Raw genomic sequence first — 56,290 nt, forward strand, 5'->3', positions numbered from 1 at the left:
GAAAAACATAACTTCATCTACTTTTTCTATGCGATAAATGCTTAAATCAAGCCATCTATGGGTATGAATATACTAAAGATGGAGGAAGTTATGCTACATAAGAATGAAAAAAATAACACTGAACAAGTTCAAATGGTATCGGTAGAACAACTAGTCCCAAAAGATCACACATTAAGAAAAATAGACAAATACATAGACTTTAACTTCATATACAATCTAGTAGAAGATAAATACTCACAAACAACAGGTAGACCAAGCATAGCCCCAGTAGTATTAATTAAACTTGTAATCCTGCAATACTTCTTCAACATAAACAGCATGAGACAAACAATAAGAGAGGTAGAAGTAAACCTAGCCTATCGTTGGTTCTTAGGCATAGACTTCTACGATAAAGTCCCACACTTCTCAACCTTCGGAAAAAATTATGAAAGAAGATTTAAAAATACAGATATATTCAATCAAATATTTGAAAACATCCTAGACCAAGCAATGAGCCATGGATTTGTAGACACAAAAATACAATTTGTAGATTCAACTCATATAAAAGCCCACGCCAACAGACACAAAAGTCAAAAAGTAAAAATAAAGAAAAAAGTAAAATCATATCAAAGAAAACTAGAAAAAGAAGTAAACGAAGACAGAAACAACAATGGCAAAGATGACTTTGATTACCCAGATGGGGATATATTAGAAGAAAAAGAAATAACCCAATCAACAACAGATCCAGAAAGTGGACTGTTTCATAAAGGAAATCACAAAGAAGTATTTGCCTACTCAATCCAAACATCATGTAATAAAAATAGCTGGATATTAGGATACAAAGCCTATCCAGGAAACCTACACGACTCCATAACCTTCCCATCATTCTTCAAAGAAAAACTAGAAAAATATAGGCCAGAAAAAATAGTAATGGATGCAGGATACAAAATACCAGCAATAGCAAAAGAACTAATAGAAAAAGGAATAATGCCAGTCCTACCATATACAAGACCAAAAGGAAAAACTGATAAAGAATCATTCTATCCAAAACAATACAAATATGACCAAACAAACGACTGCTACATATGTCCAGAAAAGAAAATCCTACTCTACTCAACAACAAACAGAGAAGGCTACAGAATATATCAAAGCAAGAAAAGTTTATGCGAAAACTGCCCATCTTTAAGTAAATGCACAAAAAGTAAAAGCAAAGTAAAAGTAATAATTAGACATATCTGGCAAGGATACATAGCTTACTGTGAACGGTACAGACTAACTGATACAGGAAAAGCAGAATACAAACAAAGAAAAGAAAAAATAGAACGACAATTCGGAAGTGCAAAAGAATACCATAGCTTTAGATACACCAACATGATAGGCAAAGCAAAAATGAGTATGAAAGCAGCACTAACTTTTGCGTGCTTAAATATGAAAAAACTAGCAAAATTACTAGATAGATTAGAGGGAAATGGAGGTGATTTTCCTATATTTACTAAGATATTTACTCTATCATTTGAAAATTCAATAAATTTACTAATAAAAACAGAAAGAGCGTCGACAGGCCCAATTTATTAGTGGGTTTGTCGACACTCTGAAAACAAATTTTCTTTCTTCTTCTCATAAATTAATCCTCTGTATAACTTATATTGAAACATATTATATCATAGTACTAATAAATGTAAAAGATATTCATAAATTTAAAGGTATAATTGAAACAAAATCAATTAATCTTAAATTGACAAAACTTATCTTGAATATAAAATACACAGGAGGTAAGGCTATGGCCAAGATAGACATAATAATCCCTGTTTACAATGGGGAAGATTTTATAGGTCAAACTATAAAATCAATAGAAGAAAATAATTTTGCTGATATTAATATTATCCTTGTTGACGATGGTTCTATTGACGGGACAGAATCGGCAATCTCTAAATTGAGAGAAAAATATGACAATATTTCATATTATAAAAAAGAAAATGCTGGAGTGTCTGCAGCTAGAAATTTTGCAATAGAAAGATCTACCAGCCCTTATATATGTTTTTTGGATGCGGATGACCTTTATCATAAAGATTTTTTGCAAAAAATGTATGGGCAAATTAAATCTACAAATGCTGATACCTGCACATGTGGCTATTATAAGTTAATTGGACAGGAAACTAGGCCTATGAAAAGCGCCTTTAGCAAGAAAGATTTCCTGGTAAATTATCTAATCAGCAAAAATAAACTTCATATCAGCAGTTTTCTAATAAAAAGAGAAGTGATCTTTGATAATAATATTCGTTTTGATGAATCTTCTTCCTATGGTGAAGATATAGAGTTTATGACACATGTCATAAAATATTCAAGGGAAATTGAAATAGTCCCAGAATACTTGACCTACTATAGGATTGATTCTACTAGACCAACTCTGTCTACCTTTTCTTTGGATAAAATTAAATCCGATATAGATTTTTCAAATAGGCTAATAAACGATCAAAAGCTAAACTTAAGCCCAAGAGAAAAAGCCGCCGTAAATCATAAACTTATTGCAAATATTGTAAGTAAATTGCTTTTAGGTCTTGACCTTGGTTATGACAAGGAGGAAATAAGAGATATTTATGAGGCTAATAAGTCAATAATTGCAAAGAAAAAAAATGCCTTCGGCCTAAGGTCAATTAAACTTATCTTAACAATTAATAAACTAAGAAATAAAATTGGGTAATAGTAATCTAGGACTTAGTAAAAAAGGAGGAGATATGTTTTATAGAGACGAATCGATCAGAGAATGTAAGAGGGTGATGAAGGAGAGAAATCCTCTGGCATTCACAATTCATTTATTTATCCTGATGATCTTAGAAATGTCTTTTTCTCATATCCTACTTAGATTGGTATCTAATCTTACAGGCAAGGGAGATTTTCTTATAGGAAAGTTATCGGAAAATCACGAGTATGCCATGATTTTTAATCTTTGGTCTACTTTATTGGTAAGCCTTTTCGTGTATTTATTTGTAAAATTTTACCATAAGAGAAATCTCAAATCTCTGGGCCTTGAAGATGATAGGAATGGTGTATCTTACCTTAAGGGACTTCTAATAGGAAGTGGTATGCTTTGGATATCTTTCCTTTTTTCTTATCTATTATCTGGATTTAAAATTCGATTAAATATCCAAAATGTGGACTTAAAGATTTTTCTTTTGTTCGTAATTGGCTGGATCTTTCAAGGTTTCTAAGAAGAATTTATCACAAGGTCTGTGCTAATGAATTATCTAGGTGCTCTTAAAAATCCAAAGACCGGAATTGTTGCCAATAGCTTGATCTTTGCAATCCTTCATGTAGGTAATTCTTACTTTAATCTCATAGCCTTTGTCAATATATTTTTGATGGCCTTGTATTTTCTATGCTTTTTTATATAGAAGATAGCATATATATCAGCCGCAGCCCACAGCGTATGGAATTTCCTCCAAGGAAACTTTTTTGGAATTAATGTAAGCGGAATAATCACAAGCAAAAACACGATTTTCCTAAGCGAATCTGTAGGAAATAAACTCATAAGTGGGGGAGGTTTTGGCATAGAAGCAAGCCTTGTAGTTTCAATAGTTGAGCTACTTGCCTTGTGCTTACTATATAATAAGGCGAGAAAAGTGAGTTTGGTCAGATAGAAAAACCAGGGTCTATGCCCTGGCCTTTTAAATTATTTATTTATTTTCGTATCCTGGTTTTCCGAGTAGTTTGAACATTTGTCCCTTGTACTCTTCAACACCTGGTTGGTTGAAAGGATTTACCCCGAGCATATAGCCAGAAACTCCTACTGCTATTTCAAAGAAGTAGAATAGTTTGGCGATTTCTTTGGCATCAACCTTATCCATGATTATTCTGATGTTTGGAACATTTCCCTTAACGTGAGCAATAGTTGTTCCTTCCATAGCTTGTTTGTTTACAAAACTCATGGTTTTGCCTGCTAGATAGTTAAGACCATCTAGGTTATCCTTATCTTCATTGATGACTAGATCTCTTTCTTGGTTTTCAACTTCGATTACAGTTTCAAAGAGGTTTCTCTTACCATCTTGAATCATTTGACCAACAGAGTGAAGGTCGGTTGTGTTATTTACTGAAACTGGGAAGATACCCTTGCCGTCTTTTCCTTCACTTTCGGCAAAAAGTTGCTTCCACCATTCAGCTATATACCTTAATTTAGCTTCATAGTTTACAAGAACTTCTATATCTTTGCCATCCTCATGGAGCATATTTCTAATCGCTGCATATTTGATAGCTGGATTATCGAAAGATTTCTCAGTGTATATGTCTCTACCTTCCTTAAAGCCTTCCATAAAGGCGTCAATATCAATGCCTGCTGCTGCGAGAGGGAGTAGACCTACGGCAGATATTACAGAAAATCTTCCTCCAATATCGTCAGGGACTACAAAAGTTTCGTATCCTTCAGCATCTGCGAGTTCCTTGAGAGCTCCCTTAGCTTTATCAGTTGTAGCATAAATTCTCTTTCTAGCTTCCTCTTTGCCATATTTTTCCTCGATGGCTTCTTTTAAAAATCTAAAGGCAATAGCTGGCTCTGTAGTTGTACCAGACTTTGAAATTACATTTAATGAATAATCCTTATCCTTTAGAAAATCTAAAAGTTCAGAGAGATATTGACCAGAAATTTGGTTGCCTGCATAGATTAATTTAACTTTTCTATCAGAGGCAAAGTAAGAATCACAAGCCACATCACAAGCCTTAATGCCAAGGTAGGAGCCACCAATACCAATTGAAACCAAAACATCAGAATTTTCGTTAATTCTTTTAGCTGCTTCCTTAATTCTTACAAATTCTTCCTTATCGTAGTCTATAGGTCTGTCAATCCAGCCAAGAAAGTCATTTCCCTCACCACCTTTAGTCATGAGAGTTTCAAAAGAAGTCATAGCCTTTTCTTCGTAGCTATTTAAGTTATCTAGGTTTACCTTAGTAAAATCTATTTTCATATTCTCCTCCTAATTTTACATAACTATTATACCCGATAAAATTATTTTCCATTAACAAATAAATATGCAAGACCTAACAATTTTGTTAAATAAAAAATAAAGAAGTCCCTAGTAGAAATATTGCTATTAAAAAATTTTAAAGATGAAATAAAATATTTAAAATCAGCCATAAAAAAGTTTTAAATGAGAAAATGATAATGATTATATCTATCATATTTAGAATGATAAAAACTTTAGAATCATTCTTGACAAATGAAAATATAAATAATATAATATGAATATCAGATGAAACGTGGAATATAAAAAGGAGATTACATATGACATTAAAAGGAACAAAAACAGCACAAAATCTTATTACATCATTCGCAGGTGAAAGCCAAGCTACAATGAGATACAGATATTCTGCAAAAGTTGCTAAAAAAGAAGGCTACCAACAAATCGCAGCTATCTTTGAAGAAACAGCAAGAAACGAAATTGAGCATGCTGAAAGATTTTACAAATTCTTAAAAGAAGAATTCAAACTTGAAGCTATAGAATTAAACCCAGACTATACAGCATTTCCAGTTATCTTCCATGATACCCTAACAAACCTACAAGGCGCTATTGAAGGCGAAAACGAAGAATGTGAAGATATGTATCCATCATTTGCTGATGTAGCTGAAGAAGAAGGATTTGATGAAATCGCTAGAGCATTTAGAAACATCGCAATCGCTGAAGGTGCTCACAGAGATAGATACCAAAAACTACACGATAATGTAGCTAATGGAAAAGTATTTGAAAAAGACGAAAAAGTTATTTGGAAATGTGGAAACTGTGGTTTCCTTTATGAAGGAAAAACAGCTCCAAAGATTTGTCCAGCTTGTCTTCACAAACAAGAATGGTTTGAAGTTGCTAACTTCAACTATTAATAAAAACTTACCAGAGCCTAGGCTCTGGTTTTTTGTGTCCAAATTTAGAAATTGTTGCAGAAGCATGAAAGTTCTTTCAATCTGCCATTATTTTACTGAAAGAATAGAAGTTTTTTATTCAACCTGTATAATCTAAGTAAACGATTTATTATGTGAGGAGTAGATATGAAAGTTATTGTATGCAAAGATTATGATGATATGAGCAAGAAAGCAGCGGATTTAGTTATTTCTAATATTATAGAAAAACCACAAATTAAATTAGGTCTTGCAACAGGCTCTTCTCCAATAGGACTTTATGAAAACCTAATCAAGGCAAATGATGAGGGAGAGATTAGCTTTAGATATGCAAAATCAGTAAATCTTGACGAATATGTTGGTATAAGTGCGGATAATGACCAATCTTATAAGTACTTCATGAAGAAAAATTTCTTTGACCATGTATCATTTAATGAAGGAGCGAATATTTTGCCATCCGCCCCTGAAAATGACGAAAAATATGCCAAAGACTATGACAAGATTCTCGATGAATTTGGACAAAGAGATATTCAAATTCTCGGTATCGGAGAAAATGGCCACATTGCCTTTAATGAACCTGCTGATAAATTGAATAGGAGAACATCTATAGTAAAATTATCAGAAAGCACTATTGAGGCAAATTCAAGATTTTTTGCCAGTGAAGAAGATGTACCTAGATATGCTATCTCTATGGGTCTTTCTGATATTTTTAATGCAAGAACTATAATTCTTCTTGCTAATGGCAAGAAAAAACATGAGGCAGTAAAAAAACTTATTGTGGGAACAAGTATTGATCCTCATCTCCCAGCAAGTTTTCTTGCCCTTCATCCAAATGTATATATCTATGTAGATGAAGAAGCCTATAGGGGATAAAAATTAGCCAGACTTAGGGTCTGGTGTTTTTTTGTCTAGTATTGACAAAAATACTTGTCAATTATATAATAATGACAAAGATACTTGTCATAAAGGAGGAAGATTTGCTATTAAAAAATAAACTCGCCGAATTTAGAAAGGAGAAAAATATTAATCAGACAGACTTGGGAAAAAGAATTGGAGTTTCAAGGCAGACCATAAGCCTTATAGAAAGAGGAGACTACAACCCCTCTGTAATGGTAGCCCTAAGTCTTGCTAAAGTTTTTAGTGTTAACGTTGAGGATATTTTTTCTTTGGAGGATGATTATGAAAAAGCTCTTTAATAAACGATTTTTGAAAATTATGGTGGTTGGAATTGCAACAGGAATAGTGCTAAAAGTATTTTTAAATAAAGAAATTCTTGAGAATGTTGGGGATGCTGTAAGAAAATCCTACCTTGCCAGTTCCTTTTACTTGGTTATGGCAAGCATGATTTTAAGCCTAATCACATCATATATTTTTTATAGAAAAAGTCTAGCTTTGGTTGAAGATGGTCTAAAGGGTGATGGTTTGATTGAAACAAAGTATACAAACTTTAGCCTTAGAACAAGAGATTTGGGCATATTTATAACATTTGTACTTTTCTCAGGCCTTATACTTTCAATAAACCTTGAAGGTGGGGTGAATGATGGAAATATCCTAAGGTTAATTGTAGGTGTTCTCACTTTCGGGATTTTTATCTACTTATCATCTGTAATTCTTGACAAAAATTATTTGCTAATTCAAAAAATTGAGCCAAATAGAAAGGCTGATAGCCTAGACTTGAACTTTAATGAGAAGTTTATAGAAGAATCTGATGAAAGAGTGAGAGCTGAGTATTATAAAAAAGGCTACAAGGGTTACCAAAGGATGCTTCTTGCAAACTTCATAATGCTAGCTATAATTTGCCTCTTCTCCTTTGAGCTTGACCTTGGGATTCTTAGTCCAATACTCCTTGGGATATCTTCACTTGTAGGTATAGTAGCAGCAAAATAAGCCCGAGCAATCGGGCTTTTAGAGCTTTTTGTTAATCTCGTTAATCATCTTTTTTTCGTAGATATAAATGCAAAAGCTAATTAATAAGTAAATTATAACAAAACTTGCGAAGGCAAAGATTATTGTACTATTGTAGGAAAACCAGCTTAGGTATAATCCTGCAAAGACAAAATATATTGCCAGTATCAGAAAGTGGATGGCGTGATTTAGATAAATTGACCTAGTCTTATTCTTTAAAATCATGCCAGAAAGGACTGATATCACACCAAAGCCTCCATAAACTAAGCATTGGATTATTTTTGCATGACCAGCGCCTACGCTTGCTACAAAGTCAGGCACACCTACAATATCAGCTCCAACTAGTATGGATATAAAAGCTTCAATTAAAGCTCCAATACCAACTCCTGCCAAAAAACCAACTACTAAATCTTTAAAAGTTTTCATATATCCTCCTATAGGCCCAAAGCCTTCCTAAATTCTTTCAAGTTTCTCCTAGAAACATACGAAACATCTCCATTTGTAAGCTCGACAGCAATCGTTCCAATAAAGGATAGGTCGAGTTTTCTTACAAAATCTAAATTTACAATCTCGGATCGAGAAATTCTTATGAATTTGTTTTTATCAAGTCTATCATTAAGTTCATAAATAGTAAGTCTTGATGAAAAAGTTCCATCCTTTGTCTTTACAAAGACGTTCTTATCCTGGGCATAAATCCTTATGATGTCCTTATGAGATGTGATAAAAACTTCCTTGTTTTTAAAGACTACTATTTTATCTACAAGCCTATCGGCCAAAAGATCCTTGAGGTTTTCTACCTCCTTGGAGTAGTCTTTGGCGAAAATCTTGACCCTAGTTTCTTCGATTGATTCATCTATAATTATTTCAACTTTCATTGTCCCTCCTGATTTTATTATAGGTTGCTTTGGGGAAGCTTGCATTAGTTTTGGGATAAGCGGTCGGCTTGGGAGGATAAGTGGTTATTTTTGGCAAAAAAAAGAAGGCTTTTGCAAAATGAATAAATCACCAACTATCCTTAGGAAACTTTATGTAAATCTTCAAGGGTGAGCTGGTGGTTATTCATAAGTTTGCAAGAGCCTAATTATTAAAAGGCCCAATTACCCTTCTCAAATATTTTAAATTCTTTGTCATCCTTGTAGGCAGTTATTGTCAAGTCGCTTGTTCCAACCATGAAGTCCTCATGGATAAGGGAGTCGTTAAGACCGCAAGACCTTACTTCCTTATCGGATAGGTCGCTTGCTCCTTCAACGGTTGTTGGATAAGCCTTACCTAGGGCGAAGTGGCAAGAGGCATTCTCATCAAAAAGAGTGTTGTAGAAGAGGATGTTGGAGTTTGAAATAGGAGAATCATAAGGAACTAGAGCTATCTCTCCAAGGTATTTACTTCCTTCATCACTAGCTAACATTTTTTTCAAGGTATCTTCTCCCTTTTGGGCAGAGAAGGAAATTACCTGTCCATCTTTAAATGCAAATTCAAAACCATCAATAACAACTCCGTTATAAACAAGAGGTTTGCTTGCTACTAGCCTTCCATCTACTCCATCATATTGAGGTGAGGTAAAGACTTCCTCTGTAGGCATATTTGGAATAAAGACATCTCCTTTGGCATTTTTTGAACCAGCTGACATCCAAATATGATTTTTTGGAAGCTTAACCCAAAGGTCGGTTCCGTTTCCTGCCTTATAGTGAACCTTGTCAAATTGGTGGCTATTTAGGAAATCTGCCTTCTCGTTGAGGGTGTTTATATGGTTAGTCCAATTTGCCTTTGTTTCTTCCCAAGATTCTGAAACTCTTGATACATCTAGGATTGTTTCCCATAGTTTGTCGTAGGCTTCTTTTTCTGAAAGGTTTGGGAAGACTTTCTTAGCCCATTTTTTGGTTGGGACAGAGATAACTAGCCAAGATACTATATCATTCATGGTATATTTAACGAATTTTTTTGTCTTTTTGCTATTTTCTCTTATGGCTTCTGAAATTTTCTCGCTATCAAGTCCATTTAGAAGGTCTGGGTCTTCTGCGTGAATTGAAATTCTGTTGGATTTTTTTTGAGCTATTTGGTAGTCCATCTTAGCGATTTTCCAATCAGCGACTTCATTTAGGGTTTCTTGGTCTTGGTATTCGTAGGTAAGTCTAGTGATAGCATCATCTCTCCAGTCAATAGCCACATTTCTTGCTCCTTTTTCGTAGGCTGCCTTTGTGATAAGCCTTGCAAGGTCTGGGTTTTCAACAGGAGATGTTATTAGGACATCCTCACCTTTTTGGACATTAACACCAAACTCAACAGCTAGTTTGGCAAAGTTTTCTATTCTTTTATTCATACTTTCTCCTTTTGCTTTTTTACTATTATACTTCTAGTTAAAATTACTCAACGCTTGCAAGGTGCTAAGTTTTTCTAAGTGGGTAAAATTATAGTAATAAAGTAATTTAATTTAAAGATAAGGAGTATATATGAAAAAAAGAAGCGAAGTTGATGTAAAAGAAACTTGGAAAATAGAAGATATGTATGCAAGCGATGAAGTTTTCTATAAAGAAATCGAAGACGTTAAGACTAGAGCCTTAGATTTTTCTAAAAAATATAAAAATTTATCTAGCGTAGAGGAAGTTTATAAGTCCCTCAAAGAATACTCAGATATTTATGGAATAGTTGGCAACTTGGGAACTTTTGCTGGAATTTCCATGGAAGTGGATACAACAGATGAGCATATGTCAAAAAGATATGCAAAGTTTTGCGATGAAGAATCAAAAATCTCAGGCATCCTCTCCTTCTATGAACCAGCCCTTGCCAAAATAGAGAAGAATATTTTAACAGAAGTAGGAAAAGAGCACCCAGAGTTTACCTATTTTATTGAGAAAATAGAGAAAAAACAAGCCCATCTCCTAGGAGATGAGGCAGAGGCAGTCCTTGCAAAACTTTCACCAAGCCTTGATGCTCCATACAGAAATTACAACGATATGCGTTATGGAGATATGGACTTTGAAAATTTTTCTTATGAGGGAGAAGAAATCATCCTAAACCACAACACTTTTGAAGAATACCTCGAGGCAGATCCAAGGACTGACCTAAGAAGAGAAGCCTTCAAAAGATACCATGATGTGCTTAGGAAATATGAAAACGCAGATGCATCTGTCTACAATACTCAAGTAAGCAACGAAAAAAGACAAGCCGATATTCGTGGTTATGAATCAGTTTTCCACTACCTATTGGCTCGTCAAGATGTAGACTTTGATATCTATGAAAATCAGTTAGATACAATAATGGAAAAACTTGCTCCACACATGAGAAAGTACGCCACAATCATTAAAAAGCATTACGGATTAGAAAAGATGACCTATGCAGATTTGAAGCTAGGCATTGACCCAGATTATGAAATTGAAGTTGACATCCAAAAGGCTCGTGAATATATCCTAGATGGCCTTTCACCACTTGGCAAAGAGTATGTTTCCTACCTAGACAAGGCCTTTAGTGATAGGTGGATTGACTATTCTCAAAATATAGGCAAGAGGACAGGTGCTTTCTGTGCTAGCCCTTATAACTCTCACCCTTTCATCATGACAACCTACAACAGTGGCATGAGCCAAGTTATGACACTTGCCCATGAATTAGGTCATGCTTGCCAAGGTATATACTCAAATGCTAACCAAGAAGCCCTACTTGCTGATATGAGTATGTATTTTGTAGAAGCTCCATCAACAGCAAATGAAATAACTATGGAAAGATATCTTTTGAATAGAGCGAAAGATAAGAGGGAAAGGCTTTGGGTTCTTTCAACCATGATTGGCAAAACCTACTACCATAACTTTGTAACTCACTTCTTGGAGGCAAGCTTCCAAAGAGATGTATATAGGGCAGTGGAAAGAGGAGAAAGCTTAGGGGCATCCGATTTTAATAAGATGTTTAAGGAGAATCTCCAAAAATTCTGGCAAGATGCAGTTGAACTTGACGAGGGAAGTGAGCTTACATGGATGAGGCAACCTCATTATTACATGGGACTTTATCCTTACACATATTCAGCAGGTCTAACCATAGGAACAATTATTTCAGATAAGATTGTAAATGGGGATGATGAGGATAGGAAAAGATGGATTGAAGTTCTAAAAATGGGTGGTTCAAAAGGACCAATTGACCTTGCCAAGGCAGCAGGAGTTGATATGACAACTACCAAGGCTCTTGAAGAGGCCATAGCCTTCATAGGTTCAATAATTGATGAAATAGATGATCTTCTAACTGAGCTAGATATGTATAAGTAGAAGAAGCTTAAAAACCATTTATAAAATTTCTAAGCTTGTTGGAACTTGTAATAAAAAATAAGCCTTTGCATATATATTTTCTTGATAGATAAGCAACAAATCATCTTGACAATATTGATTTTTAGAGTATAAGATGATATAATTAAATAAGTTAGGAATAAGGGGGAGTTTTGCACTCTCCCTTTGTTTATCTATTTACTTATATTTTGCTTAAAAAATTTTTGAATTTAATATATAATAGTAGGAGAATATATTATTTATATAGATACTAGCAAATTAATAGATGAGAATTAAAAATAAGGAGAGAAAAATGGGAAACGTTAGAGTAAGATTTGCACCATCACCAACAGGTTACTTGCATATAGGAGGATTAAGGACAGCACTATTTAACTACCTATACGCAAGACATACTGGTGGAGATATGCTTTTGAGGATAGAAGATACAGATAGGACTAGATTTGTTGAAGGAGCCCTAGAAAACCTCCTAAAAGCCCTCAAATGGTCAGGTATAGAGATTGATGAAGGAGTTATGCTAGATGAAAATGGCAAGGTAACTCAAAGGGGAGATTGCGGACCATACATCCAATCTGAGAGAGTTGAAAAGGGAATATATGACAAATATATCAATCAACTTATAGAAGAAGGTAAGGCCTACTATTGCTTCTGCTCCCAAGAAAGAATTGACAAGGTTCGTGACCAACAAAGAGCCGATGGCCTTACTCCAAAGTATGATGGACTTTGCCGTTCAATTCCTCTTGAAGAGGCAAAAAAGAGAGTTGCAGCAGGTGAACCTCACACAGTTAGGTTAAAACTTCCTGTAAACCGTGACATTACCTTTAACGATAGGATTAAAGGAAAAATCACCTTTAATACAGACGATCAAGATGACCAAGTTCTTATAAAAAGAGATGGCTTTCCAACCTACCATTTTGCAGTAGTAGTAGATGATCACCTAATGGGTATCACTCACGTTGTTCGTGGAGATGAGTGGGTTTCATCAACTCCAAAACACGTCTACCTCTATGAAGCCTTTGGTTGGGATGCTCCAGAATATATCCACCTACCTACAGTTCTTAACAAAGACCACAAGAAATATTCAAAGAGAAACGGTGATGGAATGGTAGAAGACTTCATCGAAGAAGGATATATGCCAGAAGGATTAATCAACTTCTTAGCCCTTCTTGGTTGGTCTCCAGATAGCGAAGAAGAAATTTTCACTATGAAACAACTTGCAGACCAATTCGATTTTGATAGGGTAAACAAGACTGGGGCAGTTTTCGATAAGAGAAAACTTGATTGGGTAAATGGCCACTATGTAAGAGATCTCTCAGTAGAAGATCTTGCAGAAAGAATAAAACCTTACATGATAAAGGCGGGCTTAATTGATGAGTCTTATCCAGAAGAAAAATTGAACTTGCTTGCAGCTACTTGGCAATCAGCCATAGACAAGTTCTCAGATGCTCCAAACTTATCTAGGAACTACTTTATAAGCGATGAGGAGATGGTCTGGGATGATGAAGCGGTTGAGGCAATCAAGACAGAAGATGCCAAGAAACTTTTCGACTCTTTCCTAAGTCACCTTGATGAAATTGATGAAATCGACGAGGAATTTGCATCAACAGTTATGAAAAAAATCCAAAAAGAAACTGGCATCAAAGGAAAGAATCTATGGTTCCCAGTAAGGGCAGCAATCACAGGGTCAGTTCATGGACCTGAATTATCCAATGCTTTTATAATAATGGGCAAGGAAAAAATCAAGGCTAGACTAAACTATGTAAAGGAAAATTATTAATGAAAATTCATAACACGCTTACTAGACAAAAAGAGGAATTTGTTCCAATTGTTGAAAATCAAATAAAAATGTATGTCTGTGGGCCGACTGTTTATGATTATATGCACATAGGAAATGCTAGACCCCTTGTAGTGTTTGATACCTTTAGGAGGTATATGCAATTTAGGGGCTATGATGTAAAATACGTTGTCAACTTCACAGATGTTGATGATAAGATAATAAATAAATCCATAGCTGAGAATATTACAACCAAAGAAGTAACTGATAAATACATCAACGCCTACATGGAAGATGCTAAGGACTTAAATCTTGACGAAGAAGACACAATCCATCCAAGGGCTACCGAGGTTATGGATGATATAATTGCCTTTGTAGATGGACTTATAAAAAAGGGAATGGCCTATGAGTCAGAAGGAGATGTTTATTTTGACGTTTCCAAGGCAGATGATTATGGTAAACTTTCAGGCAAAAATATCGAAGACCTCATCCATGGAGCAAGCAATAGGCTGGATACGGCGGATGGGTCTAAGAAAAAATCTCCAGTAGATTTTGCCCTTTGGAAAAAAACAAAAAAAGAAGGAGAAATAAGTTGGACTTCTCCTTGGGGCGAGGGAAGACCTGGTTGGCATATAGAATGCTCGACAATGAGTAAGAAAATCTTAGGAGATACCATTGACATTCACGCAGGAGGAGAAGACCTAGAATTTCCTCACCACGAGAATGAAATTGCCCAATCAGAAGGACTTAATGAAAAGAAATTTGCTAACTACTGGATGCACAATGGCATGATTCAAGTAGACGGAACAAAGATGAGTAAGTCCTTGGGTAACTTCTTTACCCTTAATGATATCAAAAAGGAATACGACCTAGGCATTATTAGATTTTGGTTGCTAACAACAAATTATAGGCAACCAATCAATTTCACCAGAGAAATAGTAGATCAAGCTAAAGCATCTCTCCAAAGGCTAACAAATGCTTACTTTAGGTTAGAAGAAATAGTAGACCAAGCTAAAAGTAGAGTACTAACAAATGATGAAGAGCTTTTGCTAAAAGACCTCGATGAGTTCAAAGATGAATTTATAAGAGTTATGGATGATGACTTGAACACTGCTGATGCTATAACAGTTTTGTTTGATATGGCGAAGTTCATAAATACCAGGCTAGGAGCTGATAGTCCGAAAGAATTAGTAGTAAAAACCTACAAGCTTTATGATAGCTTGTTCCAAAGTCTGGGACTTCTCGCCAAGAAAAAGCAAGCAGAAGTTGATATAGAAAAAATCGAAACCCTTATAGAAAAAAGAAGTCAAGCCAAAAAGGCTAAGGACTTTAAAACAGCTGATGCTATAAGAGATGAGCTTACAAAGATGGGCATTACAATAAAAGACACAAGAGAAGGTGTCAAATGGGAGATTAGCTAATGGATAAGATATATGGTAGAAAGCCAGTCCTAGATACCCTTGATACAGATATAAAAGTTTATAAGGCCTACCTTCTAAAGCAAAATTCCAAGCTGATAAATCAACTTATAAAAAAACTAGAAGAAAAAAATATAGAAATTTCCTTTGTAGATAAGAGATTTTTTGATAAGATAGATATGAACCACCAAGGAGTAATGATTGAGGTTGAATCATTTAAGTATTATGACCTTGAAGATCTAGATGATGCTAGAAGGCTAATAATTCTAGATCAGATAGAAGATCCACACAACCTTGGTGCAATCATAAGAAGTGCAGAAAGCTTCGGCTTCGATGGGGTAGTTATTCCTGAAAGAAGGTCTGCCTCTGTAACAAGCATAGTCTATAAGACAAGTGCAGGAGCAATCAACAACATAAAGGTATTCAGAGTCAAAAATCTCACTAGAGCTATCAAAGACCTAAAAGATTCTGGATTTTGGATATATGGTCTTGCTGGAGAAGCAGATTCAAGCATCAATGATGCCGACCTAACAGGAAAGGTTGGTCTAGTAGTAGGAAATGAAGGTGCAGGAATTTCTAGACTGGTAAGAGAAAATTGTGATATGCTTATAAATATACCAATGCTAGGAAGGGTTAATAGCTTAAATGCCTCTGTGGCAGCTGGAATTTCCATGTATGAGTTATTAAGACAAAATGGCTTTAACTAAGAAAAATATCACCTTCATTGATGGTTACAATGTAATCAACAAGTGGGCTGAGTTGAAAGAATTATCTAAAGAAAGCTTAGCTGATTCAAGAGATGCTCTCATAGAAGAGATGGCAGAATACAAGTCCTTATCAGGAGAAGATGTGGTAATTGTCTTTGATGCCTACAACCTAGATAGAATCAAAGAGACGATTATTGAAAGGTACGGTATGAAAGTTGTCTACACTAAAAGGTTTCAAACTGCTGATACCTACATAGAAAGACAACTGGTAAAGATAGATAGAAACCACGATATCAAGGTAGTGACTGATGATGGGGCTGTCCAAACTCAAGCTTCAGGCAAGGGAGCAAGTAGGGTTACAGCAATGGAATTAAAGACAGACCTTAACACTATGAGAGCGAAGATAAAAAGAAAAAGGAAAGAAGACTTCAACCAAAACTTCAAAACTTTCCCGATAGCAGACAAGGTTTCTGATATAATAGATAAAATAAAAGAAGATTTGGAAAATTGGTAAATAAATTCAAAATGGGTGGTAAAATGGATAAAATAAATTTAAAAGATAAACAAACCCTAGAGAAACTAAAAGAGTATCTGAACTCAGACGACTTGAGTGAGGAAGAAATCTTTACAATTCTTGAGGGACTATCGCAAGAAGAAAAAGATGATATAATGGAAATCATAACTGATGATATTGAAGATGAGGATGATGACGATGATGACTTTATCGGTAGAAACAAGTCAGGCGTAAATGCTTCAATCACCCCAATCAAAAGAAAAGATATGATGAAATTATCTGACCTAACCAATGAGCAAATTGTAGAACAATTTCAAATAGGCAACCAAAATGCCCTTGCAGCCCTTGTTGAAAAAAACCAAGGTCTAGTTAGGTCAAGAGCTTCCTACTTTTTTAGGTCTCATGGTAATGACTTAGACCTCGAGGATTTAGTTCAATCAGGTATGCTGGGCATGATTCGTGCTGCGGAAAAATTTGACTTATCTTTGGGCTATAAGTTTACAACATACGCTTACAAGTGGATTGATAAGGCGATAAGAAAAGCTATCAACAAGGAAGGCCATACAATAAGAATTCCAGCTGGGAAATATTTAAAATTAAATAAGTTAAAGCAAATCCTAAAGGCAAATCCTGAGGCAAGCGATGAGGAACTCTATAGGATATTAGAAAATGAAGGAATTGACAAAAAACAAGCCGATGACCTTTTCCTAATCAATAGAAACCAAGTAAATTCCACATCCTTAAATATCAATCTCGATAGTGAAGATTCGACAGGTGATGAGCTTATGGATATGGTTGGTGATGAATCAACTCCAGTTGATATGCTAATCCTCGAAAAAGATATGGAGAATTTTCTCTTAAAGGCTTTGGACCAACTTACCGATAGGGAAAAGCAAATAATAATTTACAGGTATGGTCTTGATAATGAAAAACCAAAAACCCTAGAAGAAATAGGAAAGATTTACGATTTATCAAGAGAAAGAATCAGACAAATTGAAAATCAGGCTCTTGGAAAGCTCAAGGAATTTTCAGAAAGAGAAGAATAAAAATAAGTGCTGGCTATAATTATAAATTATGTAATTATCATATGAAACCTAAAAATGCTATTAATTGCAAAGTTTAAATGCAGATATAGGTTAGCAGATAAGAGCATAATTGTTAATTAACTTTAGTCAGCATATTTTTTATGAGAATATTGGAAAAAGCTTGTAGTGGTCTAGTCTTTTTTAAGAAAAAATATGTGTATAAATTACAAGAAACGTTTGCATTTTATATAAGAATCTAGTAATATAATAATAGATTATATAAAAAGGAGGTACCTATGTACGAACAAAAAGTAACACTTTCTAATGAAATAGGTTTACATGCTAGGCCAGCATCTATCTTTATAAGACAAGCTGTTAAGTTCCCATGTGATATCACAGTAGTAAAAGCTGGAAGAAGCTATAATGCAAAATCTATCATGTCAGTTCTTAGCATGAGTGCTTCTAAAGGCGATGAGATAATAATAAGGGCCGAAGGCGATGGTGAAAATGAAGCAGTCGCTTCACTCATTGACTTAGTTGAGAACAAATTAGGAAATTATTGATTAATTGAATGATTTTACATAAAACGAACTAGATGTTAGCTCGTTTTTTTGTGTTAATTTTGCCCTAGATGGGGTAAATTGTTAGGAGAGAGTTATTTGATAATTCCTAGCAAAAGAGTATACTTTAATTAGATTTTTTAAAATAATTTACGAAGAAGAGGTAGCTATGAATAATTTATTAAAGATAGAGAATCTTCATGTTTCTGTTGGAGATAAGAAGATTTTGGATGGTATAGATTTAGAGATAAACAAGGGTGAAGTCCACGTTGTTATGGGATCTAATGGTTCTGGTAAGTCAACTCTAATGAACTCTATTATGGCAAATCCTGTCTATGAGGTTACAGAAGGAAAGATATACTTTGAGGGAGAAGATATCACTGATGAATCAGTAGATAAGAGAGCTAGACGTGGAATTTTCATGAGTTTTCAACATCCAGATGAAATCCCAGGAGTTAAGCTCAATGATTTTCTAAGGATTTCTAAGGAACAAAAGGAAGGAAAGAAACCTTCTATTTTAGCTTTTAATAAAGAACTAGCCAAGGAAATGAAAGAGCTAAAACTTTCAGAGGATTATGCTAGTAGGTATGTAAATGTTGGTTTTTCTGGCGGGGAGAGAAAGAAATCAGAAATTCTACAAATGAAGATGCTTAATCCAAAGCTTGCCCTTCTTGACGAAACAGATTCAGGTCTTGATGTAGATGCAGTTAGAATTGTAAGCAAGGGAATCAAGGATTTCTTAACTAAAGATAATGCAGTAGTTATTATAACCCACCATAGGGAGCTTCTTGCAAATATTAAGGCAGATTATGTTCATATCCTAAAAGATGGTAAAATCCAAGAAACTGGCGGAGATAGCCTAATGGATAAGATTGAAGAAGAAGGATACGAGTGGGTGTAAGATGAAAGAAATTAATATTGAAGACCAACTAAAGGAGCTAGACCGAGGCTATTACGACTTCTTTAATGAATTTGAATATGCCGATATTACCGAAAAAGGTATTAATGCGGATATAGTAAATGAAATTTCCGATAAGAAAAACGAACCTGATTGGATGAGGAGAAGAAGGCTAAAATCCCTTGCTCTTTATGAAAAAATCGACAATCCAAGTTGGGGTCCAGACCTATCAGAGCTTAATATGAACGATATTACAACATATGTTAAGCCAAAGTCTGACAAAAAATCTAACTGGGAAGCCCTTCCTGATGATATCAGAGATACTTTTGATAGGCTCGGTATTCCACAAGCTGAACAAGAATCTTTGGCAGGAGTGGGTGCTCAGTATGATAGTGAGGAAGTTTACCATTCTATCCAAAAACACCTCTCTGACCAAGGGGTTATCTTTATGGATTTTTCTTCAGCTGTTAGGGAGCATGAAGATATTGTAAAAGCCTACTTCCAAAAGGCCATTCCTCCAACTCTTCACAAGTATGCAGCCCTTCACGGTGCAGTTTGGTCAGGAGGTTCGTTGATTTATGTTCCTGAAGGAGTTGAGGTTGATATTCCTCTCCAATCCTATTACAGGCTCAACGCTCCAGGAGCTGGACAGTTTGAACACACTATGATAATTGCAGAAGATAATGCCAAGGTTCACTTTATAGAAGGTTGTTCTGCACCAAGATACAATGTAGTTAACCTTCACGCAGGGTCAGTAGAAATTTTTGTAGGAAAAAATGCTGAAGTAAGATTTTCAACCATAGAAAACTGGTCAAGAAATATGTATAACTTAAATACAAAAAGAGCTATCGTCCAAGAAGGTGGCAAGGTTATTTGGGTTTCAGGTTCTTTTGGCTCTAAGGTTTCCATGCTATATCCAACAAGTGTTCTTGTGGGAGAAGGAGCTAGTGCAGAATACACAGGAATTACCTTTGCATCTAACGGCCAATATATCGACAACGGTTGCTCTATGATTCATCTTGCGCCAAATACTTATTCAACAGCTCTAACCAAGTCAATTACAGCTGGAAATGGCAAGTCTATGACAAGATCTCTAGTTCAAATCAAGAAAAATGCCAAGGGGTCAAGGTCAACTGTAGATTGTGAAAATCTCATGATTTCTGAAGAATCTCAATCAGATACAATTCCAGTACTAGATATAAGAAATGATGATGTAGATTGTGGTCACGAGGCAAAAATTGGCTCAATCGACCAAGGTCAAATCTTCTACCTAATGAGCAGGGGAATCCCTGAAGAAGAGGCTAAATCAATGATTGTAAGAGGTTTTGCTGAGCCTATTTCTAGGGAACTTCCACTAGAATATGCTGTGGAGATGAACCACCTTATTGATATGGAATTGGAAGGAGCAAATGGTTGATGGCAAGAATTAATGAAATGAGAATGCCAACTTGGGCAAGCCTTGGTCTAAACTACCTAAAGGAATCCAAGCTTGGTATTGAAAATATAGAGAAAAAAACATATTCAAAAGAGGAAATCTCAAAGGGCATTGAGGAAGTTGATCAAGCCCTTGCCTTGTATAAGACAGGAATTTCTGAAACTTTAAATGAGGAAAATGAAGTTTATAGAAACTTTGCCCTAAATTTTGAAGTTGATGGTAAAAAAGAAACTGAATTTATCAATCTTACGCTTGGCGATAGTAGGGATGTTTTGGTTTCAAATATAGATATTAACGCCAAAAAATCAAGTGAGTCTTCTTTTCTTGTAAGTATTACTGGGGAGGGTGAAGGTTCAACCTACCTAAACTCAAGGATTAAGGCAAAGCTTGAAGAAGATAGCTATGTGAAACTTGTTGTTGTAACAAATCTCGGCAAGAAAGCTGTAAATATCAATTCTATTGCGACTTATCTTGGTGATAGAGCTGTCCTTGATGTTACTTATGTAGAAGTTGGAGCTGGCAAATCTCTAGTAAATATTACCAATATCCTCAAGGGAGAAGAGGCTAAGGTAATTCAAAATGGAGTTTATTTCAAAGAGGGAGAGGATTTCCTTGACCTTCTTGCTACAAATGTTCATTATGGAAATAATACCGACTCTTCATGTATGTTTAATGGTGCCTTGAAGGATAAGGCTGAGAAGAACTTCAAGGGCATAGTTGATTTAAGAAGAGGATGTACCAAGGCAGATGGAAAAATAGGAGATTACTCAATGATGTTATCAGATGATGTAATCAATAAATCTGCGCCAATTCTTCTTAACGAAGAAAAGGAAGTTTCAGGAAATCATGCTGCAAGTGTTGGAAGGCTTAACAAAGATATGCTATTCTATATCATGAGCAGGGGCTTTAGCAAAAAGCAAGCAGAAGCTATGATGCTTGAAGCAAACTTCGCTCCAGCTATTGATAGGATAGAAGATGAAGCCTTGAGAACTTCCATCAAAGAAAAAGTTCACCAAATGAATACGAAGGCAGAATAATGAATGTAGAAAAGATTAGAGATGACTTTGCCTACCTCGATGGCAAAAAGGTAGGTAAGGAGGTTATTTATTTAGACACAGGTGCTACTAGCCAAAAACCTTCCTGTGTTATAGAGGCTGTAGATAATTATTATAGGTACTCAAATGCTAATCCTCATAGGGGAGCACATTTCCTAAGTTGGAAGGCGACAGAGGCTTATGAAAATACAAGGGAAGTTGTAAGAAAGTTTATAGGAGCGAAAAGGGCAAGTGAGATTGTCTTTACAAGATCAACCACAGAATCTATAAATCTCTTAGCCTACTCTTATGGTCTGTCCAAGCTAAGGTCAGGTGATGAAATTCTAATAAGCATCCTAGACCATCACGCTAACCTTGTTCCTTGGCAAATGGTAGCCAAGAAAACTGGGGCAAAACTAGTTTACGCCTACCTAAAGGATGATTATAGCTTAGACTATGACGACCTTAGAAGTAAGATTAATGAAAAAACTAAAATTGTATCAATCACAGGCTCAAGCAATGTTACGGGTGAGCTAATTGACTCAAAATTAATCACCAAGTGGGCTCACGAAGTTGGAGCGATATCTATAGTTGATGGAGCTCAACTTATCCCTCATGTGAAAACAGATGTTGTGGATATTGATTGTGATTTTTTGGCTTTTTCAGGTCATAAGATGTTCTCACCTATGGGAATAGGAGTTCTTTATGGAAAGTATGAACTTCTCAAAGAACTTGAACCTTTTAACCTAGGTGGAGATATGATAGAATATGTCTATGAGCAAGAATCAACCTACCAAGATCCACCTCTAAAATTTGAAGCAGGAACTCCGAATGTTGGAGGAGTTATTGGTATAGGAGCTGCCATAGAATATGTAGAAAAAATAGGTATGGAAGAAATCTTTGCCTATGAACACGAGCTAACCCAATATGCATACGATTTGATAAAAGATATACCAAACATTAAAATCTTCTATCCACCAAAGGATAAGGCAGGCTCTGTAATATCTTTTACCTTCACAGATATTCACCCTCACGATATAGCAACAATCCTTGATAGCAAGGGAATTGCTGTAAGAAGTGGCCACCACTGTGCTATGCCCTTACACCAATACCTAGGGACATCTGCGACAGCAAGAGCAACATTTTCTATCTACAACACTAAAAAAGAAGCAGAGATTTTTGCAAAAGAGCTTAAAAACGTAAGAAAGGTGATGGGCCTATAATGAACATGGAAGAAATTTATAGTCAAATAATATTAGATCATTCGAGAAATCAAGCAAATAAACACGACCTGGCTGATGCTGACATCAAAGAGCCAGGCCACAACCCATCTTGTGGGGATGAGATTGTCCTTCAACTAAAGATGGATGGAGATGTTATAAAAGATGCAGCTTTCACTGGAGATGGTTGTGCTATAAGCCAAGCTGCAACAAGCGTTATGTGCGATATAATTGTTGGAAAAACTAAGCAAGAAGCCAAAAAGCTTGCAGATATCTATATTAGAATGATAAAAAGAGAAGAAGTTAGTGATGAGGAATTGGAACTTCTTGAGGATGCAGTAGCCTTTAAGAATATCCAAAATATGCCTCAAAGAGTAAAGTGTGCCCTCCTATCTTGGAAAACACTCGACCAAACCATCTAAGATGAATAAGAAAAAATTCGATAGGCTTGAGTTTCTAACTAGCCTTGCAACTGCACTCTTATTATTTATTCTTGCCTATATCCAATACATAAAAGGAAGAACTTTCTTTTGGTTAATCCTGCTAGCAGGGATTTTGATGAGTGCAAATTCCTATGTAAAATACAAAATATATAGAAAATCATAAGAAAAAAGCTGGCTTACTATTACTGAGCCAGCTTTTTTAGGAAACATAATTATTAATAGCTGCTGTAAGAGAACTTGTAAGGGTGATTTGAATAAAATAATTGATTCTGTCTTTAGAGATGGGATCTTTTTTTGTGATTATTTCTGTAAGGATTCCTGCTATAGCCTCCGTTGTGTAATCTGTTAGGAAACTTCTGTAGGAATCATCGATTATCTTTCCGAGTCTTGCTTCTCCTAAAACTATGAAATTTTTTATGATTTCCTTAAAGTCTTTTGCCAAAAATCTCTTTAGGTCTCTTTCTCCAACTGAAAATAAGATATTTCTTAGGAAGGCTTGGTTTTCTTTGATGTAGTCAAGGGTGAAGTCAATTGCCTTATCTATATCATCTATTGAATCGTAGGTTTTGACCTTATCGATTGCCTCTTGCTCCAAGGTCCACCTCAATAAGTCGTAGATATCTTCAAAGTGATAGTAGAAAGTATTCCTATTTACCTCACTTTTTTTAATTATTTCCGTGACCGTAAGCTTGGCGAAGGACTTGGTTTCAAGTAGGTCCTTTAGACTTTTAGCCAGACTTAGTTTAGTATTATAAGAGTTTATTTCATTTCTCATAAATTTCTCCTTAGATAAATTTTACCATCAATTCCATACATTTGTCTAATAAATAGACACAAGCCTTAAATTACTGCTTGTAAGTTCTAGGTGAGCTAGTAAATTCTATTTATGAGTTAAGATATTTAATTTTATGAAAGGAATTATTAAGATGGCTTATATAGAGATGAAGAATTCTTATAAAATATACAATGAAGGTAAACAAAATGAAGTAGTAGCTAACAGAGATGTGAACTTTGCTATCGATAAGGGAGAGCTTGCCATAATTTTAGGTAACTCTGGAGCAGGTAAGTCCACTATCCTCAATATTCTAGGAGGAATGGACACTAATAGTAAGGGCGAGGTTATAATTGATGGAAAGAATATAGCGAATTTTGATAAAAAAGAGCTTACAACCTACAGGAGAAATGATGTAGGCTTTGTTTTTCAATTTTACAACCTAGTTCCTAACTTGACTGCTAAGGAAAATGTGGAGCTTGCATCGGATATTGTTAAGGATGCCCTTGATTCTGAGAAAGTATTAAGGGATGTAGGACTTGAAAAAAGGATGAATAATTTTCCAGCCGAGCTATCGGGTGGGGAGCAACAAAGAGTCGCCATAGCTCGTGCTATTGCCAAAAATCCCAAGATTCTTCTTTGTGATGAACCTACAGGAGCCCTTGACTATCAAACGGGTAAGCAAGTTTTAAAGATTCTCCAAACTATGGCTAGAAAGAAAAATGTTACGGTAATTATTGTAACCCACAATTCGGCTATAGCTCCTATTGCCGATAAGGTCATTCATGTAAGAAATGCAAGTGTGGAAGCTATTGAAGTGAACAAAAATCCAGCAGATATTGTTGATTTGGAATGGTAGGAACTTATGAATACGTTGAGAAAAACTATTAAAAAATCATTTACATCATCTAGGGCTAGGTTTCTTTCGATTTTCCTTTTGATGATGATAGGCTCTTTTGCCCTTGTTGGTCTAAAGGTTACTGGACCTAATATGAGGGCTACAAGTAGGGATTATTTCGACCAAACGAAACTTTTTGATGTAAGTGTCCTTGGATCTATGGGAATTGATAAGGATGATAGGCTAGAGATTGAAAAAGCTAAGGGTGAGGATAAGGTTGAATATGGGTATTTTAAGGATGTGAAAATCTCAAATACTGATACAGCCATAAGAGTTTTCTCTAGGCCAGAGACTATTTCCAAATATATACTTAAAGAGGGAGAAGATTTAAAAAAACCTACAGATATAATTCTTTCTACCAACATGAGAGATGCTTATAGGCTTGGAGATAAGCTTAAGTTAAGTGAAAAGGCTGGACTTGATGGTAAGGATGTTCTCAAAATTCACACCTATAAGGTGGTTGGTTTTGCTGATAGTGCTGAGTATATGTCTTATGTTAATATGGGTCCTTCAAGTGCGGGAGATGGAAACTTGTCGGGTTTTGCCTATTGCTTGGCAGATGATTTTTCTTCTGATTATTATATGCTAGCAAGGCTTAAATTTACAGATACTGAAAACCTAGACCCTTACTCTGACCTCTATAGGGAGAAAATCGAAGCCCACACTCAAGAATTGGATTCTTTGTTGGAAAAGCAGGGTAAGCACAGGCTAGGAGTTGTAAAAGGAAAGATGCAAGATGAGATTTCTAAGGCAGAAGCTAAGATTACTTATGCTAATGATGAAATTAACTCTAAGCAAAGAAGACTAGATGAAGCTAAAATCAAGATAGATAATGGCAAAAAAGATTTGGAAGAAGCTAATACTCGCCTAGAGGCTGCTAAAAATTCCTTAGATATTGGCAGAAAAACTCTGGATGAAAAATGGCTTGACCTTGCCACTGCCAAAGAAAGCCTATCCTATGGAAAGGATAAGTTACTAGGTTCAGAAAATCAATTAGATGAGGCTAAAGCCAAGATTGATGATGGGGCTACTAAGATACAAGCTGGAGCAGATATTCTAGCTAGCAAAAAAAGTGACTTGGAAAAAGGTCAAGCTAAGTTAGAGAATGGCAAAGAAGACTACGAGGCCAATAAAGCCTTGTTAGATAAGAAAAATAAGGAGCTTTCTAAGGCTGAGGAAGACCTTGCCAAGAAAAGTGCAAAGATTGAGCAACTTAAAGCTAAGGAAGAAGAACTTAGTCAAAGTATTTCAAATATTGAAGCTAGCAAGGAAGAACTTAGCAAGAAACTTAGCCAAAAAGGCTTGAGTGATGAAGAAAGGACTAAGCTTGACCAAAAATTCCAAGAACTTTCAACAAAACTTGATTATGCTAGGGTAAAATTAGATGAGCTAAAGAAGATAAAAGAAAGTCAGTTGGATGAAAATAGCCTAGCCCAATATGAAGAAGGCAAGAAAATTCTAAAAAGCAAGAGAGATGACCTAGATTCTGCTTATGAAAAATTGACTAGAACAAAAGCTGAACTCCAGGCCAAGGAAGAAGTCCTTGTGGTAGGGAAAAATGAACTTGAGAATTCTTTAGGACAGCTAAATGCCAAGCGAAAAGACCTAAATCAAGCAAAAGCTAGCTATGAAAATTCCCTAGCCCTCTACCAAAAAGCTAGGATAAACTACAATGAAAATTTAGCTAAGTATTACCAAGGTCTAAGTGCATGGAAAGAAGGTTTTGAGGAACTAACTCAAAATGATGCTAGTTATAGGAAAAACTTAGCGAATTACCACCAAGCCAAGAAGGAATTGAAAGAAAAAGAGGGCGATTACCAAGATGGTCTTAGCGAATTTGAAGAAAAATCTAAAGATGCCAAGGATAAAATTAAGATAGGAGAAGCTAGTATAAAAGATGCAAAGAAGCTTATGGCAAGTCTTGAAGAACCTACCTACATGGTCTCAAGCAGAAGAGAGGCCCTTGGTTCAGCAGGCTACACTATTTATCAAATAGTGGCTAATATTGTGGACAAGCTTTCAAATATTTTCCCAGTATTCTTATACTTTGTGGCTTCTCTTGTAACTCTTACAACAATGACGAGATTTGTAGATGAGCAAAGATTAAACAACGGAACCTTGGTTGCTTTGGGCTACGATGATAGGGATGTTATAAAGAAATTTACTCTTTATGGCCTTCTTGCAGGTCTTAGTGGAACTCTATTAGGAATTATCCTAGGCCACATCCTTCTACCAAGTATAGTTTACGGAGCTTATGGGAAAAACTTCAGTGTACCAAGAATGTACCTAAAATTTTATCCTAGGATAAGCCTGTTTGCGATAATTCTTTCCTTATTGAGTTCGGTATTACCAGCTTATCTAGTAGCAAAAAATCAACTTAAAGAAAGGCCAACAAGCCTCCTAATGCCAAAGGCTCCTGCTAAGGGCTCATCAATCCTTTTGGAAAGAATCACCCCTATATGGTCAAGACTCGGATTTATCCAAAAGGTAACTGCAAGAAACATCTTTAGATACAAAAAGAGAATGCTGATGACGATTTTTGGAGTAGCAGGCGGTATGACCCTACTTTTTGCAGGATTTTCTGTTCAAAAATCAATTGCAGGAATCGAAAAAAGTCAATTTGAAGAAATAATTAACTACAACCTAATAACATCCTACAAGAAGAACATGGATGAAGGTGAGAAAAAAGAAATTGCTGACCTACTAGCTTCAAAGGATATCCAAAGCCACTTACCAATTCATTATGAAAAAATGAAGAAAAAGGCCGGAAAATTTGGAGATAAACAAGAAATAAACCTTCTAGCTAGTGACAGGAAAGATGAAGTCAATAAGTTTGTGGACCTAAGGAATAGGAAAAGCAAGCAAAAAATTAAGTTAAATGACGAGGGAGCAGTAATTTCTGAAAGACTTGCCGATATACTTAATATTAAGGTAGGTGATGACGTAGTTCTCCTAGATGCAAACGAGGTTGAGAGAAAAGTCAAGGTATCAGCTATTACAGAAATGTATGCAGGGCATTTTGTCTTTATGTCAGATAAATATTACAAGGATGTATTTGCTAGGGACTATAAGCCCAATGCAGATGTGATTAGCCTAGTAGATTCTAGCCTAGAAAATACCAACAAAATAGGCTCTAAATTTATGGACAAGACTTGTGTTAAGGCTGTTGTCTCAAATACTTTGATAGAAAAGCAGACTCAAATTATAGTCCAAGCCCTAAACAAAATTATGATTTTAATCATAGTCGTAGCAACTCTTCTTTCCCTTGTAATCTTGTACAATTTGACCAATATAAATGTTCAAGAAAGAATAAGGGAGCTATCTACTGTAAAGGTATTGGGCTTTTATAACAAGGAAGTAACCATGTATATTTATAGGGAAACAATTTTTCTAACCATCCTAGGCCTTTTTCTAGGCTACGGACTGGGAGATATCTTGTTTAAATATATTTTGAAAGTTGTACCACCAGCAGAAGTTATGTTCAATCCATCCTTAACTTATACATCCTTCGTGATTCCTCTCCTAATAATCTTTATTATAACTACAGGATTGGGATTTCTAATATATCGAAAGCTAAGGGATGTCAACATGCTTGAAGCTCTAAAGTCTGTTGAGTAATATATTGAAAAAAATTTAAAATTGTTTTATAATAAGATTAGCTAGGGGTGCGAGTGTGCTGAGAGATGGATTTCCATTAACCCTTTAAACTTGTTAGGTTAAGACCTGCGTAAGAAAGCTAGTATAAGCAAGAGTTTAAAGACCCCTAGGAGGGGTCTATTTTTATACTCCTAACTAACTTTAAAAAATAAGATAGCTTGTTTAAATTAATAAACTTGTGAATTGGCACTAAAGGGGCATACCACCTCGGGTATGGTTGTCCTTTTTGTGCCTTTTTTTGAGGAGGTGATAGGGTGCTTACAATCAATGATAAGGAAGTTAGCTTTGTGGAAGGGGAAAATCTTAGGCAATTTCTTGTGAGAAATAACTTTGACCCAGATTTTCTTGCTTGCGAAGTTGACCAAGAACTTGTTAAGAAGTCAGACTTCGACAAGGTTCTTATGAAAGATGAGTCCAAAGTAGAAGTATTTTCCTTTGTGGGAGGAGGCTGATATGAGAGAGGAAGTCTTAGCTAGACAGGAAGATGAGGTCAATAAAATTTTGGAGAAGGCCTCTGTTTCAATCCTTGGATGTGGGGGTCTAGGTTCAACTATAGCCATGACCCTCGCAAGATGTGGCCTAGGAAAGATTTACCTTTATGATTTCGATAAAGTGGAGCTTTCAAACTTAAATAGGCAAAATTACGACCAAGCTGATTTGGGAAAGAGCAAGGTCTTACAGACTAAGAAAAAAATAAAGGAAACCATTCCCTATACAGAAGTCTATGGTGAGGAAATCTACATAACTAGAGAAAATTTAGATGAAATCTCTCAAAGGAGTGATATTTTCATAGAGGCATTCGACAAAAAAGAGATGAAAACAATGGTTTTTGATTATTTTTTGGGCAAAAAAGATAAGAAACTTATAATGGCATCGGGTCTTTCAGGTCTTGGAGATATCCATGATATAAAAATAAAAAACCTAGCTAATGTGTGCATGGTTGGCGATTTTAGATCGACACCAGAAGAGGGGTTGTACCTTCCTTATGTGGGAATTGTCGCAAACCTTGAGGCTCTTTGTGCTATAAAAATTATTAGAGGAGAAAAATATGGAAAATAAAGATTATTTGATACTTGGAGATAAGGAGTTTGAGTCAAGATTTATACTAGGCTCTGGCAAATATTCACCAGAATTGATAGATGCAGCTATAAAATCTGCGGGTTCACAGATGATTACTGTTGCCCTAAGGAGGGCAAACACCAAAGATGTTGCCAATATCCTAAACTACATACCCAAGGATGTTACCATAATTCCCAACACTTCTGGGGCAAGAAATGCTGAAGAAGCTATTAGAATCTCAAGGCTTGCTAGGGAGATGGGTTGTGGCAATTTTGTTAAAATTGAAATAATGAGAGATAGCAAGTACCTTTTGCCAGACAATAGCGAAACATTAAAGGCTACAGAAATTCTTGCCAAAGAAGGCTTTGTTGTTCTTCCTTATATGTACCCAGACCTAAACTATGCAAGAGATTTGCGAGATGCAGGAGCTTCTGCCATAATGCCACTAGCAAGCCCAATAGGTTCAAACAAGGGCCTTGCAACCAAGGACTTCATCAAAATAATAATTAATGAAATAGACCTTCCTGTAATTGTAGATGCTGGAATAGGAGTGCCAAGTCAAGCGGCAGAAGCTATGGAGATGGGAGCTTCCGCCATAATGGCAAATACAGGAATTGCAAGCGCAAGCGATATAAATATGATGGCCAAAGCCTTTAGGCTTGGGATAGAAGGAGGAAGATTAGCCTATCTTGCAAAGCCTGGTAGGGTTTTGGAAAGTGGAGCTGACCCATCTTCACCATTGAGGGATTTTTTCGATTAAGATGAATATTACAAGTGTAAATGATTATTTTCCAGGCATGGATATAATTGATTCAGACATAAAAGACAGAGTAAGAGAAGCTTTTGATAGGGTTAAAGCTAGGAGAGTAAGTGAGGACGACTTTAAGCTAAGCCTTAGAAATCCTGAACCAACAGAAGAGGACTTATACAATCTCCTTAGCGACTATGGACTAGGTTACATCGAGCATATGGCAGAAGTTGCCAAGGATAAGAGAAATAGGTATTTTGGGAAAAATGTATGTTTATTTTCTCCGATTTATATAGCCAACTACTGTGAAAATTCTTGTAGGTATTGTGGCTTTAGGGCAAAAAGCGACATCAAAAGAGCAAGACTTAGTCTTGATGAGATAGAGGAAGAAATGAAAGCTCTTGCAGAAACTGGTATTGAAGATGTGCTAATTCTTACAGGAGAAAGTGAGAGGTTTTCATCAATTTCTTATATAGCAGATGCTTGTAGGATTGCTGGAAAATATTTTAGGTCAATAGGTATAGAAGTTTATCCTACAAATATATCATCCTACGAGACTTTGAGAAAGGCTGGGGCGGACTTTGTAACAGTCTTTCAGGAATCCTACAATCCCGAGATTTTTGACTACTACCACCCTTATGGCCATAAAAGAAGCTTTCCTTATAGGTTTGACACTCAAGAAAGAGCCTTGAAGGCTGGCTTTAGGGGAGTAGGCTTTGGTACACTCTTTGGTCTAGGAGATCCAATCGAGGAAGCCTTCAAGCTTGCTATCCATGCTAGAGAAATTCAAAAGAAATATCCCCATGCAGAAATTGCTATATCTCTGCCAAGAATTAGACCAACCCATGGGGCAGATGATAGTTTAAACTTCAATATTGTAGGAGATAAGAAGTTTTTTCAAATAATGCTTGCCATAAGGATATTTCTTCCTTTCGCATCAATCACCCTATCAACAAGAGAAGCCAAGGACTTTAGGGATTTGGCAGTCCAATATGCAGCGACCAAAATCTCTGCCTCTGTCGATACATCTATTGGCCATAGGTCTAAGAAAAGCAAAGACGAGGGAGACGAACAGTTTGTAATTGATGATGCTAGGTCAAGCAGTGAAACTTGCCAAGATCTTAGAAAAATTGGAATGACACCAGTATTTACAGATTACCTTAATCTTTAGGAGGACCTATGGAAAATAAGAAAAAGATACTAATAATGGTTACCCTATCCATGTTTGTTGCTATAGGAGTTGTCATCTCTCCCATCCTTCGCTTTGAAGGCTTTGCACCGACAGCCCACTTTGTAAACATTGTATGTTCAGTTTTTTTGGGACCCTGGTATAGCCTTGCCAATGCCATAATTACAGCAGCCATTCGTATGAGCCTCTTAGGGATTCCACCACTTGCCATAACGGGACAAGTTTTTGGAGCATTCTTGTCTGGATTTTTGTATAGGAAAAGCAAGGGCTCAATTCTTTCTTGTGTAGTGGGAGAGATAATTGGTACGGGAATAATTGGAGCAATTGCCTCTTATCCTGTGATGGCACTTCTTTGGGGCAAGGGAGATATCACTTGGTATTTTTACCTACCAAGCTTTTTGATAGCAACTTTGATTGGAGGATCTGTTGCCTTCATCTTCCTTAAAACACTTCAAAAGTCCAAGGTCTTATATCCTATCCAGAAAAATCTAGGAGTGAATGTTTATGAGAAATCTAAGGCAAATTCTAGCAAGTAGGGAAAAATTAAAAGAAGAAGCTCCCCTAATTCACGCCATAACCAATCCCATAGCTATAAATATGGTTGCAAATGCCATCTTGGCTTTGGGAGCTAAGGCTATTTGTGCCTCCCATCCAGATGAAGTAGAAGAAATTGTAAGCTTGTCAAAGGCTCTTAGCCTAAATCTTGGCAATATTACAGATGAAAGGATGGTGGCTATAGATAAGGCTGCTCTAGCAGCTAGGGATAAAAAAATTCCTGTAATAATTGATCTAGTTGGAGTGGGGGCTTCGACTCTGAGATATGAGTTTGCTAAAAATCTATTAGAAACTTATAAGTTTGCCATCATTAAGGGAAACTCTTCTGAAATCAGAGCCCTAGCCCTAGGAAAATCCAAGGCCAAGGGCATTGATGTGGGAGATGAGGATAAGATAACTGATTATAACTTTAACCAAATAGCGAGACAGGCGAGAAAACTTTGCCAGAAATACCAGACCAAAGTTCTAATAACTGGAGCAAAAGACCTAATAATTAGCGAAGATTCTTATATAATAGTATCAAATGGAGTAGAAAACCTAAGCAAGATTACAGGAACAGGCTGTATGCTAACAGCGATAATTTCAAGCTTTATGGCAGTAACAAGTCCTGTAGAAGCAGGTCTTTTGGGGCTTTTGCTAATGGGAGTTAGTGGAGAGCTTGCAAATACGGATAGGCTGTACACATTTTTTGTAAACCTTATGGATGAAATAGCCACAATAAAAGATGAAGATATCCTAGAAAGAGCGAGGGTGAAGGAGGTTAAATTTTGAAAAAACTTTATCTAGTTACAAATTCAGACAAATATACGGAGGAGGAATTTCTCCTAAGAATAGAGGAGGCTCTAAGGGGTGGAGTAGATATTCTCCAGCTAAGAGAGAAGGAAAAAAGTGACCTAGAGATTTTGAAACTAGGAAAAAAAGTTAAGATCTTGTGTGATACCTATGGAGTCCCAATGCTTATAGATGATAAAGTCCACCTAGCTTGGGCCTTGGGAGTAGGAGTCCACTTAGGAAGAGACGATATGCCAATAGAGCTTGCAAGAAAGCTCTTGGGAGATGAGGTAATAATAGGAGCAACTGCCAAATCTGTAGAAGCAGCCCTAGCTTGTCAAAAAAATTCTGCTGATTATTTGGGAGTTGGAGCAATATTTGAAACGAAAACCCACGTCAAAACCAAAATAACAAGCGTAGAAACCCTCATAAAAATAAAGGAGAGCGTAGATATTGATGTTTACGCCATAGGAGGACTAAATGTCGATAATGTAGATATCCTAAAAGGCTCAAAAGTCGATGGGATTTGTGTTGTTAGGGCTATAATGGACAGTCCGAATGTTTTGGAGGATGCTAGACGATTAAAAGAGAAAATCAATAGAATTTTGTAAGGAATAGAAATACTTCTCTAATCTTTTGGAATTTGATAAGCTAAAGTAAGGGAAGTATTTTTGAAAATGATTAGTGTCTAAAAAGTCATTTTATAAATAGGAAAACTTTATTATTAACTTATATGCAAAATCACTTGCGGATAGAAAAAATGTTTGTTTATGTAAGAAATCGTTGACAAAATTTCTCTTTTAGTATATATTTGATGTATAGAGGCGAGTTTCATATAAGAATCTTGCTAAAGACGATTTCAAATAAAAATCAAGGAAATAAGGAAATCGTTTATTATAATATTCAAGGGAGGATGTTATGAATATTAAAAAGTTTACAGGACTAGCACTAGCGATGGCACTTTCTCTAGGCCTTACAGCTTGCGGAAACAACAAGCCAGCTGATGAAGGTAAAGACGAAAAAAAGACAGAAGATGCCGCTAAGGTTGATGAAGGTAAGGAAGAAGGCAAAGAAGAAAAGAAATCTGATGGAAAAGCTAAAAAAATTGCTGTTCTTCTCTACAATGGATCTGATACATATATCGCATCTGTTCGTCAACAACTAGAAAAATTGGACAAGGAAGATGATTCTATCGAATTGGTATTCCAAGATGGTCAAAATAACCAAGGAACTCAAACTGACCAACTTAACAACATCATCGCCCAAGGAGTAGACGGAATCTTCATGAACATAGTAGATATTTCTGCTGCACCAACAGCAATATCAACTATTAAGGCAAGCGGTATTCCAACAACTTTCTTCAACAGGGATATGACCGAAGCTATGAAAGAAGATGACCTAAAAGACTTCCTATTCATAGGAACAGATGCTCCTGAAGCTGGAAAGATGCAAGGTCAAATCCTCACAGACCTTTGGAAGAAAGGCAACATGGACAGAAACAAAAACGGAGTTTTGGACTATGTAATGCTAAATGGTGGACTAGATAACCCTGAAGCTCAAGCAAGAACAGAATATTCAGTTAAAACACTAGAAGAAAATGGCATTAAGGTTAAAGAAGTTGCCTTCCAAGATGCTAAATGGGATACAGACAAGGCAAAAACAGCTATGGATACTTGGCTACAAACTAACCAAGACGATATTGATGCAGTTATAGCTAACAACGACGGAATGGCAATCGGAGCTATATCAGCTCTCCAAGCTGTAGGAATGAATACAGGTTCATCAAAAGATAACATGGTTGTTGTTGGTGTTGACGCAACAGACCTTGCAGTAGCAGAAATTGACAAGGGAACAATGTCTGGAACAGTTAAACAAGATGCTGAAGGAATGGCTAAAGCCCTAGTTGATACAATGAAAAATAGACTAGAAAATAACGACTTCATTAAAGGAACTCAATACAAACTTGGTAAAGACAACAAATCAATAAGAATTGATTACCAAATTTACACAGGTAAATAATAGCGATGATACAGTCTATATAAGTTTCTTATATAGACTGTAATACTATAAAGAGGAAGATATGAGTAATTTATTAGAGATGAGAGGGATCACAAAGACCTTCCCAGGTGTAAAGGCCCTAGATAAGGTTGACTTCACCCTGAAAAAAGGAACTGTCCATGCTCTTATGGGAGAAAATGGTGCAGGTAAGTCTACCCTTATGAAATGTCTTTTCGGTATTTATACTCCTGACAGTGGTGATATTTACATAGATGGTCAAAAAGTTTCCTACAAGGGAGCGAAGGATGCCTTGGATAGTGGGGTGGCGATGGTTCACCAAGAGCTAAACCAAGTATCTATGCGATCAGTTGCTGAAAATATTATGCTCGGGAGATTTCCAGTTAAGCATGGACTTATTGATAGCAAGACTATGTATAGGAAAACCCAAGAAATATTTGATAAGCTTGGTCTTGATTTCGATCCTAAAAAAATTATCGGAAAATATTCAGTAGCAGAAAGACAACTTATAGAAATAGCTAAGGCTGTATCCTACAATGCCAAAATCTTAGTTTTAGATGAGCCAACCAGCTCCCTTACCGAAAACGAGGTAGACAAATTATTTGAGATTATTAATAAACTAAGAGATGAGGGAGTAGGAATAATCTATATTTCTCACAAGATGGAAGAGATTCTTTCTATTTCAGACTATGTTACTGTCATGAGAGATGGACAATTTATTGCAGAAAAAAGGGCAGAAGAGCTTACCAAGGATGAAATTATCAAACTTATGGTAGGTAGAAAGCTAGATTCAACGAGCTTTAATGCAGATAAGTATGTGAGAGATGAAATCCTCCTTGAGGTTAAAAATCTTACAGGTAAATACAAGCCATCTGTCGATAATGTAAGCTTTACCCTAAGAAAGGGCGAAGTTTTGGGCCTAGCTGGTCTTGTTGGTTCAAGGAGAACTGAACTTGTCGAAACTATATTTGGGATTAGACAAAAATTGAGTGGAGAGATTATCCTAAATGGCCTAGAAATAGATAATAAAAACCCTGAAACAGCGATTAAGAATGACTTTGCTCTTGTTACAGAAGAAAGAAGAGCAACAGGTATATATCCCTTTGCAGATATTAGATTTAATGCAACTATAGCCAACATCAAGGCTTATTCTAAGAATGGAGTGGTCAATGACAAGGCCTTAATTGAAAATACAAATAGAGTTATTGAATCAATGAAGGTTAAAACTCCTAGTCAACGCACCAAGATAATGAACCTATCTGGAGGTAACCAACAAAAGGTAATTATCGGTCGTTGGTTGTTGACAGATCCAGATGTTCTTCTCCTAGACGAACCTACTAGAGGAATAGATGTAGGTGCGAAGTATGAAATCTACAAGCTTATAGAAGAATTGGCGAGTGCAGGCAAGTCCGTAATCTTCATATCATCTGAAATGGCAGAACTACAAATGATATGTAACAGGATTATGGTAATGAGCAACGGCAAACTTGCAGGTATTGAAGAAAATGATGAAAATCTAACACAAGAAAAAATAATGGCCCTTCAGGCTAAGTATGTATAGGTGAATTATGGAAAACACAAGTAAAAAGCAATTCAATTTTAAAGAATTCATATTAAATAACGCTCTGGTTATCATAATTGCAGCCCTAATTGTGGGAATAATTATTGTTGACCCGACTTTTATAACAAATCCAAGAAATATAATTAATATTTTATCTCAAACAGCAACTAGGCTTTTCATAGCCTTGGGAACTGGAGGCTTATTAATCCTTGCGGGTACTGACCTTTCAGCAGGTAGGATAGTTGGTTTTACAGCAGCTATAGCTGGTGCCCTCCTCCAATCTCCAGATTTTGCTCAAAAATTCTTCCCTAATATCCAAAGACCTTCTCTTTTGGCAGGACTCTTTGCAGCTATAGCCATAGGAGCTGTATGTGGTGCCTTCAACGGATTCGGTGTGGCTTACTTAAAGCTTCACGCCTTCATTACCTCCCTGGGTGTGCAACTTGCAATCTTTGGTATCCTCCAGCTCTTTATAGCTGCAAACCCTTATGGTCCTCAACCAATTGGTGGTTTCGATGAAAAATATGCCAATGTAGTTAGGGGTGGCTTTACAATTCCAGGAACAGAATTACAATTTCCATATCTTATAATTTATGCTGCCATAGCTTCAGTTGTGATGTGGTTTATTTGGAACAAAACAGTCTTGGGTAAGAATATGTTCGCCGTTGGAGGTAACCCAGAAGCTGCCGAAGTATCAGGAATCAATGTTACTAGGACAATTATGATTGTCTTTATAATATCTGGTATTATGTATGGTTTGTCAGGTTTCCTCGAAGGCCCAAGACTAGGTTCTGTTACAACAACAACTGGAGAAGCTTATGACCTAGATGCTATCGAAGCTTGTCTTATAGGAGGAGTTTCATTTTCAGGTGGTATAGGAACAATCCCTGGTATAGTTTTGGGTTCAATAATCCTTCAAGTAATTAACTATGGACTTCTCTATATAGGTCTTAATTCTTATGTCCAAATAATTATTAAGGGAATTTTGATAATCTTAACAGTAGCCCTAGATACAAGAAAGAGAATAAACAAGAAATAATAGCTATAAGATTTTAGGATTGTGATAGGAGAAATAAATGAGAAGAAATATTTATCTTGGGGTTGATGGAGGTGGAACCAAAACAGCCTTCTTGCTTGAAGTAGAAGGAGAAAGGTTTGAGTCTAAGCAAATCACCATCCACCCCAAACAAGTAAGCAAACAACAATTTTATGAGATAATGAAATTGGGAGTTGAAGATGTTTGCCAAAGTGCTGGGATAAGTCCAGAAGAGATAGCCTATACCTTTGTTGCAGCTCCAGGATATGGCCAATATCCTGATACTGAAGCCTATATAGACGAAGGAATCAAAGATGCAATCGGATCTACTAGGTTTACAGTTGCTAATGACTGTGTGAATGGCTGGGCTGGCTCTCTAAACGCTCAACCAGGCATCAACCTTGTCCTAGGGACAGGTCAAATTGGTTATGGAGTTGACGAAGATGGAAATTCCATGAGGTCTGGTGGCTGGGGTCCTCTTCTAGGAGATGAGGCAAGTGGCTACTATATAGGTCTAAAAATTCTAAACCATTTCACAAAAATGAGTGATGGAAGAAAAGAAAAAACCATCCTCTATGGCCTCATCAAAAATAGACTTGGCATAGAAGATGATATGGAAATAATCGATCTAGCTGAGAAAATGAAGAGAGATGAGATTGCAGATCTTTCCAAAATTTTTGCTGATGGTCTCGATCAGGATGATCCATATTGCAAAATCCTCCTAGATAAGCTTGCCGAAGAAGCATCAAGTGTTATTGATTCGATAATTAGAGGATTAAACTTCAAAGACCCAATAAAAGTGTCCTACTCTGGAGGAGTATTCAACCTAGGAGCTAGGCTAATCAAAAAAATAGAAGAAAAATCTACTTACCCTATCAAAATTCAAAAACCTTACACTAATCCATCAGAAGGAGCTTTAATTCTCGCAAAAATTAAAGAAAATAAGTAAGCAAAAAGACCTCCCGTCCTCATAAAGCGACTGGGAGGTCTATATTTTATACTTTTTATAGAAATTCAACGTCCTTTTCATTTATGACCTTGGAAGGAACTCCAACCCTAGCACAAGCTCTTACTTCTTCGTAGCCATTGAGTCTGTCCCTAAAATACAAAAATCTTTTTAGATTTGCCATGGATTCTGTGATGTTATAAAAGGAAATCCCATCATATTTTTCGGGATTATTTTTCCTATCAGCTATAAGCAAGGCACAATCTGGACACTTATCGCTTACAAAAATTTCTATCTTATCAGTCATTTGACCCTCCTATATCTTACATATTCAAAAGATACCCCATCTTCAGTAAAAGTATCAGATTTATCATAAATTTCCCAATCCTCATCAGAGTCAAAATTGTGAAGGAAGGTATCTGCTTCTTTTTTGCCATTGATTTTTGTGATGATAGCCTCATCGCAAAAGGGCAGAAAAATTTCGACAATTTTTTCTCCGCCTATTACAAAGGATTCTTTGGAACTTATCTTAACATAAGAAACAACATCAGCTGGATTTGAAAAAACGACTCCATCGCTAATTTTATACTTAGGATTTTTCGATAGAACAATATTTTCCCTAGCAAGAAGCCCTCCTCCCATAGACTCGTAAGTTTTCCTACCCATAATACAAATATTATTAAGTGTAGTAGCTTTGAAATGTTTAAGGTCTGAGGCGATATGGTAGAGCATCTTGCCGTCCTTGCCAATGCCCCAATTTTTATCAACTGCTAAAATGATTTTCATAGAGCTACCTACAAGATAAACTTCTCCAAGTAATAGGCTATACCATCTTCGTCGTTGGATAGGGTGATATAGTCGGCTATTTGTTTGATACCTTCCACAGCATTGCCCATAGCAACTCCAACGCCTGCGATTTTTATCATAGTTTCATCGTTCATTTCATCGCCAAAGGCAATGATATCTTTTTGGTCTATGCCAAAAATATCTGCAATCTCTAGGAGACTTTTGCCCTTGGATGGACCTTTTGGCATTACTTCATAATAGAATCTTGCAGATTTGACTTGCTCGGTTACATCTCCGAATTTTTCTTTAAGCTTTTGGCTAGGCTCTTCAATCCTATCTGGATCTTGGGCAAAGAGGATTTTGTTAGGGGCGAAGTCGATTATATCTTCAAGGTTTTCTACGATTTTATAGTCCATCTTGAGCATGGTTGCCTCACCCTTGGGATATTTGTTTTCGTATCTGGTGTATATGGTATTTTCGTAAGGAAGGATTATTTCAAGATCCAAATTCTTGGAAAACTTTACAATCTCCCTTGCAAGGTCTACATCCATAGGGTGGCTTGTTAGGGTCTTGTGGGTTTTGCAATCGGTGATTGCTCCACCGTTGTAGGTTGACAAGAGCCCTCCATATTTTTCAAATTCCAAAATTTCTGCAAGTTCCCTGGCTCCAGGGGTTGGTCTACCTGTTACTATGACTACCTTGTGACCTTGTTTCATCGCCCTAATCAAGGTGTCCTTGGTTTTGGGGCTTATTTGTTTTTTGCTAGTGATGAGGGTTCCATCTATATCTAATCCGATTAATTTCATTATTTTTCCTTTAATATATTTTCTCTTACAAAGTGGGCTATGCCATCTTCGTCGTTACTTAGGGTTACTCGGTCAGCAATTTCCTTGAGGGATTTTGTAGCGTTGCCCATAGCAACTCCCACACCTGCCTTCTCAATCATTTCTAGGTCGTTTATTTCATCGCCAAAGGCGTAGGTGTCCTTTTGGTCTATGCCAAAATATTCTGCAATTTCTCCAATAGCCCTGCCCTTGTTGATTCCCTTAGGCATACAATCAAGAAATTGGGGCATGGCGTGGATGGGATTTGCAACTTGCCCGAATTTTTGGGCGAAAATTTCTTTATTCTTTTCTATGGTTTGTGGAAGAGCAGTAAAGAGAACCTTATTTACTGGAAAATTTAGAGACCTTGTAAGATTTTCACAAATCCTATACTCCATCCTATTTTTCTTGGCGAGAAAGTCTAGGCTATAAGCGTTCTTTTTTTCTGCAAGAATTTCTCCCTTATGGTAGATGAGAACATCAAAGCCCAAACTTTTTCCGAAAGCCATCATTTCTTTGGCAATGTCTTGGTCTATTTGATGGTTTATTATCGACCTATTTTCCTTGGGAGCAAAGACATTTGCTCCATTTGATGAGGCGATAAGTCCGCCATATTTTTCAAATTCAAGCTCATCTCCTAGATACTTACTGGCATAAAAGTCCCTTCCTGTTATAATTACGACCTTATGACAAGCCTTGCTCGCCTCTATCAAAGTAGCCCTTGTGAAGTCGCTTATTTCATTGGTGCTCGTTAGAAGTGTTCCATCCAGGTCTACTGCTATTAGTTTCACTTATTCCTCCATTTTCTAATAAAAAAGGCTGCCTAGAGCAAAAATCCCCTAAGCAGTCCTCAAAAATTTATTCTAGCTAAGTTTGAGTAGGTCAGCCCCATGGCTTACTTGACCGATGTTGAGCTTATCTATTGTCTTACCTTCTGCGTTTGTTACTATAACTGGTGATTGGATTTCCTTGCCAGCTGCTTTAATTTGTTCGATATCAAATTCGATTAGTAGGTCCCCACATTTAACTTCATCATCACTTGCGACTCTTATGGTAAATGGCTTACCTTCAAGTTCTACTGTATCAAGACCAACGTGGATTAAGAGGTCAGTGCCCTTGGTTGATGTAATTCCAACAGCGTGACCTGTTTCAGCAAGCATGGAAACTTTACCATCTACTGGAGCAAATACCTTTCCTTCGCTAGGAATGATGATTACACCCTTGCCTACAATTTCTTGAGCGAAAACTGGGTCTACACATTCCTTGATGTCCTTTGCTTCTCCAGTAATTGGAGCAAGAATTATTTCTTCTTTGTCTATAGCATCTTCAACCACATCTTCGATTTTCTCAGCTTCTTTCTTAATTTCTTCTTTGAGTTCTTCTCTTTTTTCTTCTGCAGAGAATACACTTTTAAGCTTATCTAAAAATGACATACTAGCCTCCTTTTTTTTCAGATATCATTACTTATATTTAATATACTAACTTTTGAAAAAAAATCACACCTTGTAACAAATGTTACAGATAAATAAAATATTTTATCCTATACTTAATACAGTTAAGAAATTAAAGCAAGCAAAGGAGAGATATATGTTTTGTTACCAATGCCAAGAAACAGCAAACAACCAAGGATGTAAAGTAGTAGGAGTATGTGGCAAAAAAGAAGATACTGCCAATATGCAAGACCTATTAGTTTTTGTAACAAAGGGACTCGCTGAAGTTATTAATAATAGTGAAAATGTAGACCCTAAATATTATGATAGGGTATCAAACAACCTTTTCGTAACTATTACAAATGCAAACTTCGATACAGATGTAATCCTTGCTATTGTAAAAGAAACTATAGCTATGAAAGATGAGCTATTAGAAAATATTGATGATAAAGAAAGCCTATCCAAATTTGCCAAATATAGTTCAGATGACGATGAAGAACTAAAGAGAAAAGCTATCGAAGTTGGAGTTTTAAATATAATAAATGAAGATGAAAGATCTCTAACAGAGCTAGTTATCTACGGCCTAAAGGGAATGGCAGCCTACAACCACCATGCAAATGTCCTAGGATATAGAGATAATGAAGTTGATACTTTTATTTGTAAGGCCCTAGAAGAAACTACAAAAGGTTACACAGATATAAACAAGCTAATAGACCTTGTTATGGAAACTGGTAGTCACGGAGTAAAGGCTATGGCCCTTCTTGATAAGGCAAATACAACTAGCTACGGAGACCCAGAAATCACAGAAGTAGATTATTCTGCAGGAGATAAACCAGGAATCCTAATCTCAGGCCACGACCTTCACGATATGAAGGACCTATTAGAGCAAAGTAAGGACAGCGGGGTAGAAATCTACACCCACTCAGAAATGCTTCCAGCCAACTACTATCCAGAATTTAAGAAATACGACCACTTCCACGGCAACTACGGCAATAGTTGGTGGAGCCAAAACGAAGAGTTTGAAAAATTCAACGGTCCAATCCTTATGACAACCAATTGTATAGTTCCAATGAAGAAGACCAATACCTATAAGGATAGGATGTTTACCACAGGCAATGCAGGCTATCCTGGAGTAAGTCATATAGAAGCAGATGAAAATGGAAACAAAGACTTTACAGAAATAATTGAAATGGCCAAAAAATGTGAGGCTCCAACAAACTTAGAAGATACCAAGGTTGTAGGAGGCTTTGCTCACAACCAAGTCCTAGCCCTATCTGATAAGGTTATTTCAGAAATCAAGGAAGGAAATATTAAGAAATTTGTCGTAATGGCAGGTTGTGACGGAAGAAGTAAGGAAAGGTCTTATTACACAGACTTTGCCAAGGCACTTCCAAAAGATTATGTAATCTTAACTGCAGGTTGTGCAAAATATAGGTATAACAAACTAGGTCTAGGAGATATAAATGGTATTCCAAGAGTATTGGATGCAGGTCAATGTAATGACTCATTCTCTCTTGTTCAAATAGCTCTTGCCCTAAAAGATGCCTTTGGACTAGATGATATCAATGATCTACCAATAGAATATAACATAGCTTGGTATGAACAAAAGGCTGTTATAGTTCTTCTAGCTCTTTTAAGCCTAGGAGTAAAAAACATCCACCTAGGACCAACCCTTCCTGCCTTCCTATCACCAACAGTAGTAGACTTTTTAGTAGAAAACTTTAATATTGCAGGAAATACCAGCGTAGAAGAAGATATGAAAATATTTACTAAATAAGAAATAGACAAGCATAAAATGCACATCAATTCTTTATTAGCTAAACACGTTAAATCCTTGAAACTACTTGTTTCTATATAAAAGTTTTAGTATAATTAGAAACGAATTTAGAAATAAAGGAGATAGTATGAAACTAAAGAAAATATTTGCATCTGCTATGACACTTGCACTAGCATTTGGATTAATGGCTTGTTCAAAAGCTGAGGAAAACAAAGATGGAGCCAAGGATACTGTAAAGGTAGAAGAAAAAACAGAGGCTAAGGCTGATGATAAAGATAAAGATGATAAGGCTACAGAAAACAAAAGTCCAATTTATGCTGTAAAATACAACTACCTACCAGAAAAATTCGATGAAAACTTTAGAGATGAGAAAAAAGACCTTCTAACAATCGAATTTGGAGAAAAGACAAACCCAGCTAAGAAAATCACCGTCCAACTTTCAGACAACCAAGAAAGATTTAAGGGACTTTTCAAAATGCCAGAAAATGCTGAAAATGTAAAAGTAGGCGATAAAGATGGCAAGTTCTGGGATGATGGTTCTTTCAAATACCTAGTTGTAGACAGAGATGGCTATTCAATCTTTGCAAGATCAACCCTAGATAAGGATGAAACTATCAAGGTTGTAGCCGAAGCTAAATAATACAAGAAATCAAGACTTGCCTAGGGCAGGTCTTTTTTACTAGAAATTTAAGATAAGTACGCCAAATCTTTTCCAAGCCTTGCTAGGATAGACAAGAGAAAAAGGAGGGATTATGAATCTAAGAGAGATACCAATTTTTAAAAATTTAAGTGATGAAGAAATAAGAGAAATCGAAAAATCGACAAATATAGAAGAAAAAATCTTCCCCAAAGCTAGCCACATTTTTAAAGAAGGAGACATCAAGGACGACTTCTACTATCTAATACAAGGTAGCGTCAAGGTCTACAAGGTTGACCCTGAGGGCAAGAGATACATCATAGCAAGCTTTACCAAACCTGCAATTTTTGGAGAAGTTTATGCCTACCTCAAAGAACCCTTCGACTTCTGGGCTGAAGCTGATAAGGAGAGCAAAATTCTTGTAATCTCAGACTTTAGGGGACTAATGGCAAAGATCCAATCAAGAACCCTACTATTAAACTTCACCGACCTTTTAGCAAGAAAAAGCCTAACCCTATCCAAGAAAAACCAAATAAATTCCAAAACTAGCCTTAAACAAAAAATAGCTGCCTACCTTATTGAAAATGAAAAGGAGGGCAAAGTCCACCTAGAAACTTCTAGGGAAGAATGGGCAGACTACCTAGCCACAACCCGTCCGTCTCTATCAAGAAGCCTTTCTCTTATGGCAAAAGATGGATTAATAAGTGTAGAGGATAGGCAGATAGAGATTAAAAACAAAAATGCTTTGGCAAACCTTATTTAATATTTGCTAAGATTGCTACTTAGCTTGCTAAAAATGATTTTAATGTACACTATGTCATAAAGATTTAGTTTAACGCAATAGAAACAATATAGTTAAATTTATAGCTGTAACATTTAAGAAAGTTAGAATACGAACTTGATTACACCAAGAAACAAGTTGGTGAGCCTGAATGAGTTGAAGATGGTAACGATAGAATAGTAACAATTACAACAACTCAAGATCCAAATACTGGTGAAATTACAATTAATAAGACAGCTACAACAGAAGCAAAACCAAAGAAAATCAAAAGTCCGGCAGGTACAGAAGATACTCACGAATACACTGAGAAAAAACCATTCACTTACGATGTACAATTTGCTCCAGATTTCTATAAAAACTATCCAGATGCAAAAGATAATTATAAGATAGTTATAGATGGCAAAGTTGGAGAAAAGGCAACTAAGTGGACTATTAAAAACTCTGAAATTTTTGGCAAAGGATAAGTAGTTAAGGATACTGATCCAACAAATGCTGTAATCAAAGTTGGTCAAAAATACTACACAGGCACAATCAAACACAGAAAACCATGAAGTAGCTTATGAAGTTGAGTATAAATATTCTGATGAATTTGAAGCTAGTCAAACAAAAGTTGAACAAAAAGGCGAAAGAGGTTCATATGATGTAGAATATTAACAAAAAATTAAAAATGGCGAAAAAGATAGTGAATTAACATCTACAAAGAAAAATGAAAAACAAGCTAAGAAAGAAATTGTAGTAATCGGTACAAAACCTCTTACAAAAATTGTAGAAAAACCATTCAACACAGAATATGTATACGACGAAAATCTTGAATCTGGAAAGACTGAAGAAGTAACACCGGGTAAAAATGGCAAGGTAGTTAATACTGAAGAAACAGTTGTAAAAGCTGCTAAGCAAAAAATCATAATCGGAACAAAAGACTTTGAAGGTAACTTCACTTACAAAGATTATTACGAACTAGGATATGATACAGAAATAATCTATGATGAAAATCTAGAATTCGGTAAGACTGTAGTAGACCAAGAAGGTGAAAAAGGTCAAACAGAAAAGACAGTAAGCCAAAAAGTTGTCAATGGCACACTAGGCGAGAAAGAAATTTCTGAACCAAAACTTATAAAAGAAGCTAAGAATAAGAAGATAAGAATTGGTATTAAGCCAATCACTAAAGAAGTGGAACTTAAGAATGAGGTTGTAGTTAAGGTTAACCCTGACCTTAAAGAAGGCGAAACAAAAGTATTTGACCTAGGTAAGCCAGGTAAACTAACAATTACAACAAGCTTTGATAAGGAAAGTAATAGGGTCGTTATTACAGAAAAAACAGAAAAACCAATCGATAAAGTGATTGAAGTAGGCAATCAATCTGATGGAACCCACAAGTATAAGGAAAAAACTCCATTTGATACAGAAATTATCTATGATGATACATTGGAACTTGGGAAATCTGAAGTTGTTAGGGAAGGTAAGACAGGCTTAACAGAAACTCTTGTAACTATAAAAGATTCTATGCTTACAGAATCAACAGCTTCTGCAATTGAAAAACCAATGAACAAGATAATTAAGATTGGTACAAAGACACCAACACCTGCTGAAAGCGCAGTTGAAAAGAATGTTAAAACAGATGTTGAATATGTATTTGATGCCACCAAAGAAAAGGGCTATGTTAAAGAAATAGAATCTACTGATGGAAGAGTTAAAACTGTTGTAGAAAGCAAGGCTGTAGATGGTAAGGCAGTGAATGTTGAAAAAACAGTTGTAAGGCCAGGAAAAAAGAAGATTCTTGTTGGTACAAAAGACTTTACAGGCAAGTATGACTATAACAAGACTTGTCCAATTTCTCCAAAAGTAATAGTAAGAGAAAATCCTGAGATGGAAGCTGGAACATCAAAGGTTGTTCAAGGAGGAAAAGACGGTTCACAAAAAACCCACGTATCTTTGGCCATCAAGAATGGTAAGGCAGTGGAAGGCTCCATCAAGGAAACTCTAGGAGAAAAGAAAGATCCTTTAGACCATATAATTGAGCTAGGAACAAAGAAAACTCCAAATACCTGCCCAATCCCAGAAAAACCATCTGAGCCAAATATAAAAGAAGCTCCGAAAGAGGAAAATCAAAACCACGAGGATCCAAAACAAGACAAACCAAGTCAAGATAATAAAAAAAGTGAAGATACAAGCAAATCAGAAGATAAACACGAACTTAAAGAAAAACATTTTACTGGTGAAGTTAAGGTCCGTGTTCCAAAAGAAAGTCCAAAAAGACTAGCCATGGGAACAAATGAACAAAGAAAAGATATGACTAATCCAAAAACAGGTATAGCAGGCTTAGGAAATGTCCTAGTAGGTCTAGGAGTAGCTGTTGGAGGAATTTTCACAAGTAAAAAAGAAGATAAGTAATATTAATATTAATCATAAAGACTCTTAGGAGTCTTTTTTGATTTTAGAAAAAACACCTTCTTGCTCTAATATTATAAGAAGAAAATCTTGGGTAGATTATCTTTAAATCTATCGGAGTTTTATAAGAAAGCGGCCAGGGTTCGTTAGGGTAATTATATTTAATTTTATATTTATTTTAGATTTTTAGTTTTTTTGACAAAACTTTATACGAATTTAATATCCGTCCCTTTATAATTAGAAAATAAAAGCATATGAAACATAGCTAATACAATATAAAGGAGAGCTACATTATATGAAAAAGCAAAATATGGCAAAAGTAACTTTGATAATGGCACTTTCTACAAGCGTGTTTTTCTCGCAAACAGATGTGGTTAGGGCATCTGATGGCGTAAAACCTCTTGCTAGCAAGGAAGAGGTAAAGGCAAGTAAAGATAGAATCGAAGAAGAAATCAAGGCCAAAGAAAATGAACTTTCTGACCTAAAAAATAAAGAGCAAGGCCTAAAGAAAGAAGAAAAGGACAGGCAAGCTTCCCTAGATTCTCAAAAAAAAGATTTAAACAAAGCTAGCGAAGAAGCAGAGAAGAATATCAAGGAAATAGAGGCTAATAAGCCAGAAAATGATAAAAAGCTTGCAAGTATTAGCCAAGATATAGATAAGAAAACCACAGAAAAAGAAAGTCTAATTAAGCAAATAGCAGATAAGGAAAGAGAAATAGCCAAGGCAAAAGAGGGAAACAACTCTGATGCTAACAAAAAGTTAGAAGAAGAAATAGCTAGTGATAAGAAAACTATTGAGCAAAAAAAAGAAGAGCTCAAGAACAAAGAAATAGAGAAAGAAAAAGAAGCTGAGGAATTAAAAAAACTAGAAGATAAACTAGTGATGGAGAACAGCTACCTAGAAAGTAGAAAAGAAGGGATACCAAGGGATAAAAAAAACCTAGCTAACAAGAAAAAAGAATTAGAAGATGTAGAAAAATCTCTAGCAAAAAAAGAGGAACTTGAAAAGGAAAAAACTAAGCAAGAACAGAACCTTGTAGGAGCTGAAAAGCAATTTGATGTTGTAAACAAGCCTTATACAGAAGCCAAGAACAAAGTCGATCAATATAATAAAGAAATCGAAGAAATAAAGAAAAGAAATCCTGACTACGACCCAAACAAACTTGTAGAAAGAGATAAAAAGCAAGACGATGCAGAAGCTCTCAACAAAAAAATGTTAGAGCTTGATAAAAAAGTTAAAGATATTGATGCTCAAATATCTGAAACTACAAATTTACAGAAAGGTGTAAATGGTAAGATAAGTTCGGAAGAGGAGAAAAAAGAAAATAAAAATAATGAATTAGAAGAGGCTAAAAGAGAAAAACAACGACTTGAAGATGCTAGAGATAGAGCTAAAGAAGCTCTTGAAAATAGTCAAAAAGCAAAAAATGAAAAAAATGCCTCTATACCAGTTTCTAAACAGCCTACTCCTGAAGAAATATTAAAAAGAATTGAAGCTGAGATAGAAGAAAATAATAAAAAAATACTTACTCTAGAGAAAGAAATATCTGACATTGATAATAACATAAAAAAGTACGGAAAAGAGTTTGAAGATTACGGAACAAAGGTAGAACAATTAGTAAAAGATAAACAAATTGCTACTAAGGAATTACGAGAGAAAGAAGCTCAAGTTAATAAGTTAGAGATGGAAATTGAGCAATTGATACAAGAGATAGATAAATCAATTAGTCAGGAAGATAGAGATAAGCTTACTCAATTGCAAAAAGACCTCGGTAAAGAACAAATGAAGTTAGATAATGGTAAAGAGGTTTTTGAGCAGTTAAGAAAAGCTGTGAATATGATTAAAGAAAATATATCTAACCTATACACACAAATAAAAGGGATAAATGAAAAGGATTTAAAGGAAAAGAAAGACAAGCTAGAAAAAGAAATAAGACTACTAGAACAAGGGATTCCTAATTCTGAGAAAGATATATTAACCTTAGAGCAACAAAATAAGGAATTGGCAGAAAAAGTTAAGGCGCAAGCAGATAAACTCGGTCAAATCAATGGACAAATTAACAAGATTAACGAAGAAATTGCTGCCTTAAAGGCAAAGATACAAGCCAATGAACAAAAATTAAAGGCGGCCAACCCAAATGACAGAGTTCAACAACTAATGGAAGAAAAGGCCAGCCTAGAAACACAACTAGCTGATCTAACAAAGACTATAGAAGGCTTGAAAGAAGAGAAGGTCAAAGTTCAAAAGGAAACTGACAATTATCAAGAAAAACTTGACCTAGCTAAGAAAAAACTAGAAGAAGCTAAGTTAAATGACGCTAAAAGGAAAGCTGCCTATCAAGAGCTTTCAGATAAACAAGAAAAGCTAAAGGACGACCTAGAAAAATTAGCTAAGAGAATAGAGGATAAAGAAAAAGAAATAGAAGCACTAAAACAATCTCTAAAAGCCTTAGATAAGCAAGCTGACAATACAACCCCAAAACCAGAAAACAAGAAACCAGACGATTCAGGCAAAACACCAGATAAAAAGCCAGACCAAAGTCAAGAACAAAAACCAGAAGATAAAGGAAAGGATAAGCAAACTCCACAAACAAAACCAGAAAACAAGAAACCAAATGACTCAGGAAAAGCACCAGAGAAAAGGCCAGACCAAAGTCAGGAACAAAAACCAGAAGATAAAGGAAAGGATAAGCAAACTCCACAAACAAAACCAGAAAACAAGAAACCAAATGACTCAGGAAAAGCACCAGATAAAAAGCCAGACCAAAGTCAGGAACAAAAACCAGACGATAAAGGAAATGGTAAACAAACTCCACAAACAAAACCAGAAAACAAGAAACCTAATGATACTGGCAAAACACCAGATAAAAAACCAAATAATCTAGGAAATAAAGCACAAGCAAAGCAAAAAGAATCAACTTCAAAGACCAAGGTCAAAGTTCCAACAAATCCTAAAACAGGAATAGCTGGTCAAGGTTCGATTTTATTAGGTTTATTTGGATCTTTGGCTGGCATATTTGCAACAAGGAAAAAAACCAAGTAGAACTAAATAGAATATAATGATAAACTCTCTAAAGAAAGACTCAGGTATAAGACCTGGGTCTTTTCTTGCTCACTAGACAAAAAACCATAAGCGGAGTGGAAATATATAAGAAGTTAGGAAAAAATTATAATAATATAAAAAATTTAGATAGAAATTTTGCAAATTTACTAAAACCTAGTATACTAAAAACCAGCTAGTAATAGCTAAAGTACTATAAGCAGAAAAGAAAGTCGTTTTCATAAAAAAGATTGAAAATTAGTGAAAAAGACTTGATTTTTTGGTGCTTATGATGTATTATATATAAGTGCTGTGAAGTGAGATGTTGCTTGTGCCTCAGGCCAAAAGCACAAGGAAACTTTCACCTAGCAAGCTTAGGAACAATCCTAAGTGATTTCCAAATTATTATCAAACGCCCGGATGGGCGTAAAGAAAGAGAGAGGGAAAATGGCTAATCAAAAGATAAGAATTAGACTAAGAGCGTACGATCACGAAGTAATCGATAGCTCAGCAGAAAAAATCGTAGAAGCGGTTAAAAGATCCGGAGCTGAAGTAAGTGGACCAATTCCATTACCAACAGAGATAGAAAAAATCACTATCTTAAGAGCGGTTCACAAATACAAAGACTCAAGAGAACAGTTTGAACAAAGAACACACAAGAGATTAATCGACATCATTGGCCCAAATGCCAAGACTTTAGATGCACTCAAGAAATTAAACTTGCCTGCTGGTGTCGATATCGAAATTAAACTATAACTGTAATTAGGATGATTGAAGATAATCTAGTTATTAAGTAATAACAGATCATCAATCCGCTGTAATTAAGGAGGTACTCAAGTGAAGAGTATATTTACAACAAAAGTAGGCATGACTCAAGTCATCGACGAAGATGGAGTTATTACTCCTGTTACTGTCCTAAAGGCTGACGAAAACGTAGTTGTACAAGTTAAAACAGTAGAAACTGACGGTTACAACGCTATCCAAGTTGGTTATATGGACAAGAAAGAAAAAAATGTTAAGAAACCAGTAAGAGAACACTTCAAAAAAGCAAATGCTACTACAAAGAGATACTTGAGGGAGATTAATTTTGGAGAAGAAACTCCAGAACTAAACCTTGGAGATGTTATCACAGTTGACCAATTTGAAGTTGGCGATCTTGTGGACATTGTAGCTACAAGCAAGGGTAAGGGAACTCAAGGTGCCATCAAGAGATGGAACTACGGAAGAGGTCCAGCAAGCCACGGTTCTAAATCACACAGAGTTGCAGGTGCAAGAGCTGCAGGTTCAGATCCAGCAAGAGTTTTCAAGGGTAGAAAAGGTTCAGGAAAAATGGGTAACGAAAGAGTTACTATCCAAAACATTGAAGTTGTCAAAGTAAGTGTTGAAGATAACTACATCTTAGTTAAAGGTGGAGTTCCAGGACCTAAGGGCGGACTTGTTCAAATCAAACAAGCTATAAAAGCCTAATTAAGGAGGAATAAATGCCTAAAGTAGATATTTTAAACATTAAGGGAGAAAATGTTGGTTCTTTAGAGCTAAACGAAACTCTATTTAATACTGAAATAAGCGAACATACTGTTTATGAAGTAATAAAAAACCAACTAGCTAATAAAAGACAAGGTACACAATCTGCGAAAACTCGTTCAGAGGTTCGTGGTGGTGGACGTAAACCATTTAGACAAAAGGGAACAGGACGTGCTCGTCAAGGTTCAATCAGAGCTCCTCACTACACAGGCGGTGGAGTTGTATTTGCACCAAAGCCAAGAGATTATAGTTACAAAGTTCCAAAGAAACTAAGAAGAAAAGCATTGTATTCAGTTCTTACATCAAAGGTAAATGACAATGAATTAATAGTTCTTGATAGCCTAGCCCTTGAAAATGCTAAGACTAAAGAAGCTGTTAATGTACTTAATGCAATCAATGCTGGAAACAAGGCTTACATCGTTACAGCAGAAAATGATACCGAAGTATACAGATCATTTAGAAATATCGAAGGTGTTGATGTATCAGCTGCAAGCCTAATCAATGTTTACGACTTAGTAAGACACAACAAGTTAGTAATTACAAAAGATGCGATTGCTAAACTTGAGGAGGTATTTATCTAATGAGATCACCTTACGAAATAATCAAAAGACCAATAATCACAGAAAAAAGCATGGAAATGCTTGACGAGAACAAATACACTTTTGAAGTAGACAAGAATGCAAACAAACCAGAAATCAAAGCTGCAGTAGAAGCTATTTTTGACGGAGTTAAAGTTAAAAATGTAAGAACTATGAACTATACTGGTAAATCTGTAAGAACAAGATACGGATACGGTAAGAGAGCTGACTGGAAAAAAGCTATCGTAACATTAACAGAAGATAGTGCAGAAATTGAATACTTCGATGGACTATAGGAGGGTTTAAATGGCTATTAGAAAATTAAAACCAACTTCAAACGGTCATAGAAATATGTCTGTTTCAACATTCGAAGAAATTACTACAGACAGACCTGAAAAAAGTCTTACAGTTGATCTAAAATCTAAGGGTGGAAGAAACAACACAGGTAGGACAACAGTTAGATTCCGTGGTGGCGGAGTTAAGAGAAGATATAGAATTATCGACTTCAAAAGAGATAAAGACAATATCCCAGCAAGAGTAAAAACTATAGAATACGATCCAAACAGATCAGCAAACATTGCACTTGTTGCTTATGCTGATGGAGAAAAAAGATACATCCTTGCTCCAAAAGGACTTAAAGTAGGCGATGTTATCGAATCAGGAAAAGATGCTGATATCAAACCAGGTAACGCTCTTGAATTAAAAGATATTCCAGTAGGTACAACAATCCACAATGTAGAACTTAGAGCAAAAAGAGGAGCAATCTTAGTAAGAAGTGCTGGTGTTGGAGCTCAACTTATGGCTAAAGAAGGCAACTTCGCAACATTGAGACTTCCATCAGGCGAAATGAGAATGATTCACTTAAACTGCAAGGCTACAATTGGAGTTGTAGGAAACTCAGAACACGAACTTGTAAGAGTTGGTAAGGCTGGAAAGAGCAGATACATGGGAAGAAGACCTCACGTAAGAGGATCTGTAATGAACCCTGTTGACCATCCACACGGTGGTGGTGAAGGTAGAACACCAATCGGAAGACCTGCACCAATGACGCCATGGGGCAAAAAAGCTATTGGTGTTAAGACAAGAAACACTAAGAAACAATCTGAATCTTACATCGTAAGAAGAAGAAACGAAAAATAGGGGGATATAATGGCAAGATCTATTAAAAAAGGACCATTTGTCGATGATCATTTAATAAAGAAAATTGACGAATTAAATGAAAAAAATGAGAAAAAAGTTATTAGAACATGGTCAAGACGTTCTACAATATTCCCTGAATTTGTAGAGCACACAATCGCTGTTCATGATGGCAGAAAACATGTTCCGGTTTATATTACAGAAGACATGGTAGGCCACAAACTAGGTGAGTTCGTACCAACAAGAACATTCAGAGGCCACGCTAAAAAGGCTACTGAAATGAAGAGCAAAATGAGATAGGAGAGAAACGATGGAAGTTAAAGCAACAGCTAAATATCAAAGAATTTCTCCTCTTAAAGTACACTATATAGCAAGAGAAATCAGAGGCAAACAAGTAGACGAAGCACTTAATATCTTAAGATTTACTAACAAAAAAGGTGCAAGACTTCTTTCAGATGTACTAAAAAGTGCTATTGCCAACGCTGAAAACAACAACGGACTTGATAGAGCTAATCTTTATGTAAAAAAGGCATTTGCAAATGATGCTCCAACTATGAAAAGATGGAGACCTAAAGCTAAGGGTGCTGCATATCCAATACTTAAAAGAAGTAGCCACATTGGTGTTGTCCTAGCAGATATAGAAGATACGGAGGAATAAGATGGGCCAAAAAGTAAACCCAAAGGGATATAGAGTAGGTGTTATCAGAGACTGGGATTCAAAATGGTTCGCAGACAAAAAAGATTTCTCAGATCTACTAGTAGAAGATTATAACATCAGAAAAATTGTTAAAAAAGAAGTTTTTGATGCTGGAGTTGCAGACATCGAAATCGAAAGAGCAGTAAACAACCTTAAAGTTACAGTATTTGCTGCAAAGCCAGGAATGGTAATCGGCAAGGGTGGTGCTGGAGTTGAAGAACTAAAGAAAAAACTTGAAAAAGCAGCACCTGGTAAAAGAATTATCATAAACGTTGAAGAAATCAAATACCAAGACCTTTCTGCACAACTTGTAGCCGAAAATATTGCTAACCAACTTGAAAACAGAGTTGCATTCAGACGTGCTATGAAACAACCAATCCAAAGAACAATGAGAGCTGGAGCTAAGGGTATCAAAACTATGGTTTCAGGTAGACTTGGTGGAGCTGATATGGCAAGAAGCGAAGGATATTCAGAAGGAACAATCCCTCTTCAAACATTAAGAGCTAACATTGATTACGGATTTGCAGAAGCAGATACTGAATACGGTAAAATTGGTTGTAAGGTATGGATCTACAAGGGCGAAGTTCTTCCAGGAGAAAAAGCTCAAAGAGAACCAAAAATGAAACAACCAAGAAATAACAAGAGAAAAAGAAATAATAATAGACGTCCTAACAACAAGTAAGGATATCGAAGCTTAAAGAATTAGGAGAAAATACTATGTTAATGCCTAAAAGAGTTAAATATCGTAGACAACACAGAGGCAGAATGAAGGGGTTTGCTCAAAAAGGTAACCAACTAGCTTATGGAGAATATGGTCTTCAAGCTACAGAAGCTACATGGATGACAGCAAACCAAATCGAAGCTGCTCGTCGTGCGATGACAAGATATATCAAAAGAGGCGGAAATATTTGGATAAAGGTATTTCCAGACAAGCCAGTTTCTAAGAAACCAGCAGAAGTAAGAATGGGATCTGGTAAAGGTGCTCCAGAATATTGGGTTGCTGTAGTAAAACCAGGTAGAGTATTATTTGAGATGAGTGGTGTTAGTGAAGAAGTTGCAAGAGAAGCTATGAGACTTGCTGCACAAAAACTTCCAATCAAGACTAAATTCATCCAAAGACTTGAAGTTACAGGTACGGAGGAATAAGGATGAAAGTAGCAGAAATCAGAAAGTTATCAGATCAAGAGCTAGATATACAATTGTATGATTTACAAAGTGAGCTTTTCAATCTTCGTTTTAGACTTGCAACAGGACAACTTGAAAATCCAGCAGCTATAGGAAGTGTTAAAAAAGATATAGCTAGAGTTAAGACAATCCAAACAGAAAGAAAGCTTAATTTAAATAGGGAGGCTTAAGTTTCATGGAAAGAAATAGAAGACACGTACTTAAAGGCGTTGTCGTATCTGATTCAATGGATAAAACTGTAACAGTTTTAGTTGAAGATAAGATCCAACACCCAGTGTACAAAAAAAGAATGATTAGAAGCAAAAAATATAAGGCTCATGATGAACTAAATCAAGCTAAAGTTGGCGATACAGTTGAAATTATGGAGACAAGACCACTATCTAAGACAAAAAGATGGAGACTTGTTCGTGTAAGCCAAGCAGCAGAAATTGTTTAATTAGATATAGGAGATTATTATGATACAACAAGAAACTCGTATGAGAGTTGCAGATAACTCCGGAGCAAGAGAACTTTCAGTGATTAAGGTTCTTGGAGGAACTGGAAGAAGATATGCTAATATCGGAGATGTTGTAGTTTGTTCAGTTAAAAGTGCAACACCCGGAGCAGCGGTAAAAAAAGGTTCTGTAGTTAAAGCCGTAATCGTTAGAACAAAAAGAGGCTTAAAAAGAGTTGATGGTTCAACAATCAACTTTGATGAAAATGCAGCTGTAGTTATCAAAGACGACAAAAGCCCAGTTGGAACAAGAATCTTTGGACCAGTTACTAGAGAATTGAGAAGTGAAGGATTCATGAGAATCATCTCACTTGCACCGGAAGTATTATAGGAGGATTGCATGCATATTAAAAAAGGCGATAAGGTCCAAGTAATATCAGGTGAATTTAAAGGACATGTAGGTGAAGTTATTAAAGCTCTACCTAAAGAAAATAAAGTAGTAGTTGAAGGTGCAAATATTAGAATCAAACACCAAAAAGCAACCCAAATGGGTGGCGAAAGCGGAAGAATCGAAAAGGAATGTCCAATAGATGCTTCTAAAGTTCTACTTTACTCAGAAGAACTCAAAAAAGGTGTTAGAACTAGAAAAGAATTTGTAGATGGCAAAAAAGTTCGTGTATCTACTAAGACAGAAGAAAAATTCGACTAGTTCAAAGGAGATATTATGACAAGTAGATTAAAAGAAAAATATCAAAACGAAGTTGTTGGTAAACTTATCGAACAATTCGGTTACGAAAATGTTAACGAAGTTCC

At 35.9% G+C, this 56,290-nt stretch carries 62 protein-coding genes, 2 pseudogenes and 1 riboswitch (1 of these 65 cut by a window edge); of the genes and pseudogenes, 54 read left to right on the top strand and 10 right to left on the bottom strand.

All coding sequences use genetic code 11. The features are described from left to right. Positions 1–90 precede the first annotated feature (90 nt). The 4 genes and pseudogenes from Q0W95_RS00360 to Q0W95_RS00375 all read left to right on the top strand — a co-directional run. Positions 91–1,422, top strand: a pseudogene (locus Q0W95_RS00360) (IS1182 family transposase); the annotation flags it as partial. A 337-nt stretch (positions 1,423–1,759) separates the two neighbouring features. Then, the gene (locus Q0W95_RS00365) at positions 1,760–2,680 is read left to right on the top strand and encodes a glycosyltransferase family 2 protein (RefSeq protein WP_297788368.1); all 921 of its coding nucleotides are present in this window, start codon (positions 1,760–1,762) and stop codon (positions 2,678–2,680) included. A 34-nt stretch (positions 2,681–2,714) separates the two neighbouring features. Continuing rightward, positions 2,715–3,188, top strand: a complete 474-nt coding sequence (locus tag Q0W95_RS00370; protein WP_297788371.1) for a hypothetical protein — start codon at positions 2,715–2,717, stop codon at positions 3,186–3,188. Between the two features lie 9 nt (positions 3,189–3,197). Next, complete coding sequence (locus Q0W95_RS00375; RefSeq protein ID WP_297788572.1) at positions 3,198–3,371, top strand: CPBP family glutamic-type intramembrane protease; 174 nt, start codon at positions 3,198–3,200, stop codon at positions 3,369–3,371. Positions 3,372–3,653: 282 nt separating this feature from the next. On the opposite strand, the gene Q0W95_RS00380 is transcribed toward Q0W95_RS00375, so the two are convergent. Continuing rightward, the gene (locus Q0W95_RS00380) at positions 3,654–4,934 is read right to left on the bottom strand and encodes a glucose-6-phosphate isomerase (protein WP_297788374.1); all 1,281 of its coding nucleotides are present in this window, start codon (positions 4,932–4,934) and stop codon (positions 3,654–3,656) included. 317 nt (positions 4,935–5,251) lie between these two features. Here Q0W95_RS00380 and rbr point away from each other — a divergent pair, with 317 nt between their 5' ends. The 4 genes from rbr to Q0W95_RS00400 all read left to right on the top strand — a co-directional run bounded on the left by rbr (position 5,252) and on the right by Q0W95_RS00400 (position 7,744). After that, positions 5,252–5,842 (top strand): rubrerythrin, encoded by a 591-nt coding sequence (gene rbr, locus Q0W95_RS00385; RefSeq protein WP_297788376.1) that lies wholly within the window; start codon positions 5,252–5,254, stop codon positions 5,840–5,842. 165 nt (positions 5,843–6,007) lie between these two features. Next, positions 6,008–6,730, top strand: a complete 723-nt coding sequence (nagB, locus tag Q0W95_RS00390) for a glucosamine-6-phosphate deaminase (protein ID WP_297788378.1) — start codon at positions 6,008–6,010, stop codon at positions 6,728–6,730. Between the two features lie 104 nt (positions 6,731–6,834). After that, complete coding sequence (locus tag Q0W95_RS00395; RefSeq protein WP_297788380.1) at positions 6,835–7,053, top strand: helix-turn-helix transcriptional regulator; 219 nt, start codon at positions 6,835–6,837, stop codon at positions 7,051–7,053. Then, the gene (locus tag Q0W95_RS00400; protein ID WP_297788382.1) at positions 7,037–7,744 is read left to right on the top strand and encodes a DUF3169 family protein; all 708 of its coding nucleotides are present in this window, start codon (positions 7,037–7,039) and stop codon (positions 7,742–7,744) included. The genes Q0W95_RS00395 and Q0W95_RS00400 overlap by 17 nt, the downstream gene beginning before the upstream one ends. 18 nt (positions 7,745–7,762) lie before the next feature. Here the strand turns inward: Q0W95_RS00400 and Q0W95_RS00405 are convergent, their stop codons facing one another. The 3 genes from Q0W95_RS00405 to Q0W95_RS00415 all read right to left on the bottom strand — a co-directional run bounded on the left by Q0W95_RS00405 (position 7,763) and on the right by Q0W95_RS00415 (position 10,079). Continuing rightward, positions 7,763–8,188 carry a DUF3021 domain-containing protein gene (locus Q0W95_RS00405; protein ID WP_297788384.1) on the bottom strand — a complete coding sequence of 142 codons (426 nt, stop codon included), beginning with the start codon at positions 8,186–8,188 and terminating at the stop codon, positions 7,763–7,765. An 8-nt stretch (positions 8,189–8,196) separates the two neighbouring features. Next, on the bottom strand, positions 8,197–8,637 hold the full coding sequence (locus Q0W95_RS00410; RefSeq protein WP_297788386.1) for a LytTR family DNA-binding domain-containing protein: 441 nt from the start codon (positions 8,635–8,637) through the stop codon (positions 8,197–8,199). Positions 8,638–8,846: 209 nt separating this feature from the next. Then, complete coding sequence (locus Q0W95_RS00415; RefSeq protein ID WP_297788387.1) at positions 8,847–10,079, bottom strand: aminopeptidase; 1,233 nt, start codon at positions 10,077–10,079, stop codon at positions 8,847–8,849. 130 nt (positions 10,080–10,209) lie between these two features. On the opposite strand from Q0W95_RS00415, the gene pepF reads away from it, so the two are divergent. The 12 genes from pepF (at position 10,210) to sufU (ending at position 23,031) form a co-directional block, all read left to right on the top strand. Further along, entirely contained in the window at positions 10,210–12,009 is a 1,800-nt protein-coding gene (gene pepF / locus Q0W95_RS00420; RefSeq protein WP_297788390.1) for an oligoendopeptidase F, read from the top strand. Between the two features lie 310 nt (positions 12,010–12,319). Beyond that, the gene (gene gltX / locus Q0W95_RS00425; RefSeq protein ID WP_297788393.1) at positions 12,320–13,801 is read left to right on the top strand and encodes a glutamate--tRNA ligase; all 1,482 of its coding nucleotides are present in this window, start codon (positions 12,320–12,322) and stop codon (positions 13,799–13,801) included. Then, positions 13,801–15,219 carry a cysteine--tRNA ligase gene (gene cysS / locus Q0W95_RS00430; protein ID WP_297788396.1) on the top strand — a complete coding sequence of 473 codons (1,419 nt, stop codon included), beginning with the start codon at positions 13,801–13,803 and terminating at the stop codon, positions 15,217–15,219. The genes gltX and cysS overlap by 1 nt, the downstream gene beginning before the upstream one ends. After that, positions 15,219–15,923 carry a 23S rRNA (guanosine(2251)-2'-O)-methyltransferase RlmB gene (gene rlmB, locus Q0W95_RS00435; RefSeq protein WP_297788399.1) on the top strand — a complete coding sequence of 235 codons (705 nt, stop codon included), beginning with the start codon at positions 15,219–15,221 and terminating at the stop codon, positions 15,921–15,923. The genes cysS and rlmB overlap by 1 nt, the downstream gene beginning before the upstream one ends. Next, positions 15,910–16,437, top strand: a complete 528-nt coding sequence (locus Q0W95_RS00440) for an NYN domain-containing protein (RefSeq protein WP_297788402.1) — start codon at positions 15,910–15,912, stop codon at positions 16,435–16,437. The genes rlmB and Q0W95_RS00440 overlap by 14 nt, the downstream gene beginning before the upstream one ends. Positions 16,438–16,460: 23 nt before the next feature. Further along, positions 16,461–17,483: a sigma-70 family RNA polymerase sigma factor gene (locus tag Q0W95_RS00445; protein ID WP_297788405.1), complete on the top strand. Its 1,023-nt coding sequence runs from the start codon at positions 16,461–16,463 to the stop codon at positions 17,481–17,483. A 275-nt stretch (positions 17,484–17,758) separates the two neighbouring features. Beyond that, entirely contained in the window at positions 17,759–18,025 is a 267-nt protein-coding gene (locus Q0W95_RS00450; protein WP_297788407.1) for an HPr family phosphocarrier protein, read from the top strand. Positions 18,026–18,191: 166 nt separating this feature from the next. Next, positions 18,192–18,923 carry a Fe-S cluster assembly ATPase SufC gene (gene sufC / locus Q0W95_RS00455; RefSeq protein WP_297788410.1) on the top strand — a complete coding sequence of 244 codons (732 nt, stop codon included), beginning with the start codon at positions 18,192–18,194 and terminating at the stop codon, positions 18,921–18,923. 1 nt (position 18,924) lies between these two features. Further along, entirely contained in the window at positions 18,925–20,337 is a 1,413-nt protein-coding gene (gene sufB, locus Q0W95_RS00460; RefSeq protein ID WP_297788413.1) for a Fe-S cluster assembly protein SufB, read from the top strand. After that, on the top strand, positions 20,337–21,392 hold the full coding sequence (locus Q0W95_RS00465; RefSeq protein ID WP_297788416.1) for a SufD family Fe-S cluster assembly protein: 1,056 nt from the start codon (positions 20,337–20,339) through the stop codon (positions 21,390–21,392). Before sufB ends, Q0W95_RS00465 begins: the two co-directional genes overlap by 1 nt. After that, positions 21,392–22,612 (top strand): cysteine desulfurase, encoded by a 1,221-nt coding sequence (locus Q0W95_RS00470; protein ID WP_297788419.1) that lies wholly within the window; start codon positions 21,392–21,394, stop codon positions 22,610–22,612. The genes Q0W95_RS00465 and Q0W95_RS00470 overlap by 1 nt, the downstream gene beginning before the upstream one ends. Beyond that, a complete protein-coding gene (gene sufU / locus Q0W95_RS00475) occupies positions 22,612–23,031 on the top strand; it encodes a Fe-S cluster assembly sulfur transfer protein SufU (RefSeq protein ID WP_297788423.1) in 420 nt (139 codons plus the stop codon). Before Q0W95_RS00470 ends, sufU begins: the two co-directional genes overlap by 1 nt. Before the next feature lie 220 nt (positions 23,032–23,251). On the opposite strand, the gene Q0W95_RS00480 is transcribed toward sufU, so the two are convergent. Continuing rightward, the gene (locus Q0W95_RS00480) at positions 23,252–23,827 is read right to left on the bottom strand and encodes a TetR/AcrR family transcriptional regulator C-terminal domain-containing protein (RefSeq protein ID WP_297788426.1); all 576 of its coding nucleotides are present in this window, start codon (positions 23,825–23,827) and stop codon (positions 23,252–23,254) included. A gap of 151 nt (positions 23,828–23,978) precedes the next feature. Between Q0W95_RS00480 and Q0W95_RS00485 the strand changes: the two genes are divergently transcribed. The 13 genes from Q0W95_RS00485 to Q0W95_RS00545 all read left to right on the top strand — a co-directional run bounded on the left by Q0W95_RS00485 (position 23,979) and on the right by Q0W95_RS00545 (position 38,263). Next, on the top strand, positions 23,979–24,683 hold the full coding sequence (locus Q0W95_RS00485; RefSeq protein ID WP_297788428.1) for an ABC transporter ATP-binding protein: 705 nt from the start codon (positions 23,979–23,981) through the stop codon (positions 24,681–24,683). 6 nt (positions 24,684–24,689) lie between these two features. Further along, positions 24,690–28,340, top strand: a complete 3,651-nt coding sequence (locus tag Q0W95_RS00490) for an FtsX-like permease family protein (RefSeq protein WP_297788431.1) — start codon at positions 24,690–24,692, stop codon at positions 28,338–28,340. 33 nt (positions 28,341–28,373) lie between these two features. Next, positions 28,374–28,473, top strand: a riboswitch (TPP riboswitch). A 160-nt stretch (positions 28,474–28,633) separates the two neighbouring features. Further along, on the top strand, positions 28,634–28,831 hold the full coding sequence (gene thiS / locus Q0W95_RS00495) for a sulfur carrier protein ThiS (RefSeq protein WP_297788434.1): 198 nt from the start codon (positions 28,634–28,636) through the stop codon (positions 28,829–28,831). A 1-nt stretch (position 28,832) separates the two neighbouring features. After that, the gene (thiF, locus tag Q0W95_RS00500) at positions 28,833–29,438 is read left to right on the top strand and encodes a sulfur carrier protein ThiS adenylyltransferase ThiF (RefSeq protein WP_297788437.1); all 606 of its coding nucleotides are present in this window, start codon (positions 28,833–28,835) and stop codon (positions 29,436–29,438) included. After that, a complete protein-coding gene (locus Q0W95_RS00505) occupies positions 29,428–30,198 on the top strand; it encodes a thiazole synthase (protein ID WP_297788440.1) in 771 nt (256 codons plus the stop codon). The genes thiF and Q0W95_RS00505 overlap by 11 nt, the downstream gene beginning before the upstream one ends. A gap of 1 nt (position 30,199) precedes the next feature. Next, a complete protein-coding gene (thiH, locus tag Q0W95_RS00510; RefSeq protein ID WP_297788444.1) occupies positions 30,200–31,357 on the top strand; it encodes a 2-iminoacetate synthase ThiH in 1,158 nt (385 codons plus the stop codon). A gap of 8 nt (positions 31,358–31,365) precedes the next feature. Further along, entirely contained in the window at positions 31,366–31,911 is a 546-nt protein-coding gene (gene thiW / locus Q0W95_RS00515; RefSeq protein ID WP_297788447.1) for an energy coupling factor transporter S component ThiW, read from the top strand. Beyond that, positions 31,880–32,701, top strand: coding sequence for a hydroxyethylthiazole kinase (thiM, locus tag Q0W95_RS00520; RefSeq protein WP_297788450.1), 822 nt, complete (start codon positions 31,880–31,882; stop codon positions 32,699–32,701). The genes thiW and thiM overlap by 32 nt, the downstream gene beginning before the upstream one ends. Beyond that, positions 32,698–33,312: a thiamine phosphate synthase gene (gene thiE / locus Q0W95_RS00525; RefSeq protein ID WP_297788453.1), complete on the top strand. Its 615-nt coding sequence runs from the start codon at positions 32,698–32,700 to the stop codon at positions 33,310–33,312. The genes thiM and thiE overlap by 4 nt, the downstream gene beginning before the upstream one ends. A gap of 307 nt (positions 33,313–33,619) precedes the next feature. Next, the gene (locus Q0W95_RS00530) at positions 33,620–34,720 is read left to right on the top strand and encodes a galactose ABC transporter substrate-binding protein (protein ID WP_297788456.1); all 1,101 of its coding nucleotides are present in this window, start codon (positions 33,620–33,622) and stop codon (positions 34,718–34,720) included. A 61-nt stretch (positions 34,721–34,781) separates the two neighbouring features. Then, entirely contained in the window at positions 34,782–36,278 is a 1,497-nt protein-coding gene (locus Q0W95_RS00535; protein ID WP_297788459.1) for a sugar ABC transporter ATP-binding protein, read from the top strand. A gap of 7 nt (positions 36,279–36,285) precedes the next feature. Further along, entirely contained in the window at positions 36,286–37,317 is a 1,032-nt protein-coding gene (locus Q0W95_RS00540) for a beta-methylgalactoside transporter (protein ID WP_297788462.1), read from the top strand. Positions 37,318–37,354: 37 nt separating this feature from the next. Further along, entirely contained in the window at positions 37,355–38,263 is a 909-nt protein-coding gene (locus tag Q0W95_RS00545) for a BadF/BadG/BcrA/BcrD ATPase family protein (protein ID WP_297788465.1), read from the top strand. Positions 38,264–38,318: 55 nt separating this feature from the next. Here the strand turns inward: Q0W95_RS00545 and Q0W95_RS00550 are convergent, their stop codons facing one another. From Q0W95_RS00550 to Q0W95_RS00570, 5 genes are all read right to left on the bottom strand, one after another. After that, complete coding sequence (locus Q0W95_RS00550) at positions 38,319–38,567, bottom strand: hypothetical protein (protein WP_297788468.1); 249 nt, start codon at positions 38,565–38,567, stop codon at positions 38,319–38,321. Beyond that, positions 38,564–39,046 (bottom strand): dihydrofolate reductase, encoded by a 483-nt coding sequence (locus tag Q0W95_RS00555; protein WP_297788471.1) that lies wholly within the window; start codon positions 39,044–39,046, stop codon positions 38,564–38,566. The genes Q0W95_RS00550 and Q0W95_RS00555 overlap by 4 nt, the downstream gene beginning before the upstream one ends. Positions 39,047–39,054: 8 nt before the next feature. Beyond that, complete coding sequence (locus Q0W95_RS00560; RefSeq protein WP_297788474.1) at positions 39,055–39,852, bottom strand: Cof-type HAD-IIB family hydrolase; 798 nt, start codon at positions 39,850–39,852, stop codon at positions 39,055–39,057. Continuing rightward, positions 39,852–40,661 (bottom strand): Cof-type HAD-IIB family hydrolase, encoded by an 810-nt coding sequence (locus tag Q0W95_RS00565; protein ID WP_297788477.1) that lies wholly within the window; start codon positions 40,659–40,661, stop codon positions 39,852–39,854. Before Q0W95_RS00565 ends, Q0W95_RS00560 begins: the two co-directional genes overlap by 1 nt. A 72-nt stretch (positions 40,662–40,733) precedes the next feature. Beyond that, positions 40,734–41,303 (bottom strand): PTS glucose transporter subunit IIA, encoded by a 570-nt coding sequence (locus Q0W95_RS00570; RefSeq protein WP_297788480.1) that lies wholly within the window; start codon positions 41,301–41,303, stop codon positions 40,734–40,736. A 154-nt stretch (positions 41,304–41,457) separates the two neighbouring features. Between Q0W95_RS00570 and hcp the strand changes: the two genes are divergently transcribed. The 21 genes and pseudogenes from hcp to rplE form a co-directional block, all read left to right on the top strand. Next, the gene (hcp, locus tag Q0W95_RS00575; RefSeq protein ID WP_297788483.1) at positions 41,458–43,077 is read left to right on the top strand and encodes a hydroxylamine reductase; all 1,620 of its coding nucleotides are present in this window, start codon (positions 41,458–41,460) and stop codon (positions 43,075–43,077) included. A 127-nt stretch (positions 43,078–43,204) separates the two neighbouring features. Then, positions 43,205–43,717 carry a DUF4367 domain-containing protein gene (locus Q0W95_RS00580; RefSeq protein ID WP_297788486.1) on the top strand — a complete coding sequence of 171 codons (513 nt, stop codon included), beginning with the start codon at positions 43,205–43,207 and terminating at the stop codon, positions 43,715–43,717. Between the two features lie 112 nt (positions 43,718–43,829). Beyond that, positions 43,830–44,477 carry a Crp/Fnr family transcriptional regulator gene (locus Q0W95_RS00585; protein ID WP_297788488.1) on the top strand — a complete coding sequence of 216 codons (648 nt, stop codon included), beginning with the start codon at positions 43,830–43,832 and terminating at the stop codon, positions 44,475–44,477. A 522-nt stretch (positions 44,478–44,999) separates the two neighbouring features. Then, a complete protein-coding gene (locus Q0W95_RS00590) occupies positions 45,000–45,149 on the top strand; it encodes a G5 domain-containing protein (RefSeq protein WP_297788491.1) in 150 nt (49 codons plus the stop codon). Between the two features lie 108 nt (positions 45,150–45,257). After that, a pseudogene (locus Q0W95_RS07860) lies at positions 45,258–45,638 on the top strand (G5 domain-containing protein); the annotation flags it as partial. A 27-nt stretch (positions 45,639–45,665) separates the two neighbouring features. Further along, positions 45,666–46,886 (top strand): G5 domain-containing protein, encoded by a 1,221-nt coding sequence (locus tag Q0W95_RS00595; protein ID WP_297788494.1) that lies wholly within the window; start codon positions 45,666–45,668, stop codon positions 46,884–46,886. A gap of 292 nt (positions 46,887–47,178) precedes the next feature. Continuing rightward, complete coding sequence (locus Q0W95_RS00600) at positions 47,179–49,926, top strand: hypothetical protein (protein WP_297788497.1); 2,748 nt, start codon at positions 47,179–47,181, stop codon at positions 49,924–49,926. 444 nt (positions 49,927–50,370) lie between these two features. Further along, positions 50,371–50,679 carry a 30S ribosomal protein S10 gene (rpsJ, locus tag Q0W95_RS00605; RefSeq protein WP_297788500.1) on the top strand — a complete coding sequence of 103 codons (309 nt, stop codon included), beginning with the start codon at positions 50,371–50,373 and terminating at the stop codon, positions 50,677–50,679. An 81-nt stretch (positions 50,680–50,760) separates the two neighbouring features. Then, positions 50,761–51,390, top strand: a complete 630-nt coding sequence (rplC, locus tag Q0W95_RS00610) for a 50S ribosomal protein L3 (RefSeq protein ID WP_297788503.1) — start codon at positions 50,761–50,763, stop codon at positions 51,388–51,390. 14 nt (positions 51,391–51,404) lie between these two features. Then, positions 51,405–52,028 (top strand): 50S ribosomal protein L4, encoded by a 624-nt coding sequence (gene rplD, locus Q0W95_RS00615; protein ID WP_297788506.1) that lies wholly within the window; start codon positions 51,405–51,407, stop codon positions 52,026–52,028. Continuing rightward, positions 52,028–52,321, top strand: coding sequence for a 50S ribosomal protein L23 (rplW, locus tag Q0W95_RS00620; RefSeq protein ID WP_297788510.1), 294 nt, complete (start codon positions 52,028–52,030; stop codon positions 52,319–52,321). Before rplD ends, rplW begins: the two co-directional genes overlap by 1 nt. Positions 52,322–52,331: 10 nt before the next feature. Then, positions 52,332–53,165 carry a 50S ribosomal protein L2 gene (rplB, locus tag Q0W95_RS00625; RefSeq protein WP_297788513.1) on the top strand — a complete coding sequence of 278 codons (834 nt, stop codon included), beginning with the start codon at positions 52,332–52,334 and terminating at the stop codon, positions 53,163–53,165. Positions 53,166–53,174: 9 nt separating this feature from the next. Further along, positions 53,175–53,462, top strand: a complete 288-nt coding sequence (gene rpsS / locus Q0W95_RS00630) for a 30S ribosomal protein S19 (protein WP_297788516.1) — start codon at positions 53,175–53,177, stop codon at positions 53,460–53,462. Between the two features lie 10 nt (positions 53,463–53,472). Continuing rightward, entirely contained in the window at positions 53,473–53,820 is a 348-nt protein-coding gene (gene rplV, locus Q0W95_RS00635) for a 50S ribosomal protein L22 (protein WP_297788519.1), read from the top strand. Position 53,821: 1 nt separating this feature from the next. Next, on the top strand, positions 53,822–54,541 hold the full coding sequence (rpsC, locus tag Q0W95_RS00640) for a 30S ribosomal protein S3 (RefSeq protein ID WP_297788522.1): 720 nt from the start codon (positions 53,822–53,824) through the stop codon (positions 54,539–54,541). Between the two features lie 35 nt (positions 54,542–54,576). Beyond that, a complete protein-coding gene (gene rplP, locus Q0W95_RS00645) occupies positions 54,577–55,005 on the top strand; it encodes a 50S ribosomal protein L16 (protein WP_297788525.1) in 429 nt (142 codons plus the stop codon). Positions 55,006–55,007: 2 nt separating this feature from the next. Continuing rightward, positions 55,008–55,214, top strand: coding sequence for a 50S ribosomal protein L29 (rpmC, locus tag Q0W95_RS00650; RefSeq protein WP_297788528.1), 207 nt, complete (start codon positions 55,008–55,010; stop codon positions 55,212–55,214). A gap of 5 nt (positions 55,215–55,219) precedes the next feature. Beyond that, on the top strand, positions 55,220–55,480 hold the full coding sequence (rpsQ, locus tag Q0W95_RS00655) for a 30S ribosomal protein S17 (protein ID WP_297788531.1): 261 nt from the start codon (positions 55,220–55,222) through the stop codon (positions 55,478–55,480). A 19-nt stretch (positions 55,481–55,499) separates the two neighbouring features. Next, positions 55,500–55,868: a 50S ribosomal protein L14 gene (gene rplN / locus Q0W95_RS00660; protein WP_297788534.1), complete on the top strand. Its 369-nt coding sequence runs from the start codon at positions 55,500–55,502 to the stop codon at positions 55,866–55,868. Positions 55,869–55,877: 9 nt separating this feature from the next. Next, positions 55,878–56,186, top strand: a complete 309-nt coding sequence (rplX, locus tag Q0W95_RS00665) for a 50S ribosomal protein L24 (RefSeq protein WP_297788537.1) — start codon at positions 55,878–55,880, stop codon at positions 56,184–56,186. 15 nt (positions 56,187–56,201) lie between these two features. Beyond that, positions 56,202–56,290, top strand: partial view of a 50S ribosomal protein L5 gene (rplE, locus tag Q0W95_RS00670; RefSeq protein WP_297788540.1) — the 5' portion only. The gene runs 454 nt beyond the window's last position; the window shows 89 of its 543 coding nt (coding positions 1–89); the start codon lies at positions 56,202–56,204; its stop codon lies off the right edge, out of view.

It is taken from the genome of uncultured Anaerococcus sp., assembly GCF_947253225.1.
GTDB lineage: Bacteria > Bacillota > Clostridia > Tissierellales > Peptoniphilaceae > Anaerococcus.

What these genes read in the sequence shown, in the direction of transcription:
- Q0W95_RS00570 (WP_297788480.1), bottom strand. Translation starts at nt 41,303, where the DNA reads ATGTCATTTTTAGATAAGCTTAAAAGTGTATTCTCTGCAGAAGAAAAA.
- Q0W95_RS00365 (WP_297788368.1), top strand. Translation starts at nt 1,760, where the DNA reads ATGGCCAAGATAGACATAATAATCCCTGTTTACAATGGGGAAGATTTT.
- Q0W95_RS00405 (WP_297788384.1), bottom strand. Translation starts at nt 8,188, where the DNA reads ATGAAAACTTTTAAAGATTTAGTAGTTGGTTTTTTGGCAGGAGTTGGT.
- Q0W95_RS00380 (WP_297788374.1), bottom strand. Translation starts at nt 4,934, where the DNA reads ATGAAAATAGATTTTACTAAGGTAAACCTAGATAACTTAAATAGCTAC.
- gltX (WP_297788393.1), top strand. Translation starts at nt 12,320, where the DNA reads ATGGGAAACGTTAGAGTAAGATTTGCACCATCACCAACAGGTTACTTG.
- rplX (WP_297788537.1), top strand. Translation starts at nt 55,878, where the DNA reads ATGCATATTAAAAAAGGCGATAAGGTCCAAGTAATATCAGGTGAATTT.
- Q0W95_RS00585 (WP_297788488.1), top strand. Translation starts at nt 43,830, where the DNA reads ATGAATCTAAGAGAGATACCAATTTTTAAAAATTTAAGTGATGAAGAA.
- Q0W95_RS00480 (WP_297788426.1), bottom strand. Translation starts at nt 23,827, where the DNA reads ATGAGAAATGAAATAAACTCTTATAATACTAAACTAAGTCTGGCTAAA.
- rbr (WP_297788376.1), top strand. Translation starts at nt 5,252, where the DNA reads ATGACATTAAAAGGAACAAAAACAGCACAAAATCTTATTACATCATTC.
- pepF (WP_297788390.1), top strand. Translation starts at nt 10,210, where the DNA reads ATGAAAAAAAGAAGCGAAGTTGATGTAAAAGAAACTTGGAAAATAGAA.
- rlmB (WP_297788399.1), top strand. Translation starts at nt 15,219, where the DNA reads ATGGATAAGATATATGGTAGAAAGCCAGTCCTAGATACCCTTGATACA.
- thiF (WP_297788437.1), top strand. Translation starts at nt 28,833, where the DNA reads ATGAGAGAGGAAGTCTTAGCTAGACAGGAAGATGAGGTCAATAAAATT.
- rpsS (WP_297788516.1), top strand. Translation starts at nt 53,175, where the DNA reads ATGGCAAGATCTATTAAAAAAGGACCATTTGTCGATGATCATTTAATA.
- Q0W95_RS00370 (WP_297788371.1), top strand. Translation starts at nt 2,715, where the DNA reads ATGTTTTATAGAGACGAATCGATCAGAGAATGTAAGAGGGTGATGAAG.
- thiH (WP_297788444.1), top strand. Translation starts at nt 30,200, where the DNA reads ATGAATATTACAAGTGTAAATGATTATTTTCCAGGCATGGATATAATT.
- nagB (WP_297788378.1), top strand. Translation starts at nt 6,008, where the DNA reads ATGAAAGTTATTGTATGCAAAGATTATGATGATATGAGCAAGAAAGCA.
- Q0W95_RS00540 (WP_297788462.1), top strand. Translation starts at nt 36,286, where the DNA reads ATGGAAAACACAAGTAAAAAGCAATTCAATTTTAAAGAATTCATATTA.
- rpsQ (WP_297788531.1), top strand. Translation starts at nt 55,220, where the DNA reads ATGGAAAGAAATAGAAGACACGTACTTAAAGGCGTTGTCGTATCTGAT.
- Q0W95_RS00490 (WP_297788431.1), top strand. Translation starts at nt 24,690, where the DNA reads ATGAATACGTTGAGAAAAACTATTAAAAAATCATTTACATCATCTAGG.
- Q0W95_RS00450 (WP_297788407.1), top strand. Translation starts at nt 17,759, where the DNA reads ATGTACGAACAAAAAGTAACACTTTCTAATGAAATAGGTTTACATGCT.
- rplB (WP_297788513.1), top strand. Translation starts at nt 52,332, where the DNA reads ATGGCTATTAGAAAATTAAAACCAACTTCAAACGGTCATAGAAATATG.
- Q0W95_RS00465 (WP_297788416.1), top strand. Translation starts at nt 20,337, where the DNA reads ATGGCAAGAATTAATGAAATGAGAATGCCAACTTGGGCAAGCCTTGGT.
- cysS (WP_297788396.1), top strand. Translation starts at nt 13,801, where the DNA reads ATGAAAATTCATAACACGCTTACTAGACAAAAAGAGGAATTTGTTCCA.
- rplD (WP_297788506.1), top strand. Translation starts at nt 51,405, where the DNA reads ATGCCTAAAGTAGATATTTTAAACATTAAGGGAGAAAATGTTGGTTCT.
- rplV (WP_297788519.1), top strand. Translation starts at nt 53,473, where the DNA reads ATGGAAGTTAAAGCAACAGCTAAATATCAAAGAATTTCTCCTCTTAAA.
- Q0W95_RS00535 (WP_297788459.1), top strand. Translation starts at nt 34,782, where the DNA reads ATGAGTAATTTATTAGAGATGAGAGGGATCACAAAGACCTTCCCAGGT.
- rplN (WP_297788534.1), top strand. Translation starts at nt 55,500, where the DNA reads ATGATACAACAAGAAACTCGTATGAGAGTTGCAGATAACTCCGGAGCA.
- Q0W95_RS00445 (WP_297788405.1), top strand. Translation starts at nt 16,461, where the DNA reads ATGGATAAAATAAATTTAAAAGATAAACAAACCCTAGAGAAACTAAAA.
- rplP (WP_297788525.1), top strand. Translation starts at nt 54,577, where the DNA reads ATGTTAATGCCTAAAAGAGTTAAATATCGTAGACAACACAGAGGCAGA.
- thiM (WP_297788450.1), top strand. Translation starts at nt 31,880, where the DNA reads ATGAGAAATCTAAGGCAAATTCTAGCAAGTAGGGAAAAATTAAAAGAA.
- Q0W95_RS00545 (WP_297788465.1), top strand. Translation starts at nt 37,355, where the DNA reads ATGAGAAGAAATATTTATCTTGGGGTTGATGGAGGTGGAACCAAAACA.
- rplW (WP_297788510.1), top strand. Translation starts at nt 52,028, where the DNA reads ATGAGATCACCTTACGAAATAATCAAAAGACCAATAATCACAGAAAAA.
- sufU (WP_297788423.1), top strand. Translation starts at nt 22,612, where the DNA reads ATGAACATGGAAGAAATTTATAGTCAAATAATATTAGATCATTCGAGA.
- rpsJ (WP_297788500.1), top strand. Translation starts at nt 50,371, where the DNA reads ATGGCTAATCAAAAGATAAGAATTAGACTAAGAGCGTACGATCACGAA.
- hcp (WP_297788483.1), top strand. Translation starts at nt 41,458, where the DNA reads ATGTTTTGTTACCAATGCCAAGAAACAGCAAACAACCAAGGATGTAAA.
- Q0W95_RS00580 (WP_297788486.1), top strand. Translation starts at nt 43,205, where the DNA reads ATGAAACTAAAGAAAATATTTGCATCTGCTATGACACTTGCACTAGCA.
- Q0W95_RS00415 (WP_297788387.1), bottom strand. Translation starts at nt 10,079, where the DNA reads ATGAATAAAAGAATAGAAAACTTTGCCAAACTAGCTGTTGAGTTTGGT.
- Q0W95_RS00505 (WP_297788440.1), top strand. Translation starts at nt 29,428, where the DNA reads ATGGAAAATAAAGATTATTTGATACTTGGAGATAAGGAGTTTGAGTCA.
- Q0W95_RS00470 (WP_297788419.1), top strand. Translation starts at nt 21,392, where the DNA reads ATGAATGTAGAAAAGATTAGAGATGACTTTGCCTACCTCGATGGCAAA.
- Q0W95_RS00485 (WP_297788428.1), top strand. Translation starts at nt 23,979, where the DNA reads ATGGCTTATATAGAGATGAAGAATTCTTATAAAATATACAATGAAGGT.
- Q0W95_RS00550 (WP_297788468.1), bottom strand. Translation starts at nt 38,567, where the DNA reads ATGACTGATAAGATAGAAATTTTTGTAAGCGATAAGTGTCCAGATTGT.
- Q0W95_RS00530 (WP_297788456.1), top strand. Translation starts at nt 33,620, where the DNA reads ATGAATATTAAAAAGTTTACAGGACTAGCACTAGCGATGGCACTTTCT.
- Q0W95_RS00440 (WP_297788402.1), top strand. Translation starts at nt 15,910, where the DNA reads ATGGCTTTAACTAAGAAAAATATCACCTTCATTGATGGTTACAATGTA.
- Q0W95_RS00400 (WP_297788382.1), top strand. Translation starts at nt 7,037, where the DNA reads ATGAAAAAGCTCTTTAATAAACGATTTTTGAAAATTATGGTGGTTGGA.
- rpsC (WP_297788522.1), top strand. Translation starts at nt 53,822, where the DNA reads ATGGGCCAAAAAGTAAACCCAAAGGGATATAGAGTAGGTGTTATCAGA.
- sufB (WP_297788413.1), top strand. Translation starts at nt 18,925, where the DNA reads ATGAAAGAAATTAATATTGAAGACCAACTAAAGGAGCTAGACCGAGGC.
- thiW (WP_297788447.1), top strand. Translation starts at nt 31,366, where the DNA reads ATGGAAAATAAGAAAAAGATACTAATAATGGTTACCCTATCCATGTTT.
- Q0W95_RS00560 (WP_297788474.1), bottom strand. Translation starts at nt 39,852, where the DNA reads ATGAAATTAATCGGATTAGATATAGATGGAACCCTCATCACTAGCAAA.
- sufC (WP_297788410.1), top strand. Translation starts at nt 18,192, where the DNA reads ATGAATAATTTATTAAAGATAGAGAATCTTCATGTTTCTGTTGGAGAT.
- Q0W95_RS00410 (WP_297788386.1), bottom strand. Translation starts at nt 8,637, where the DNA reads ATGAAAGTTGAAATAATTATAGATGAATCAATCGAAGAAACTAGGGTC.
- Q0W95_RS00555 (WP_297788471.1), bottom strand. Translation starts at nt 39,046, where the DNA reads ATGAAAATCATTTTAGCAGTTGATAAAAATTGGGGCATTGGCAAGGAC.
- rpmC (WP_297788528.1), top strand. Translation starts at nt 55,008, where the DNA reads ATGAAAGTAGCAGAAATCAGAAAGTTATCAGATCAAGAGCTAGATATA.
- Q0W95_RS00600 (WP_297788497.1), top strand. Translation starts at nt 47,179, where the DNA reads ATGAAAAAGCAAAATATGGCAAAAGTAACTTTGATAATGGCACTTTCT.